This window comes from Acinetobacter sp. SK-43 (genome assembly GCF_015351505.1).
In the GTDB taxonomy this organism is placed as follows: domain Bacteria; phylum Pseudomonadota; class Gammaproteobacteria; order Pseudomonadales; family Moraxellaceae; genus Acinetobacter; species Acinetobacter junii.
The window spans coordinates 1-57,671 of sequence record NZ_JADKPY010000017.1 but is presented as its reverse complement, the minus strand read 5'-3'; the positions used below and the strand labels follow the sequence as shown (position 1 = coordinate 57,671).

Genomic DNA, 57,671 nt, shown 5'->3' with positions numbered 1-57,671 from the left:
CATCCCTGCTGTCATTGCACCATCACCGATAATCGCAACAACTTCGCAAGGCTTTTGCTGATAACGGCGAGCGAGTGCCATCCCTAATCCAGCAGAAATTGCTGTTGAAGAATGTCCTACACCGAAAGTATCAAAATTAGATTCATCACGTGCTGGAAATGCAGCTAAACCACCTTTACTACGAATTGTGGTAATACGTTCTCGACGCCCAGTCAGGACTTTGTGTGGATATGCTTGATGCCCTACATCCCAAACTAAACGATCATCTGGTGTATTGAAACAGTAGTGCAAAGCAACTGTCAGTTCAATCACACCTAAATTTGCGCCAAAGTGACCACCACTTTGTCCTGCTGCATACAAAATATATTGACGCAACTCATCTGCCACTTGAGGGAGTTGGCTTTGCTCGAGCTGACGTAATTGCTCAGGATGATCGATTTCATCCAACAATGGCGTAACAGGGCGTTGAGTTGGAATTTCGGTATACAACATAATGTGGCAAAGCCTTTTTAAGCCTGGCAAATCCGAAGCTGGGTTAAATGGGGGTGATCATACAATTAAACATGATGCACCTTCAATCAGCCACATGTGCGAATGATGTAGTGCTGAACATTCTCTTGCATACATTTACAGTATAGCCATCAGATTATCCTGAATTATGTCACTGTTTATCAACTATTATTATGTGCTTTGTATGAAAAAGAAAAACTTGTGTGAAAAATCAGACATTCTAATTCACGCAATCTTCACACATTAGGCTATACTTTGACAGTTTTTCTGATAATAGTGAATAAATCTGTGCCGATTGAATTTATTGCAACATCAAAGCTACCAACTGCTTTCGGTGACTTCAATATTTCCGTGTTTCAAGACCCAAAGACGGGTGAAGAACATGTGGCGCTTTCTAAAGGTTTAGAAACTCCACCAAATACTCCTGTTTTAGTTCGTATTCACTCAGAGTGTCTTACGGGCGACGCTTTTGCCTCACTGAAATGTGACTGTGGTCCTCAACTGCAAGCAACCCAACGTTTGATCAATGAAGCAGGTCAAGGTGTCATCCTTTATTTACGTCAAGAAGGTCGTGGCATTGGATTGACCAATAAAATCCGAGCTTATGCACTTCAAGATCAAGGGCATGATACTGTTGATGCTAATCTTCTGTTGAATCTTCCTGCTGATGCACGTCGTTATGATATGTGCAGTATTATGCTCGATCATCTCCAAGTCAAAAAGGTTAAGTTGATTACTAACAATCCTCTAAAATTTAAAGCACTCACCGATCTTGGTATTAATGTTGTTGAACGTGTACCACTTACTGTTGGAAAAAATCCGTTCAATGAGCAATATTTAAAGACCAAACGTGAGCGTATGGATCATCTCTATCAAAATGATGACTTCTGATTCACGTTCTTAAACGTTTAAAAATAAAGCAATCAAGGGATTTTTAATCAGAATGATTAAAAATCCCTTATTTTTTTTATGGTTTTATGTTTTGATGTTACTAATATATAGATCACCTCAAGAGGATCATCATGCAGCATCCAACTTCAGCTGATATTCAACGTGTTCGTGAATTTTTACTTGATCTACAAGCACGAATTTGCGCAGGTTTAGAACAACAGGAACGTGCAGGCGGTGGAACCGCTGAGTTTATCATTGATGATTGGGAGAGAACCGAAGGCGGTGGTGGTCGCTCTCGAGTTCTACAAAATGGTGAAGTTATTGAAAAAGGTGGGGTAATGTTTTCCCACATTAACATCAGCAAACTACCTGCTTCAGCGACAGAACGTCATCCACAGATTGCTGGTGCAAAAGCACAAGCCTTGGGAGTTTCATTAGTTATTCATCCTAAAAATCCTAATATTCCAACCTCACATGCCAATGTTCGTTTATTTGTAGCCGAACCTGAAGGTCAAGATCCTGTTTGGTGGTTTGGTGGTGGCTTCGATCTGACACCTTTTTATCCAGATGATCAAGATATTCAAAATTGGCATCAAACCGCTTATGACTTATGCAAGCCTTTTGGTGAAAATGTTTATGCAGAACATAAACAATGGTGTGATGATTATTTTTATTTAAAGCATCGTGATGAACAACGCGGCGTAGGTGGGCTGTTCTTTGATGATCTCAATCAGTGGGATTTCGAAACTTGTTTTAAATATATGCAAGCCGTTGGAAATGGATACTTAGAGGCGATCTTACCTATTTTTGAAAAGCATCGTGAGCAACCCTATACAGAAGCGCAACGTGAGTTCCAACTTTATCGTCGTGGGCGTTATGTAGAATATAATTTGGTTTATGACCGTGGCACTTTGTTCGGCTTACAAACTGGTGGGCGTATTGAGTCAATTCTAGTAAGTTTACCGAATCTAGCAGGTTGGTCGTATCGCCCAGAATGGGATGCTGACTCGCAAGAGAAACGACTTACAGACTATTATTTAAAACCAAGAGATTGGTTAGGTTTAACAAAATAATCCCTACTCTACATCCCTGTTTTTATAAATCAGGGATGTATTTTATTTGTACATTCATTTAAGTTCTAAATATAAAGATCTCAGTGTTCTTGATAGGGTTATGAATTAAATCTGATCTAAAATTTTGCATCAATGACTTACTCAAACTTTGAGGCTGTTTGATCAAAGTAATCAATAACTGTAAAAATTGTCCGTGTGACAATCACTACGATGATTAATATTTGCAATGCTTTCGGCATGTCTAACAAGAAAGATACTCATAACATAATTTGTATAAATCTCAGCAAAATTCAGTCTTATCTGAACATGTTCTGAAAATTAAATCAGCCTGTCATATGGTGCGAGATGTAAATCAATATTGCGGCACACCATGTATCTTTAATAAACTTTGACCACCGCAATCAAGCTGATGACTCATGACGAAACAATTTGCTGTTATTGGAAATCCAATTGAACAATCCCGCTCACCAGAATTGCATCATGCTTTTGCAGCAAAAACCGGCGTTGATTTAAATTATAAAAAAATTCTTGCTCCGCTAGATGGTTTCGAGTCCGCAGTTAAAGCGTTCTTCGATCAAAATGGTGTTGGCATGAATGTCACTGTGCCTTTTAAAGAGCAGGCCTTTGCGTTATGTGACCAACTCACTGAACGTGCCAAGATTGCCAAAGCAGTCAATACTTTATGGATGCAAGACGGTCAACTATACGGTGATAATACCGATGGGCAAGGTTTAGTTGCGGCAATACAAGCTTTGAATTGGAACTTAGCAAATAGCCATATTTTGATTTTGGGTGCGGGTGGCGCAACACGCGGTGTGATTTATCCTCTGGTTCAAGCTGGTGCAAAACAAATCGTGATTGCCAACCGTACATTAGCCCGTGCAGAACAATTGGTTGAAGATTTAAAAACGGCTGTGCCCGATACTGAGCTACATGCAATCAGCCTAGATCAACTGACAGGTGAGTTTGACATCGTCATTAATGCGACTTCGGCAAGTTTAACGGGTGAAGCTTTGCAATTACCCCAAACACTTATTTTTCATCATGCCTACGAAATGGCATACGGAAAACCATCAAGTTTCCTTGATCAAGCCCTTATGAGACAAGTCCCCTCTACAGATGGATTCGGCATGCTAGTGGGGCAAGCCATTGAAGCTTTCTCTATTTGGAATGGCGTGAAACCTGAATTAAAAGATTTCTTATAAATCAAACCATAAAAAGAACCTGCATGATGCAGGTTCTTTTTTAACTGAATTATTTTGTGCTTATCATTTTCTGATAAACATCTTTGAAGATTTCATAATCAATAAATTCATTATGTTCAATTTTCAGTGCCTTCAATGATTTATCAGAAAGCTGATTTTTACGTGCGTCTATATATACTTGCCCCAGCACATTCGCTGTTTGCTCCAACAAGCTTTTTTCTTCGTCAGAAATACCATTGGTTTGTTCAAATTGGATTTGATATTGTTTCGCAAACAATTGCTGTGGTTGCTTATATTGAGCTTTTAGCTTTTTCCATTGCTGACGATCTAGGTCACCACGCATTGCATCCGTCACTAAACGATTTACGGCTTGACCCAACTTATCATCAAACTGATCTTCTTGCTCCAAATGGTGTTTTTTCTGTAAGCTTTCGATCTGTTTCAGAGCCTTACCTTCAGGACTATATACCTCTTCATCTGAGAACCAATAAGCATAGACACTTGCGACTTCTTGTAACTCTTGAGAAGTGTAACGTTTCGCAAGACTTGGATTACTCTCAACCAATTTAGCAATAAACACCGCTTTGTAGGTTTGTTCATATGACTGTGTAGCATCGTAACGCTGCTCAGCAATTACTTTGAGCTGATCATCCAAAGATAATGTATAAGGCTGTGCTGAGCGCTCTTGAATGCCTGTTTGACCTAATTTTTCAGAGAAACTGCCGATCGCTTGTTCAAGGATAGAACCCTTACTTGCTTCCGCCCATGTTTTAGCTTGCTTTAACTGAGCTTGATCAATCGGGGTTGCTTTACCGTAATTTGTCACCAGCATATCTGCTTTGATATTAAAGCTCGACTTCAGCTCAGGCAGTGCATAATTTAAGTCATAATCAAGTTTGACTGCACGCCCTTGTGCATCCAAGCCAACATCCATCACGAAAGGATTACGCTTTTCAACAGGTGGTAATGCTTTTTGAATGTCTGCTTGATGCTTCAGCCAAAGTGCTTTAAAGCCCTGATCATCAATAAATTGATTTTGATCGTATTGAACAAACTCTTTTTCAACTGCGACCAATTTTTCAATATAAGACAAGAAACCCGATGGCGTTTTCTGCTCACCCAAAACATCGACATCGTACATGGTTTGACAATACTGAATATCACCAAAATTTGTTTTGGCAGCATTTTGTAATGCCGTACATTGCTCGCCTGTTAGCACATGTTCTGTCGCGGTGGCAGACTCTGCAACGGCATCAGCCTCTTCTGAAATATCTTCAGCTTCTTGAGCCACATCCTCTGCTGCGACTTTGGTTGCATCTGCCTCGTCAGTATATTCATCCTCTGGCTCTTCTACTCCAAAGTGTTGATTCACTAAACGATACAACTCTTGACTCACCACACTCGCATCATCAGCTGCTGCCTTTGAATTTAATAAAGTGCCACTTTGTTCAGCCTTTGAAGCAGTGTCTGTTTTGTCTTGCTCTGAAATCAATTTTTCAAGATTTTGCTCATCAAACTTCAAAATACTTTGCATTAAGTATTTTTCATTCACTTTGCTATATAGATTCGCTTGCAGAACCAGCTCTTCAATTGTGGTTTTTAAACGAATTTTCTCTACCACACCCGCAGCTTGATCAGCAGAACTCACCGACAAAGTTTGGATACTGTTTGGATCAGCTAAACGATAGTAAATAGCACTCGATGCTTTGATGTATTCTGCAAATTTCTTGTAATCGACTTGTTTAAACAAGCCTTGGTATTTTGAAAAATCTAAATACGCTAAATTGTTCTGATTTTCTTTATTCACCAAGTATGGCATCAATGCAAAATAATTGATGTAGAACTTGTAGTTATTTAAATCCAAAACCATCGGAACTTTCGCTTGAACCAATAAGGTTGGTTTTTCATAACGAGCAGTGAGGTTAAACGAGCCCATCTTTTGTCGATAATGCACAGATCCATCATACTCAAATTGCATATCATTTAAGATGTTAGCCATTACTCGAGCAAATTTATCAAACTTGCTATTGCCCAAACCTTTCGGTTGCTCTGCCAAAGCTTTATACAGTGCTTGTTTTTGTTTTGCATCCAAATTGACTTTTTGCTCGCGCAGATATTGATCAACCTTTTGTTTCAAAGCAGCATCTAAAACATCTTTCTGTTGATCTGCTTCAGCTTTATGCTGATCAAGGTCAACATGAATATTAAATTTCCCCCGATAGTCGTAGCTCGGATATTCGTACATCGCATTGATGCTATTTATTGCTTTTTGCTCTAAACTAGAAGAGCTTGAATTGGTTTTAATGACATGCTGAGAACAACCTGAAATACTAAGACCAAACAAACATAATGTTAAATATTTTAAACGCATAGCTTTATCAAACACCTTTATATCGTTATATTTTCAATTACTAAATGGATCATTTTCATATTCAAAACGAGTCTAAAACTTTAGCAGAAAATTGAATTTTCAACTAAGTGTTTTTAGCCTTAATTAGCTTTTCTGACAGTCTTTTCCACAGTGTTTATCAATGTATTTTTATCACCGCTATGAATAATCAAAGTACTGATACAGATAATCCACAACGATTCAAATACAGGATTAAGATTATGCCAGCTTATAAAGCCCCACTCCGTGATATTCGCTTCTTAATGAATGAAGTGTTCGATTATCCAGCACATTACCAAACTTTGACAAGTGGTCAAAATGCTGATGCTGATACAGTTGACATGATTCTTGAAGGTGCGGCTGATTACTGCGAAAACGTACTTTCTCCAATCAACCAGTCTGGCGACGAAGAAGGTTGTACTTTTAACAACGGCGAAGTAACTACTCCTAAAGGCTTCAAAGAAGCATACGACCAATTCGTAATGGGTGGTTGGCAAGGTCTTTCTTATCCAGAAGAGTTTGGTGGCCAAGGCTTACCAATGTCTTTAAACCTTATCAAATCAGAAATGATGGGTACTGCGAACTGGTCGTTCACAATGTATCCTGGTTTAAGTACAGGTTGTATGAACACCATCATGCAATTCGGTACTGATGAGCAAAAAAATACATATATGCCTAAACTCGTTGAAGGTACTTGGTCTGGCACAATGTGCTTAACTGAGCCTCAATGTGGTACTGACTTAGGTCAAGTAAAAACTAAAGCAGAAGCTGCTGCTGACGGTACTTACAAAATCTCTGGTACAAAAATCTTCATCTCTGCAGGTGAGCATGATTTAACAGAGAATATCATCCACATCGTACTTGCACGTCTTCCAGATTCACCTGCTGGTACTCGTGGTATTTCGTTATTCATCGTACCTAAGTTCATCCCAACTGCTGATGGTGGTGTAGGTGAGCGTAACACGGTTTCTTGTGGTTCGATCGAACACAAAATGGGTATCCGTGCTTCAGCAACTGCTGTATTGAACTTTGATAACGCAACTGGTTACTTAATCGGCGAAATCAACAAAGGTTTACATGCCATGTTTACCTTCATGAACACTGCACGTATTGGTACAGCTGTTCAAGGTATCGCACACGCTGAACTTTCTTTCCAAGGTGCTTTACCTTATGCGAAAGACCGTATGTCTATGCGTGCACTTTCTGGTAAAAAAGAGCCAGAGCGTGTTGCTGATGCGATCATTCACCACGCAGACGTTCGCCGCATGCTTTTAACTCAAAAAGCTGTAGCTGAAGGTGGTCGTGCAATGATTTATCACGCTGCCAAACTTGCAGATAAAATGGCTGATGCGCTGGCAAGTGGTGATCAAGCTGCTTATGAAGTTGCCGATGACAAACTTGGTTTCTATACTCCAATTCTTAAAGGTTTCTTGACTGAATTAGGTTTGGAAGCTGCAAACCATGGTATCCAAGTATATGGCGGTCATGGTTTCATCAAAGAATGGGGCATGGAACAAATCGCACGTGATGCACGTATCTCAACATTGTATGAAGGTACAACGGGTGTCCAAGCACTTGACTTATTAGGTCGTAAAGTGCTTTTAAGCTCAAAAGGTAAAGTTGTTCGTGACTATACTGCTGAAATCTTAAAATTCTGTGCTGCACATGCTCGCAACAAGTATTTACGTCGTTTCGCTTGGGACTTAACGAAGCTTTGCGCTCAATGGAATACATTAACTGTTCGCATCATGCTTGCAGCGCGTAAAGACCGTGACATCGTATCTTCTGCTTCTAATGATTTCTTGATGTTCTCTGGTTATGTAATGATGGCTTACTTCTGGGCTCAACAAGCTGTAATCGCTTCTGAAAAATTAGAAGCTGGTAACGGTGCTGAAACTCCAGAATTCTATAAAACAAAAATCAAAGTTGCAGATTTCTACTTTGACCGTTTATTGCCACGTGCTCAAGGTCATGCAGAATCAATGGTATCGACTTCTCGTACATTGACTTCTCTTGCACCAGAACACTTCAGCTTCGATTACTAATCGGAACTATAAAAAAAGAGCGCTCTAGGCGCTCTTTTTTATGCTTTACTTTTAACTATTCAATTTTTTCAAAGACATAAGCTTTCTTTGGAAATGGATATTCTTTAAAAAACTGACGATTACGCCCGTGATCACCATTCCAAATCTTATCTAAATCTAAAACAAGGTTTTGCTCTTTATTGATCTTATAGTAAAGATTGACGTTCGCATTTTCACAACGAATCATGATTTCATTCAATTCTTTGTGCGCATGCCACTGAACCTGTTTACACATTTGTTCAATCTTAGTCATATCACGAGACGGATCTGAGCCTAAGCGACCAAAACTGGTATTGATCCAATACACCGAACCATCTTCTAAAAGATTGATAATATATTCTGCTTCTTTCTCATTACTCACACATCCAGCAAAAGGATCTGAGCATGGAATACGCGCATGATAACGCCCAGCATAGATCAAATCCTGCTGAGAGGGTTTTTCCATACGTTTAGATACAACATGCGGAATGGTTGCCTGACCTGCTACTTGAGTTAAAGCAACAACTTCACTGGAAACTGCTTGATCATCTACAAGCACAGTCGATACAGCCGCCTCAACAGGTTTAGGCTGGGTTTGACTGTGTGATATCGCTGGTTCAGGATGATGACCATCACACGCCGTCAAACCTAAAACCAATAAAGTTCCTACACTGAGGGGTTGTAAGAATAACCGAAACTGCATATTCATCATTCTCTAACATCAACATCGTTCATTTTATTCAAGACCTCTCCACCCCGTGTAAATCTTAAAGAACAGGATATACATTTACACATCTACAGAAGGAATAGAAATAAAGTAACGATGAGTCTGAAATCGCAGGTTGCTATCGCAAGATGCGTTAAGTCGGTGCATTTTAGGCGATAGTGTCGGTTTTTCCATCAATTCTTTACATACCGTAACTATTCTCTCGCTTACAGAAACTTTAAAAAAATGAATTTGACCCTATCTCTAATATAACAACAGCACATTATCTCAATTTTTTGATTTTTCCCTGTTGTTTCATTTATTTAAGGAGAAAAACTCGATGGCCAATTCTGGTTTATATCGCTCAAACCAACAAAGCATGATCGCTGGTGTAATGGGCGGTATTGCGGAACGTTTTGGTTGGAATGCGAATTTACTACGTTTAATCTTTGTGATTATTTCAATTATGAGCGCCGCTTTCCCAGGTATTTTGGTGTATTTAATCATGTGGTTAGTCATTCCAAAAAGACAGGCGAATCGAGTTGAGCACGTACAAGGTTACAACCAACCTGTCAAAACAGTGTATGAAGATCAAGGAATCAAACGTTAATCTTATTTTTTAGTTTGGTCGCTACGGTTGGATTTACCCCTATACAACCGTAGCTTTTTTTTGCTCAAAATACTGAAGATTGTTGTTTGATTTGCTGATGCAAAGCCGCAATCATATCAGCCCGACTAATAATTCCAATTAAACGCAGCTCTTCGACCACAGGAATATAATTAAAAGATTTTTCAACAAAATAAGGTACAAGATCTTGAATCGGTTGTAATGGATCAACTTTAACAACTCGACGACTCATAATCTGTTTCACATAATGTTGCCAAGAATTGCGCGGATCAGTGGCTCCTTTGAACCACTCAACAACTTCGTACAATGCTAGAGTTCCAACCAATTGCTCTTGATCATTCACAACTGGCAAACTCATTAAATTAACCGATTTAAACTTATCCAAAGCCTGATGAATATCGTCATTCTCATATAATTTGATTACATCACGGCTCATAATATCCTGACACACGAACGAATGATTTAATCGCTCATTCGCATGCTCTTGTGCTTCTAAAATGATTTTCTCTAAATCGTATTGGCTGATATCTAATAGTTCAGTGTGTTGCTCTAAGGCATATTCGATATCTTTGGGTTGAATCGATACTTTTTGAGTAGGTGTTGGGTCTTTGGAGCGTTCATTGAGATGAGGCATAGTCGGATAATTTCGCCCAATCAGTCGATTAAAAAACACTGCAAAAACAAGTAATAAAACTGAGTTGAGTAATACAGGGTAAAGGATAAAATGAAAGCCGAGCTTATGTACAGCTTCTCCACCCAAAACCGCAGTAATGGCTACAGCACCACTTGGTGGATGTAATGAATCTGTGGTCATCATCATAAAGATAGCCAATCCAACAGCCACACTAAATGCTGTGGTTAAATCAGGTAAAAGCTGGGTACATGCCACCCCAATAAATCCCGCTAAAGTATTACCAACCACCACATTCCAAGGCTGTGCTAATGGACTATTTGGAACTGCAAACAATAAAACTGAAGATGCACCCATCGGCGCGATATACCAGGCATTCATCCCGCCCAATACATACCAACTAATCAAAGAAGAAATCGCCAAACCACACAGTGCGCCAAAGCCTGAGAACAGACGTTCTTTCACTGGAAGAACTTTATAATTAGGTTTTAGTAAATTTATCCAGTCTAATTGGGTCAAGTTCACAATGCACCTTGCTGGTTGGATGTTTTGATTTTCGATCGAAGCAAGTATACGCGCAAAGCCAAATAAGGTGTATTCAAGTTACATCTTAAAGATATGAGATAATCTGATAATCTATTATTCAAGTAATTTTTACCAAATATTATAAATTAACCAATACCGATGATTGATCAATTCACTACTGTGCTAGAGAACTGTTTTGTATAAAACTGAGTTTTTAACACTGCTGCTGTGTGCATTAGCAGCATTACTACATGGTCTGAGTGGTTTCGGATTTCCGATGATCAGTACAGCAGCATTGTCTCTGTTTCACCCTCTACAGACTGCCATCGCGATGGTACTTATTCCTTGTATTATCATGAATCTAAGTGTGTTAGGGACGCATGAAAAAGCCCCGATCTCCCTATTATATTATGTAAAAAATTACTGGAGTCTTATCGGCAGTAGCCTGATTGGAAGTCTGTTTGGCGTCATGCTACTGCTTTATATTGATGAAAGTTATCTCAAGCTGTTGTTAGGGATGGTCATTTGGCTCTATGTATTAGATCAATTTAGATCGCAACCTTTGCACCTACGTCGCTCAATTAAAAACATGCTCATATTTGGGTTGCTTGCAGGTGTGATTGGAGGCGCAACCAATGCGATGGCTCCATTTTTGATGATGTATTTGTTAAGTACACAGCACAGTAAAAATGACATCGTGATGATTACCAACATTAGCTTTCTTGCCAGCAAATTAATCCAGCTCTCGATACTCTACCCAACGCTTTTGACCTTTGATCAGGCACAGATATATCTATTGTGTGCAATTACGATTTTTTCATTATTTTTTATTTATCTTGGTTCTAAGATCAGAATTCATATTTCTCAACAAAAATTCAAACGCCTTATTTTAGTCATTTTGACTGTACTCGGTACCAATGCACTGTGGCAGGGAATCAACATGATTTAAAAAGATTTTACATAGATGGCAGAACTTAATATTTACTTCTAGTTCTTTGAGACTTTATGGTTATTCAGTTGTATACGCTATCGCAACTAGAACAACTCAAATAAGGATATTTTATGAATGTTCCTCACCTCGAAACACCCACTAATGCCATGCCCAAAGGCTTAATCCGTGGCTGGGTGATTATTGCAATTGCAGCACTGCTGTCTTTCGGTTTATATGAAATTTTGCCTTATGACCAAAATGCCAATAAAGGTCTAAGTCTGTTGTTATTTATCGGTATTTTATGGCTGACTGAAGCCATTCACATCACCATCACGGCATTGCTAGTCCCTGTGCTCGCGGTTCTCGTCGGTATGCCGAGTGTGGGAGGAGATGGTGAGATTGAAGCCATTTCTACCACTAAAGCACTGAGTACTTTTGCTGATCCTACGATTTTCCTATTTTTTGGTGGTTTTGCCTTGGCAACTGCATTGCATGTGCAAAAACTAGATCGAAAAATTGCCATGTGGATTATTGCAATGTCTAGAGGGCATCTGGGAGTAGCTGTTTTAGCCATCTGTTTGGTCACAGCCGTTTTGTCGATGTGGATTTCAAATACTGCTACCGCGGCTATGATGCTTCCACTTGCATTGGGTTTGCTTTCACATTTTGATGCGCAAAAAGAACGTAAAACTTTCGTATTCATCCTCTTAGGTATTGCTTATTCAGCAAGTATTGGCGGCTTAGGTACTTTAGTTGGCTCTCCACCCAATGCGATTGCAGCGAAAGCATTAGGCTATGATTTTGCAGACTGGATGAAAGTCGGTTTGCCTATGATGCTCATCATTTTCCCTGCGATGTTATTTAGTTTGTATATCGTGCTCAGACCTAAACTTAATCATCGTGTGGAATTCAGAACAGAAACTATCCCTTGGAACCGTGATCGTATTCTAACCATGTTAGTTTTCGCTATCACTGCATTGGCATGGATTTTTGGTAAAAGCGTCAGCGAACAGTTTGGAATTACTCAACCTGATACATGGATTGCAGTACTCGCAGCCTGTATGGTCGTGATCTTAGGAATCGCCACTTGGAAAGATATTGCAGACAATACGGACTGGGGCGTATTAATGCTATTTGGTGGTGGCTTAACTTTAAGTGCCGTTTTAAAAGACTCTGGTTCTTCTTTGGTACTTGGGCAAACTCTGGCAAATGCATTTGGTGATGCCTCACCATTCCTAGTCATCGTGATTGTAGCTGCATTTATTATTTTCTTAACTGAATTTACCAGTAATACAGCCTCAGCTGCACTGCTGGTTCCAGTATTTGCAGCAATCGCTGATCAAATGGGAATTCCAAAAGAAATTCTTGTGGTTGTCATCGGAATTGGGGCTTCATGTGCGTTTATGCTCCCTGTCGCAACACCACCGAATGCGATTGTATTTGGTACTGGGCATATTCAACAAAGTGAAATGATGCGAATTGGCTTTATCCTCAATATTTTATGTATCGCACTGGTTTCAATATTTGTTTACTGGTTTTTCCTCTAAATACAAAAAAGCGCTACGGCGCTTTTTTATCGCTTTAAATAAGAGAGAAGATCAAACGTATTTTTCATTCAAATAACGCCAATAGCGTTTAGGCAAATATTGCACATGCAATTTCACATTCTGACGTTCTTTAATATTGATACTATTGAAATAATCTTTCCAAAGCTGATCATATAATTCTTCTTGTTCATCTAATTCTAATTGAAAGTTTTGACTGGCCCCATTTTCAATATTACGGTCAATCTGATGAGCATCTAAAGACACCTCATGAATCTCGTGTAAGTCATAATACAAACCATATTTGCGTTGTTCGTCATAAATGAGCCAACGTTGATCTTGATAACGACGCTTAAAATGCGGCTGTATTAAAGGCAGCACATTAAAATCAGGGCGAACCAAACTTAAAAACAATCCATCTGTGGTTTTCTTAAAACGCACAAATGCTTCCATACGATGCTTTTCGCGTCCCACCTTTTTCGTCCATTGTGAAATCGCTAAAACACTAGGATGCGAATAATTCTTCTCAACTGAATGTTGATGTCGAAAGACATAGATACAGTAATTAAATAAATGCTGATAGGCATCCAAAGATTCCGATAAATAGGAAAAATAAAATTGTTTCAAAGATGAATGCGACAATTTCTGCTGTAAGGCTGACCAAACACGTGCTGCATGTTGCTCATGATTTGGAATTTCAACCACCGTGGCAAATAAACCATGCTGTGCGCCTTTGTTTAAACACAATTGCACGTGGAATTCTTTAAATTGAAAAGCACGAAATACGCAGTTGAGTAAACCGATCATAGAGCCATCAAAATAGTAATAAACCACACCATCACTGAGCATGTTTAGAATCCTAAACTCAATTGTGGTGACAGTTGTTTCACGTACTTGGATGAACCCTGCGTTAATATTTGCTGACGAATATCAGTCGTAGAAAGTTCCTTTTGAAACCGTGGACTGTCTTCACAACGAATAAAAAACTTGGCACGTGAATACGCCACACCGAGTTGTTTCAGTAAATCAGTATGTATCTTGCCAAAACGACGCGCTTGCACGATTTTCTTGGCTGACTTTACGCCGATGCCTGGTACACGAAGGATCATACGATAGTCAGCACGATTTAAATCCACTGGAAACTGCTCAGGATGACGCAACGCCCAACTCAGTTTGGGGTCTACATCTAAATCAAGATGTGGGTGTTTTTCATTGACGATTTCATTGACTTCAAAACCATAAAAACGCATCAACCAATCACTTTGATAAAGACGATTTTCACGCAACAAAGGTGGTGCTGAACCGACAGCAGGAAGATAATTATTTTCTGTGTTGATTGGAATATAACCTGAGAAATACACCCGTTTGAGTTTAAATTCCTTGTAATGTCGATCTGCCATTACCAACACATCTTGATCGGTTTCTTGATGCGCGCCAACCACCATTTGCGTGGTCTGCCCTGCGGGTACATATTTTGGAACATGCTTAATAATTTGACGTTCATCTTTGAGTTGAATCAGTCGATCTCGCACTAGCCCCAAGTCTTTTTGTACTTCTTGATGTGATTTTTCAGGCGCAAACGCTTTTAATCCGATCTCAGTTGGCATTTCTAAATTGATGCTCATACGGTCAGCATAAAGCCCTGCTTCATGAATCAGTTCAGGCGATGCACCTGGAATGGTTTTAAGGTGAATATAGCCATTAAAATTTTCCTCTAGACGTAGTTTTTTCACCACTTGAAGCATCCGCTCCATCGTATAGTCTGCGGATTTAAAAATACCTGAGCTAAGGAATAATCCCTCTATATAATTACGACGATAAAAATTAATGGTCAGATCAACCACCTCTTGTACCGTAAATGCAGCACGTTTCACATCATTAGAACGGCGCGACACACAATAAGCACAATCAAAAATACAGACATTACTGAACAAGATTTTCAGTAAAGAAACACAACGCCCATCTTCGGTATAGCTATGGCAAATCCCTGCCCGACTGGCATCGCCTAAACCTTTGTCTTTATTTTTACGGTCACTACCACTGGAGGAACAGGACACATCATATTTAGCTGCGTCCGCAAGAATTTGTAATTTTTCACGAATGCGATCTGACATCTTTGCTCCACCATTTCAAACACTGGTCAGAAAACCTTAGCATAGGGTTTAAGCAGATATAAGGTAGGACAAGCTGTATTGCGTCATGGGGTGTCGTTTTAGTTTTAGTACATCACATGTGACTCAACGGAATTTTAATATGCTCATTTATTTCTTTTTAAATAGAGCCATCAGGATATAGCCCACAATAGCAATAATAAAAACCCAAAATAGGACAAAGACCACTATTCCACCTAAACCCATTTCCCGATGAGCATAGACAGAAGATGAACAAAGCAACAATACAGCCCAAAGCCAAATTTTTTTCATGCTACGTCCCCCCATTATTTTATTCTTTCATCACAATATCATACATGATCATCCTCCATGAAATACATCATGGTTCACGATCCTGACCAAAATGAAAAATCATCGAAGCTACGCTATAACCTTTGCCACTCTTCCCCAAAATCCTTATACTTGGGGGCAATTTTTCTCAAGAATAATGGATGCACCATGAGTCGTGCGATTTCGCATATTGATACCTTTCAGGGCTTAATTCTTGCCCTACAAAACTATTGGGCGGAGCAAGGCTGCGTCGTATTACAACCATATGATATGGAAATGGGTGCAGGGACATTCCACACTGCAACTTTCTTACGCGCATTAGGTCCAGAAACTTGGAACGCGGCTTATGTTCAACCTTCACGCCGTCCGAAAGATGGTCGTTATGGTGAGAACCCAAACCGCTTACAACACTATTATCAGTTCCAAGTGGTACTTAAGCCAAACCCAGACAATATCCAACAGCTTTATCTTGATTCGTTAAAAGCGATCGGCATCGATACACTGACTCACGATATTCGCTTCGTAGAAGACAACTGGGAATCTCCAACACTAGGCGCTTGGGGCTTAGGTTGGGAAGTTTGGTTAAATGGTATGGAAGTGACTCAGTTCACTTACTTCCAGCAAGTCGGTGGTGTTGAATGCTACCCTGTTACTGGTGAAATCACATACGGTTTAGAACGTCTTGCGATGTACCTTCAAGGTGTAGACTCAGTTTACGATCTTGTTTGGACCAAAGGTCAATTCGGTACAGTCACTTACGGTGATGTATTCCATCAAAATGAAGTGGAACAATCGACCTATAACTTCGAATATGCGCCAGTCGATAAATTATTTGAATTATTCGATTTCTATGAAGCTGAGGCAGCTCGTTTAATGGAAGCTGAACTTCCACTTCCTGCTTATGAGCAAGTGATTAAAGCATCGCATAGCTTTAACTTATTAGATGCGCGTGGTGCGATTTCTGTAACTGAGCGTCAACGTTATATTTTACGTGTTCGTACCTTAGCGCGTTCAATCGCTCAAAGTTATGTGGCTGCGCGTGCGAAACTCGGTTTCCCAATGGCAGAACCACATTTACGTGATGAAGTATTAGCGCAGTTAAAAGCACAAGTTGAGGCAGAAGCGGCACAAAATAAAGCCAATGCATAAATGGAAAAAAATCTGATTTAGGAAAATAAAATGCCAAGTGTTGTGATTGAAGTAAGACGTGAATACTCAACTGAACAAGAAATAGCAATCATTGATGCTGTTCAGTCTGCTTTAGTCCAACACTTTCACATTCCTGAAAAAGACAAACATATCCGTTTTTTCGCTCATTTACCGCATCGTTTTGCTTGTCCACCACATCAAGATCAACCTGAGTTTTATACTCAGATTAGTATTGATGCTTTTGCTGGACGTTCTGTGGATGCAAAGCGAAATCTTTATCAAGGCATTGTCAATAACCTTGAAGTGCTCGGCATTCCACCAAAATACGTGACGATTATTATTCGAGATATTCCCTTAGAAAATTGGGGTATCCGTGGCGGTCAAGCAGCGTGTGATGTTGCATTGGGATTTAAGGTAGATGTTTAGATCATCTTGCTTATGACAGATAAATATTTTTAGAAGACATTTGAAATGACACATACCGTACTATTTGAATTGGGCTGTGAAGAACTTCCACCCAAAAGCTTAAAAACTTTACGTGATGCTTTGAAAGCTGAAACGGAAAAAGGCTTAAAAGATGCAGGCTTAAATTTTGCTGCGATCGAAGCTTATGCTGCACCACCTCGTTTAGCGCTCAAAATTGTTGATATTGATGCTGCTCAAGCAGACACACAAAAACGTTTTGACGGCCCTGCTGTTCAAGCCGCTTATGATGCTGAAGGCAAACCAACTAAAGCACTTGAAGGCTTTATGCGTGGTCAAGGCATCACGGTTGATCAGCTTTCGACGTTCCAAGCAGGCAAAGTTGAAAAAGTTTGCTTTTTGAAAGATGTGAAAGGTCAAAGCCTTGATGCTTTACTGCCACAAATTTTACAAACTGCATTAGACAACTTACCTATCGCAAAACGTATGCGTTCAGCAGCAAGTCGTACTGAATTCGTACGTCCTGTGAAATGGGTTGTATTGCTAAAAGATGATCAAGTGGTTGAAGCAACCATTCAAGATCATAAAGCAGGTAATGTGACTTATGGTCACCGTTTCCATGCACCTGAAGCCGTGACTTTGACGCATGCAAATGACTACTTGGCAACTTTAGAAAAAGCGTACGTGGTTGCGAATTTCGAAAAGCGTCAAGCGACCATTCAAGCACAAGTCAAAACATTGGCAGATGAAGTCAATGCGACTGCAATTGTGCCAGCAGACTTGCTTGATGAAGTGACAAGTCTGGTTGAATGGCCTGTTGCTTTACGTGCAACTTTTGAAGAACGTTATTTAGCAGTTCCTCAAGAAGCATTGATTACCACGATGCAGGACAATCAAAAGTATTTCTGTTTGATCAATGCTGAAGGTAAATTACAGCCTTACTTTATTACTATTTCAAATATTGAGTCGAAAGATCCGATTCAAATTATTGAAGGCAATGAAAAAGTTGTACGCCCTCGTTTGTCGGATGCAGAATTCTTCTTCCTACAAGACCAAAAGCAACCGCTTGCGTCTCGTAAAGAAAAACTCGCGAATATGGTATTCCAAGCACAATTAGGTACGCTTTGGAATAAATCAGAACGTATTGCTAAATTAGCTGTAGCATTGTCACCGATTACAGGTGCAAATGCAGCCGATGCTGAAAAAGCAGCTTTACTGGCTAAATGTGATTTGACATCTGAACTTGTGGGTGAATTCCCTGAACTTCAAGGTATTGCAGGCACGTATTATGCTCGCCTTGAAGGTGAGAATCATGAAGTTGCTGAAGCTTTAGGTGAGCAATACTTACCTAAGTTTGCGGGTGATGTATTACCACAAACCAAGACAGGCACAACGATTGCGCTTGCAGATCGTTTAGATACGCTGGTTGGTATTTTTGGTATTGGTCAAGCACCAACAGGTTCGAAAGACCCATTTGCATTACGTCGTTCTGCTATCGGTATCTTACGTTTGATCATTGAAAATGAACTTGATGTCACGATTGAAGAACTGGTTAACTTCGCGCTTCAAGGCTATGGCGATGTAGTTAAAGATCATGACAATACCCGTGCGGATGCCGTTGCATTCCTTGAAGGTCGTTACCGTGCTAAATATGAAGATCAAGGCGTTGCGGTTGATGTGATTCAAGCGGTACAAGCACTTGCTCCAAAATCTCCTCTTGATTTTGACAAGCGTGTAACTGCGGTCAATCATTTCCGTACTTTGCCAGAAGCTGCTGCATTAGCTGCGGCGAATAAACGTGTTGCGAATATTCTTGCCAAAGAAGCAACGCCTGAAGGTGCTGTAGTTGAAACCAATCTAGTTGAAGCTGCTGAAAAAGCACTTTATGCAGAACTTCAAGCATTAACGCCTGTGGTTCAGCCTTTACTTGCTGCTCGTAACTACACAGAAGCATTGTCTAAGCTTGCTGCACTTCGCGCGCCAATTGATGCCTTCTTTGAAGGTGTAATGGTTATGGCAGACGACGCTGAATTAAAAGCCAACCGTTTACGTTTATTGGCTCAATTACGTGATTTATTCACAGCAATTGCAGATGTAAGTGTATTGCAGGGTTAAGTATTTATAATTCTTGATCTTTTAAATAAACCCACTATCAATAGTGGGTTTATTTTAAATTTAAGACTTTCACATTCACTTTATCGCCTATATCTAGCAATTTCGATCCAATCATGTAAATCTTATAAATAAAAGAATAATAGTGATTAGACATTTAACAAAAGTAATTTTTTAGGATTTGATCAATCACAGAATTATAAAAAAGGGGACGTTATGAACTGGACTATAAACCGATACGTTACATTGCCAGTTTTAATTTTCGGACTGGCTTTTAGTCACAAGGCTGTCAGTGGTGAATCGTTGTCATCTCCACCTTTAAATGCAATTCAGCTAAAAGAAAACGAAGTCATCGCCAAGACCCAAAATGGGTGCGGTGTGATTCAGACTGTAATCTATCCAAAATATAAACAAGCAAATCTGGATTCAATGAGTCGAAACTTTTGGGATGGTCTTTGTGTAGATGGCATGGCTCTAGGGCCTGGTAAAATGCATTATAAAATTCAGAATAATGAAGAAATTGGCTTTGCAGAAGCGTGGTATTTATATGGCAGACTTATTGGACGAACGAAATCAAACTGGTATGCAGGAAATGATTATCAAGGAGGTCAGACTGAGAGTTTTACTTGGCTGAATGAATCTTATACGCGAAGTATGAATATTAAAAACCCCTATGAGCCAGATGAAAAAAAACAAGGATTTTCTATAGGTTATACGCCTCAAGACCACAAAAAACGGGTTTATTTTGGTATGCAGCCTTCCTGTTATCATGCTGAAAAAAAGTCTACAAGTCCTTGTATTGCTGTAATGCGTCATTTTGATACGGATAATTATGAAGATGGTACAACTCGTCACTTTTGTAAGTTGGGCAACTGTGTAGCAAAGTGGAAAGAACTCACCGATGGCTTAGTTAGTCAATATGATGAGTTCGAACGCATGCATACGGCTGAAGTAGAAGCGCTAAAAAAATCCCTTGAACCCGTCTTAGCTAAAGCCAGAGCTGAAAAACAAAAAGCGGATGCTGAAGCGGCGTTCATAGCACAAGAAAACAAGCGAAAAGCACAGATGATGCAACGTCAACAGCAACTCAGTCAGGCCAATCAAGCCAAAACCCCTGTTGCCAGTCCAGCATTAGAAGAACTCATTAGAAAAACACTAAAAGGGAGTTAATACAATGATAAAACAGAATATTCTACATACTTTAACGCTTTCATTTCTCATGATGACACCACCTGTATATGCAGAAACGACCAAAGAAATGATCGCAAGATTGGCAGAGTCTGGGCGTAAAAGTAATAAGTGGACTTCCGCTGCCGATTGTAAAGCGGAACAAGAGGTGGTCCGCCAATTCCGTTATCCAGGCACATCAAGAGGCTGTGAAGACGGTACTGGAAGAGATACGGAGCAATCCATCAGTGCAGCACTAGATCACCCTTGGGCATATCGATATGGCGGCAAAGTTAAGGGTGAAGTGAAGTCAAGTAGCGAGTTAAAGCAACAAGCACTTGAGTTTCTCAATGAAGCTGACAAGGAAGAAAACAAACATTTAAAACAAACATTTACATATAGACCAGCTAACCAATGTGATGCTGCCCTTCATAGATTAACAGCCTGTGCCTATCAAGTTGCTGCTGCCAGAAGAGACGGGATTACACCAGTGACTCCAGAGGTAGCAAAAGCAAAATTGGTTACGCAATGCGCTCCAGCTGCGTTAGAAAAAGCAAATCGTGGTTTGCAACAAATTGACCAACGTATCGCAGATTACCTCAATTCGCCTAGTGGAAAACAAATCACACAACCAACACCCCATTTACAGATTGTAATGTGGGGCACCAGTGAACAAGCCAAAATTATGAAGCAGCATTGTCCTGATGCAGATGCATTTAAGCAAGAAATAGCGGATCGGATGGCCTCATATGAATCTGCTCTGAGGGCATGTCGCCAAATTCAATCTAACCCAAACATCTGTGGGCCTGTTGCTCCACCCTGAAGAATAATGGGCTGTTGCTTATTCAGGACCTAAACAACCTCCGATTAAATTTTTAACGATAGCATTAATGATGCTTGTAAGTACTTTCGCAAAATTGATATGACCCTTTCATGCCATTGCTCAATTTGCAGATTGCAGTTTTTCTACATTCATCTATTCAATAAGAGCTTAATATATTGAAATGAAATATACCTGCTTAAAGGATACAAAGGATAATGAAAAAAGTACCTGCACTGTGTTTAACGACTGCACTGATCGCATCGTCTTCTCTTTGGGCAGCCGAAAGTACAACAGCCGCAAATACAAATACTGCAACGGCTGAAAAAACACTTCCTTATGGTGACAACCCGAGCCTAGGTCGTGTCTTGTTGTATAAAACAGGTAAAGGGCTACAAAACTTAGGTGATTCAATTCAAGGAGCATCTGAAAACACCTCACAAAAAATGAGTGAAAAGTGGAAAACCACAAAAGAATACACGGCTGAACAATCCGTCATTGTTCAGGAACAAACCGAAAAAGCCAAACATTATACTGCTAAAAAATGGCAAGACACCAAAGATGCCGTGATTGGAACCAATGATGGAAATATTCCTATTGAACGTGCTGAACTGAGCCAACCCTCATCAAATTAATACGATTGAACAAAATTTATAGGAATGAATGAAACAATGACAGTTATGCCTTTTAAAACCATTTTGCTTTGTTTAGTCAGTAGTATTGGCTTTACCGCGTGTTCAACGCTCTCTTCTCAAGCCGAGCAGCCTTTACAACAACTGCAACTGGTTCAGAACATTGATGCCCTACCCGATACCAAGACCAATGCCGCATCCTTAAATAAATACAAGAATCATTGTATGATCCAGTTTACAGGTTATTTTGATGGTGGGCAGAGTACGGAATCATGGGAATTTAAAGGCAATCAGTTAAGTCGGGCTTTTTCTGAGACCTATCAATATGTGCCGAATCGTTTACTCAATGCGACCACTGAAAAACCTGTATTAGATCAGAAAACCCGAAAAACCACAGTATTTGACATTCAGAAACCTGAGGTAAAACATAACTTTGACAAGTTAAAAAGCTACTTTAACCAAACCGTTTTGGACCAATGTGGCTAAGTTTGCCATCTCCACAATTTCTATCCAAAGTGTTTTTAAGCTGTAATCTAGTTGTAAAGTTTTGCTGAAATCCATAGCTTTCTCTCATTTGCTCGATATGATTCATTTGCGTTCATGAAGTGCCCCAACATGGCACATCTTTAAAGGAAATCGCAATGAAGAAAATGATCAAAACAGCTATCGTGACAACAACTATTCTCGCTTCTGCTTCTGTTTTTGCACAAAATGTAGGGGTAAATGCGAATGGATCTGCTCAAGTTAATGTTCAATCTGGTGGATTGGTAAAAGGCATTACAGGTGCAGTTGCTAACACAGCACAAGGCGTTGGTCATGCAGCACAACATGTTGGTCATGCGGCCGTCAACACAGGTGTGAATGCATCTCAGAAAACTGTCGGTACTGCTGCAAATATAGGATCAAAAGTGATTCATACTACGGGTACTGCCGTGAAAAATACGAAAGATTATGCTGTAGAGAAAGCCGTAGATGGTCGAACATTTGCTGCTGACAAAACGGCGGATGTGAAAAAACGTATTGCGGACAAGCAAGCAGCTTCTAAGGCGCTAAGCTTAGAAGCTCAAACCAATGCAAAAGCGCAGCTGAATAATAAAACAGCAGCGGTAGATGCCAAAACAGGCTTAAATGCAGATAAGAAAAATCTGCAAGCAGGCACTAACGTGGGTGTAAAAGTTTTAGGTGTAAATGCCAATGTAAACACCAATGCTAAAGTCGGCATTAATTAATTACTTAATACCCATCTAATAAATAAAAGCCCTTAGCAATGTAAGGGCTTTTTTTGTTTAACAGAGTTGTAATCGACTCTGCTCAGCAGAATGACTCTCAATAAAATGCGTCAGACCATCATCTTCACAACTTAAAGTCAGTTGCTTATAACTAAGATTATAAAAATCTGGATATTGTTTAAATATCAGTGGTGATTGATCTAAAGGTAAAGCATCACCAAACTTGATCAGTTTATGAATCCCCCGATCATTCATGGTCAAGAAATAATATTCATCGTTTAAATTTAACTCAACTAGTGCATTCGGCTTTAAGTGCAAAGGCACAAGGTATTGTGAATTTTCCTGAATATGTTCTGCACTATAGCTTTCAAGTTTTAAACTAACCAAGTTAAAAACCAAGAATTGGTTTTGTGGGGTACAGACGTTGGTAGCTGCTGTTTGAATTTGTTGAACAAAATGTGCATGCGCACCTAATTTATGTAAATTCTGCTCAGTTCCCTGTCGCAATTTAAACAACTGTTGAACGAGTTTTTGTTTCATTACAGCATCAAAATATCGTTCATCAAGTGCAAAGTCATTGTTTTCTAAAATCTTTAACAATGCTTGTTGATGCTTCGATAAGGCGGCATCCAAAACATGACGATAGTAGAACTTACTTTGTTTTTTCACTTCACGCACACGGCGATAAAAATACGTCAGCTCAAACGGCTTTTCTACAAAATCATGTAACAGTTGCGAGCTTGCCAATACCGAAAGTGCTTCATGTGCTGTAAAGGGCAAATGAATAACATCCATCTGTGGCAACAAAGGTTTTATTTTTAAGAAATGCTCTTTATCTTCAGCAAAATAGGGATCATAGACAAGAATATACTCCCGAGATGCGTCGACCTCATCCGCCTGAATCTGCATATTTTGATGAATAGATGCATCAAAAAATTCTGCATAACGACGATCTTCAACAACTTCTGGATCAATCGAAAATTGTGGAACAAATGCCACAATTTTTTGCATATTCAACAAGTTTGAGTATTTTATTGCGGCATAGCCACCCATTGAACCGCCATAGCCCACTCGCTTTTCAAACTGTTCAAGAATCGGCTGAATCTGTTGTTGCATCTGCAACATGCTGGTTTTAGGAAACCATGTTTTTAATTTCGGCATTATGCCGATGACATTGTATTCATATTTAATTAATGATTTTTCAGCATTGATGGACATTCCTTTGGCTCGACTAATCAAATCGCCAAAAGAAACCACTAATGTGTCGCTTGAACCTTTCAAAAAAATAACGCGAATATGTTCATCTTCAAATATTATTTGCTTATCCATGCTCACACTGAAAAGTTGATCCTAGGTTGGTATCAAAAAGTCACCAAATCATGACTTTGCCAAACCCAAATTGCGGAGTATCTTATTTTATAGAGATAGAACAGATTAAAAAGCGCAAAAAATGACACAATCCCTGCATCCTTCGGCGCAAAAAGGCTTCAGTCTAGGTGCTGAACTTTACCAACAGGTTCGTCCCAATTATCCACAAGAAATAGTGGTTTGGCTGCAAGATCGTCTCAAAATAGGTGAAAGTTCAACTGTTATAGACCTAGGTTCTGGGACTGGCAAATTCTTACCTTACCTGATTCAAACAGGTGCCAAAGTGCTGGCTGTTGAGCCTGTAAATGAAATGTTAAAGCAGCTCCAACAAAGCTACCCTGATATTGAGTGCTTTCAATCATCAGCGGAGTCACTCCCCTTCAAAAATGCTTCTATTGATCGTGTTGTTTGTGCGCAATCATTTCATTGGTTTGCAAATCAACTCAGCCTTTCTGATATCCATCGAGTCCTCAAACCATCAGGTCATCTAGGATTAATTTGGAATCAAAGAGACATCAATGTTGACTGGGTTCAAGCTTTAGCAGATGAAATAGCGCCTTTTGAAGGAGATACTCCACGTTATCATAGTGGTCGCTGGAAAGAAGTTTTCGATGATCAGGATTTATTCAAATTAAATAGTTTGCAGACCTTTCAACTGATACATTCTGGTACGGTAGAACAGGTAGTCAGCAAACGCTTATTGTCCACCAGTTTTATTGCAGCAATGCCCTATCCTGAACAACAACAGTTCAAAGCGAAATTTGAACAAATTGTATTTGATTTTACGGGACGATCTCCGCAAGATCAGATAGATTTCCCTTATATCACCTATGCCTATCACTTTCAGAAAATATCAAATTAATCAGGGATGAATATCTCCATGCCAACAGTTAAAACCACTTATGTCCTTGCAGCATTGTTTAGTTCAGTCCTTTTTCTCACAGGCTGTAACAAAGACAAAGAACCCACAGCAGCAACTGAAAATCAAACCAGCTCTAGTCAAGATGCGATTGGTCAATTGAATCAGACACCGATCAAGCAATTTCCTGCAACTGCAGATGATGCGCATGATATTGCTGTTTTGGATGACTATGATCGTCGCTTTACTGAGATGACGGATAGCATGGAAATCGAACTTGCCAAAATGAAGCAAGAAAATACGTTGACACCAGAGTTTGAAGCACAACGCCAAAAAGACAATGTGAACTCTGCACTCACAATGCTTAAAGATTTAGATCTAAAAACTGAACAAGGACGCTATATTCAAGGTTTGTTATATGATTATTGGGAAAGCCAAGCAAAGGCGCTACAAAATGCGACAGACACCAATCAGCAAGTTAATCAGTTAAATGAATATTTACATGCACAAAGTCAACTCCATCATTGGCGAAGTGCTCAAGCTACAGAAAATAAAAGCAATTAAATAAAAAACGAGGGTTATCCCCCTCGTTTTCTTGGTTTAATTTGAATTAGATTTTCTGCTTTTCAATCCATTGAATCGAATTCACTCGAAATAACTCACATGCCCCATCGCCAATATCTGTAGGTGATAGCGAAGACTTCCATACTAAGTCTTTATCACGGACTTCGACCAATTCACCTTTTAACTGGACCAAGTCACCACGTTTCACTTGTTTAATTTGTTTGGCAATTTCAGGATTGGCAGGAATGATGTGCATGTTCGATACCATTTGCATGGCTTGATCCGCAGGCACAGGAAGTTTATCCATTTTCCAATTCAAATAGCGGTCATATTGACTGACTGAAATATTACGTGCGATTTCAGGATGCGCGAACAATCCCCAACTGACAGCATAATCAATCGGTGAAAACTTGGCTTGCTCATCATCTTGATAAACTTTAGATCCTAAAATACGAAAATTACCGTAGAAAGGCTGCAATACGGAAATCGATTGGTCTTTCACTTGAGGGGATAAACCTTTCGCAATATTGTATTCCACTCCACTGGCAGAAGCATGTGCCTGACCCAGTGCAGCCACCATGCATAAACTCATCCATAGACGCTTTTTCATGGCTTTTACTTCCTCAAAAATATGACTGATAGCAAATAAACTCGTTTGAGCTTTCATAGTATGCTTAGACCATGAGAAAAGTTGCTTTTTTTGGTAACAATCAAATAATCTTTAGTCATATTTTTGTGCAGTGTTTAGGGTCTGTTGACATTTCACATCTAGCTGCGACAGCCCCCCATTAAATCTACGAATGGATTCTCTATGATTTATCAGTTTTATCAACGCCGAATCTTTCCGCATTTACTCAATCAAGTCATGCAAACGGGCAGTTTGATGGATAAACGACGCGAATTACTCATTCCGATCGAAGGTGAAATTCTCGAAATTGGTTTTGGCACAGGTCTCAACATTCCATTTTATGGCAATGTAGATACCCTGTATGCGCTTGAGCCAAATCCAGATATTTATCATTTGGCGATTGAGCGTGTTCAGAATGCACCTTTCCACGTGAAACACGTCCAATCCAGTGTTGAAAAATTACCATTTGCTGATGCATCGCTAGACCATATTATTTCGACATGGACGCTGTGTAGTATCCCCAAACTGGAACAGGCATTAGCTGAAATCTATCGTGTGCTTAAACCTACAGGAACATTTCATCTCGTTGAGCATGTCAAACATCCAGAATCGGTAAAAATGCAATCTTTACAAACCTTACTGACTCCGATTCAGAAGCGCATTGGAGATGGTTGCCATTTAAATCGGGATATCGAACGGAGCATAGCGCAAGCAAAATTCAAATTTATTGAAAAGCAATATTTTGATGCTGAGGGGATTCCTGCGATCACACAAAAGATGCTACTTGCAAGAGTGCAAAAGATTTTGTTGAATCCTTGAACTAATCATCAAAGTCGATCCGCAAAGTTTCAAAACGGACTCGACCTTCTCGAACAGCTTGAGCAATCGCCTGTTGTCCTTTGCTCAAGCGCGCACCACCACTTTTGATATCTAATAAAATCACTTCAATATCTTCTGCATCGCCATCCCCATCACGAAAATCGGTATAGCCATCAAACACCACATAATCGACAGGATCACCAAGAAATTTGGCATCACTAGGTAAATATTCAAACTCTGGTAAGATCGGGGCAAATTGCTCAGCCATTTTTCCTTTTAAGACTGCACGACTGGTATTCACACTACGCTTTTGAGCATCTAATAATGCCTGTTTATGCTCTAGTTCCAATTCAGCAATATAGTTCTCATATTCAGCTTGAATACGACCATTGCGGCTATTTGATAAAATGAGAGTGGTAATCACAACCCCTATACAGCCACCAATCAACATCGCAAGCCAAACCGACATAAGTCTTTCCTTTTTCAATAACGCTGCTATTTAACTGCAACATTAAACTTTTGTCATGTGTAGCACACTCTGTTCAAAAAGATGCTAAGGTATAGTGGAATACAAAACACACGTTAAAAAATCTAATTTCATGAAGACAATATTAATCGCAAATCAAAAAGGCGGCTGTGGTAAAACAATGACGGCGATTACGCTCGCCACTGCGCTCTCACAAAAAGGTTATAAAGTCGCTCTCGCAGATGCAGATAATCAAAAATCATCCTTACAATGGCTGAAACAACGCCCCGACTCTGTCACTAATATTCAAAGTCTCGATTGGCGACATGAGAAATCAATCGGCGAAGCTCCCAAAAATCTCGATTATTTAATTATTGATGCGCCTGGCGCTTTATCTGGTGAACATGCTGAACAATTGGTGAGCGAAGCACATGCGATTGTGACACCATTACAACCTTCATTTTTCGATATTGATAGTACACGCCGTTTTCTCAAGCATCTTCACGAGATTAAACGTATTCGAAAGGGAAAAGTACAAATCTTATTGGTCGCAAATCGAGTCAAACCGAATAGCGCAAGCTCTAAAGATATCCAAGATTTCTTTAACAAGATTGAACAAGAACCTGTGGCATGGATATCAGAAAGAAGTGCCTATGGAACATTAGCCATGCAGGGTTTAAGTGTTTTTGATAAGCCACAAAAAAACTTTGTCAGCATCCAACATCAATGGCAACCTGTTTTAAACCAATTGGTCGATGACCCGAGCGAATGGTTCTAAGCACTGTATCTAAAGCTAATCTTTTGATCTTTAATGCTGAAAATCCTATAGTGAAAATTTCACTCAGGGTGTTTTTCAGTTAATATGGTTTCAATTATCTTTTGGCACTAGAGAAAACCATGGTGCAACAATACGCTCCAACACTACAACGCGTTTTGCTGTTTGGATTGTTTTTTGTTTTATTGTTTTTGGGCTTTAGTATTCTTAAATACTTTATTGTCCCTGTTCTTTGGGCGGCTATTATCGCCTATATGACATGGCCCGTTTATTTATGGGTACAACGTCGTTTTTTTGGTGAGAACCGCCCTACACTGAACGCTACTATTATGATTACACTTGTAATTTTAGTGATTGGTATCCCATTTATTTTTGCGATTTTCATGCTGCAACTCGAAGGTCGTAATTTATATTTTAATCTACAAAAACAATTATTTTCAGGACACATTCAAGTCCCAGATTTTATTCGAAACCTCCCTATCATTGGCAAAGACATCAGTCGTACAGTCAATGAATTAAGTGCTGATCCGAATAGTATTACCAAAAATGTCGCTGAATGGATTCAAGGTCATCTCAGCTACGGTCGTTTTGTCTTGAGCGAGATTAGTCGTAACCTCGTCAAACTTACGTTTGCCATTATGACCTTGTTCTTCTTTTATCGGGATGGTCAGCTGATTCTGTCACAAGTGAGTCGTGCACTTGAAATGGTGATTGGTCCTCGTGTGCATCATTATCTAGAAACGATTTCTGAAACAACACGTGCAGTCGTTTACGGTGTAGGTTTAACTGCTGTAGCTCAAGCAATTTTGGCAGGTCTAAGCTATTTTGTAGCTGATGTACCCAACCCAATGTTGTTGACTATGGTGACATTTATCTTGGCATTAATTCCTTTTGGAACTCCAATTTCGTATCTCAGCGTCGGTTTATGGTTATTTGCTCAAGGTCAAACAGTTGAAGCAATTGGGGTTGTGGTGTGGGGCTTATTAGTCGTCAGCAGCTCAGATAATGTGATTCGACCACTCGTGATTTCAGGGGCAACAAAAATCCCATTCATCTTAATCATGTTTGGCGTATTGGGTGGTATTGCTAGCTTTGGATTGGTCGGCTTATTTATTGGTCCTGTGATTTTGGCAATCTTATTAGCGATTTGGCGCGAATGGCTACATGAAAATGTTCAAGAACCTATTGCTGCGATCGAAGCGCCACCAGAAACTAAATCCTAAATGCGATTTTGACCATTTATCTTGTCATACAGAATCTAGCTTGCGCGTTATCCCAGACTTTGTTTGAATCAATCAAATAAAGACAAAATAGATAAGGATAATTCGCAATGCTTTCAACCTTAAAACGGTATACAGTTTTTAGTGCAATCATGATGAGTATCAGCGCATGCTCATCAATTCCCTTAGACAATAATGCCGCAAAAATTCAGAAACAGCCCACTAGCTACGACCATAAATATTTAATCCCAATCCATCAGGTAAGCGCCGATGGTATAGGTGCTTCGATTGGCACAGTATCCTTCCAAGAAAGTCCAAGTGGTCTGATCATCACCCCTGCATTGTGGAAACTTCCATCGGGTGAACATGGTTTTCATATTCACGAGAAACCGTCATGTGAAGCTGCAATGAAAGATGGAAAAATGGGTGCAGCACTGGCAGCGGGCGGTCATTACAATCCTGACAATATTGCCCACCACGGCACACCAGAAAATGGTCATTTAGGTGATCTACCTGCACTCACTGTCAATGAAAAAGGCTTTGCAACCCAAGCCGTTATCGCTCCTCGATTAAAGCTCTCCGATATTCAGGGACGTGCGATTATGATTCATGCAGGTGGGGATAATTATTCTGACACACCTAAACCCCTTGGTGGAGGTGGTGAAAGAATTGCTTGTGGTGTGATCAAATAAAGATTGTGGGTATCTCAAAAGATATCCACAATTTAGGATTTTATTCACTTAATTTATCTATAAAGATGACTATAAATAAAAGATGAGCACGAATTTTGCTTAGTTTTATTAAATGAAAAATCAACAAAAATAGGTTGAAAAATTGACTCAATATCTTGATCAGCACATCATTTTAGCTACGCAATATGGCTATATGATAATGAATCAACACATAGCAGAATATAGTCGTGAATAGTCTTTATCATCTTTTTAATCGATTCCGATCAAACTCGATTCTACTGTATTGCCTACAAATTTTGATTGTGTTGACAGGCACTACATTGGTGTTGCACGGATTGGGACTAGGTCAATTCATTGTTCCTGTTACATTAGGCGCAATTGCGGCTGCCCTCACAGACTTCGATGATCGTCTGAGTATTCGGCTACGCAATTTGGTCTATGTCTGTGTACTGTTCTTTAGTGTTAGCACCATTTTAGAATTTCTAGTACCTTATAAATTTTGGTTTATCGTTTACCTTAGCCTGTCCAGTGCAGCACTGATTCTCATGGGGGCTTTAGGTCAACGTTATGCGACGATTTCATTTGGTACGATTCTCCTTTCGATTTACACCATGTTTGGTCTAGGAGAATATGCAAATTGGTATCAACATCCGAGTTATTTTGTCATCGGTGCTGTGTGGTACGGATTGACCTCGATCTTATTTTTTATGATTCGACCAACCCTACCCTTACAGGAGAAGATTTCAACGATTTTCAAAGAAATGGGTGAGCTGCTACAGAGCAAAGCCAAGTTGTTTGATCCAGATAATGTCGATAATGTTGAAACACTGTTATTTGAACTCTCACAAAAAAATGCACAGGTGGTGAATAGTCTAAATCAAGCGAAGCAATCCTTACTTTCTCGACTTAAATCCTCACGCATCAATAACAGCAGTATCTATTGGCTAAACTTATATTATTTTGCGCAAGATATTCATGAGCAAGTCACCTCTAATTATTTGCACTATGAAAAAATTCATCAGAACTTTAGCCGTAGCGATTTAATTTTTCGTATCCAAAAAAATATGTTTCTACAAGCAACTGCTTGTAAAAAACTGAGTCAGGCTTTGCTACATAAAAGTACTTATCAAAATACCCCACTCGCTGATGCTGCGCTTGCCCAATTAGAAGCATCCATGCAAGACTGGATTGCTCAACATCCAAATAATCTTGAAGTTAAAAACCTAGAACTGATTCTGAATAACTTAAAAAGTATTCATGAACAATTTGCTCAACTGCAATTTCCACAAAACATCGAAATACGATCAACACAGCATCAACAAGCTCATCTCAACTTACTGGATGAGGATATTCAAGGCTTTCAGGATTTATTGTTAAAACTAAAACAGCATCTAAGTCCTCAGTCTGCATTATTTCGTCACGCAATTCGCTTAGCCATTGTCTTTGCTGTAGGTTATGCCGTGTCCTTGATGCCTTTTGCAAAAAATGGCTATTGGATTTTATTGACCAGTTTATTCGTTTGTCAGATCACTTACTTTGCCACCAAAAGTCGCTTAAAACTTAGAACGATTGGCACGTTGTTGGGTGTGCTTTTAGGTGTGCCCGTTCTTTATTTTGTACCTAGCATCGAAGGTCAATTGGTTATTACTGTAATTTGCGGAGTATATTTTTTCTATTTGCGTCAGAAAAAATATGCACTCGCAACAGTGATGGCAACGCTAATGGTGTTGTTAATTTTCAATTTAAAAGGCGCAGGTTTCAGCATTATTTTACCGCGTATCATTGACACGTTGATCGGCTGTGCAATCGCATGGCTAGCGGTTAACTTCATATGGCCAGATTGGAATTTCCGAAATATTCCTGAAAATATCCGCAAAAGCAGTCAAGCAACGCTCAATTATTTGCATGCAGTCGTCCAGCAATATCATCAAGGTCGCTCCAACGATCTTGAGTATCGAAAAGCTCGTCGTGCCGCCCATAATGCTCAGATTGAATTATCTAATATGATTTCTAGTCTGAGTACAGAACCTGAACCAAACCAAGAACTCATTCACTATGCATTTCGCTATTTGGTCTATAGCCATAGTCAGTTGAGTTATGTATCCGCACTGGGTCATCAACGTGAGCAAATTCAAGATCAAGATATTTTGAAATTATTAGACCAGAGTGAAATATTACTTAATCAAACATTGATCGAAAGACAAGCACTTCCAGAAAAGCACATCGAAGAGATGTTTAGTGAAATTGATCGTTTAAATTCAATGGCTCAAGTCTCAGAACAACAGCAACTATTGTTCAAACAAATGACGCTATTGCTTGAGACTCTGCCTGAATTGGTGATGTTAAAAAATAGATTACTTGAACTAGAAATTAAGTAGCGCGTTTAGCTCAACGCTATTTAATGAATGCCTTGTTGCAGCCTTGTTTGCATATATTGTTTAAGTACCATTCGAGGTATGCCAAACCAAAAAGCTATCAAGGCAAAACTCGTCAATACAAATGCCCAAATATGGAAATAGGTATATAGCAGACGAACCACTTCAATAATTGAGAAGAAGCTCACCATCATCAATATTGAAACCGCAGCCGCGACCGTTCCTTTCGATACATCAGAGGACATCAATGCAAAACGATAAATCACTGAAAAGCTAATTCCCTCACCAAAACTAATTAAGGTCATACCGATCAGCAAACAAGGCACTAAATAGGTTTGCCAAATCACACCGAGCATCAAAAATAAAGTACCTACTAGCATAATCGGCAAACCCATTAAAATGGTTTTACCAAGTGCGTAACGATCCATAATTTTGATCAGAACGATATTGCCTGCAATCAAACCAAAAAACACAGGAAACTGCGCCAAGCCATATTGCACACTACTCAGCTTTAACTCATCCACGAGAATAATCGGTGACAAAGCAATCCATAACATCAGTGGCATTCCTACAATCGGTAATGCAACACTTAAACCTAAAAACTGGCGATTACTAAATACTTGTTTGAAATCATCCCAAATATAACGAAAGGGTTGTTTCGCTTGTTTACGACTTTCTTTCGAGGCTGGCATAAATTTATTTAAGCCGAACCAACTGAGAAAAGAAATAAAAGCAATCGCCACAAAGCCCCAGTGCCATGACACATAATCAATCAGGAACGCGCCCAACACAGGTCCAAGCAAAGGCGCAAGCAAGGAGATATTTGCCATCAATGCCATGACTTTAATGGCATCACGCTCTTCAAAAGTTTCTTGAATTGCCGCATATCCAACTGCTGATATCACACTTAAACCAATACCCTGCAAGAAGCGCAAGGCCAGGAATTGTTGAATATTATGGGTCAATAAAATCAACAAACAGCAAATCGTAAAAAAAGCTACACCGGCCAATAGGACTTTCTTGCGTCCAAGCCGATCTGAAAGTGGTCCCAGTAACCAAGCGACACTAGCACCACCCAATAAGTAAAATGACATTGAAGATGGTGCCCAAGTTGCGCTAACTGCAAACTGCTCTGTGATCGCCAACATCGCTGGCTGAATCAAGTCATTACCGATATAAACTGAAAACTCAAATAGCACTAAAGCCAATGGAAACATGAGCGTTATACGGTTTAACGTCATGCTTTGATTATTCGTCATCATGTTTTATTCACAAAAATAACCAATTCGTGTGCCGTCTATTTCTCTGAAAAAAAGAAAATAGATTCCGCACCACATCATTTTATGGTTTTGATTTAAATTAAATTTTGATTTCCATGCAGTGAGAGCGCATGTAAAAGTGTGAAAACACCGTATTCACAAGGTGTATTTAGAATAACAATTTATTTACGTGAGATTGGTAAAAAGTTTTACCTATTGGAAAAATTTCCAAGCGCAACTTTAGCACTTTTTAAAAATGACCGCAATTTAAGCAAAGCAAATCAATTGTGTGGATATGTGAATAACCAAAAAGTTATCCACAATCCTGCTCAACTTTCACACGACCTTAAAAGATAACTCACCATTTAAGGACATAGCTCAAACTGGAAAGTCTTGGGATTGCCTCCTCGAGCACATTGATAGCTTTGTTTTTTATTCACCACTTTCCAAGTCTCTTGATCACGTTTTAACTGATATTCAGTGCGAATAGCCGCTACCGAATCATCTAACTGCGCTTGCTCGACGGTAATCTCAGCATCTGTAGGATTTTCAGCACTATTAAATTGCTGATCAATTTTGAGATTAGTTTCATCATGAAACAAATTGGGTTGGTCAAGTAGTACCGCATGCATCGCTGTACTTTTTTGCACAGCAGCTTGTTGTTGCGACTGAGCAATCGGTTGATTACATGCAGTCAAAAAAATTCCACATCCTAAAATGATCCAAAGTTTATGCATTTTGTAGTCTTCCGATTTGCATTATTCTTTTATGCTACTATGCAAAAATGAACTGTCGAATAACAAAATGTATGCGACCTATGAGAGATTTGTTGTATTTATCAATGCTTTGATAACAATTGTGATCCTCAAAATAAAACAACCCCGTAACATCAATATCAGAAATTTTTAGGCATACACACATGTCAGATTTAGCAAAAAAGTTAACTCTAATTTTAATCATAAGCAGTTCAGTAATTGCTTGTTCTAAAAAGGAAGAAACGCCTTCAGGTGAGGCTGCAATGGCCACTGAAAGTGTTGCCGCAGCGCAAGATACATCTCAAAGTCAGACTGCAAAAAATCCTGAGCAATTGCTCAGTGATCAGCAAAGCACCCTAGAACAAAGCCGACAATTAGTAAAAACAGCTCAACTGCAATTTGAAGTCAAAGATGTTCAAAAAACGACGGCTATACTTGAACAGCAACTCCTCAAACAAAATGGCTATATCGAAGAAAAACAAGTGAATTATCAGGTTAGTGATAGTTCGCAACGCGAACGTCTCGATGGTCATATAGATGTTTATGAAAAAATCATCCCTACCGTACAACTTACGATTCGTGTTCCAAATGAACAAGTTACTGCCTTTTTGAATAGTCTATTGCCTTTGATGCTCAACTTTAATAATCAAAGCTATGAAGCTAAGCGATATGAACTGAAACTGTTAGAAGAAAAACTTAATACAGCAAATCAAAGCCCTAGCACATCGAATACAGCCAATAATCAACTTCAACAATTAACTCAACTTGAGGTCAAAGATCGTTTGACTTACAGCACAATACGCATCGAATATTTTCAACAAGCACAAGTTCGCAAAACTCAAGATTTAAACATTCATCGTATTGCACATCTCGATAGCGAACCTTTAATGACTCGGATAGCCGATGCATTCAAAATTGGGCTTTCTTATTTTAAAGAAACTATTTTGTGGTTGATCCAATTTTGGGCATTTTTTCTTGTAATCGTTGTAGTTTGGTTTATTCGTAAAGCCTATAAATCTAGAAAACAAAACAGCTAATTATTGATTTTTGATCAATAGTATTTTGCTTATTTGCGCATTTTTGCTCATGAATAGATTCTCTAAAATGCACTCATGTTTTAGAAATCTATTTTTGAGTTTAATTTTATGAGTAATATTTTAATTATTAATGGCGCGAAACAATTCGCTCACTCAAATGGTGAATTGAATGACACCCTGACTGACTTTTCAGAATCACATCTAAAAGCTTTAGGTCATACAGTACAAGTGACACGTACCGACAGTGACTATGACATCCAAGCAGAAATTGAAAAATATTTATGGGCAGATGTGGTGATCTATCAAATGCCAGGTTGGTGGATGGGTGCACCATGGACGATGAAAAAATATATTGATGATGTATTTACGATTGGTCATGGTTCCCTCTATGCAAGCGATGGACGTAGCCGTTCTGATGCTTCTAAAAAGTATGGTTCAGGTGGCTTGATTCAAGGTAAAAAATACATGTTGTCGTTGACATGGAACGCACCAATGGAAGCGTTCACTGATCCTGACCAATTCTTTCACGGTGTGGGTGTAGATGGCGTGTATTTACCTTTTCATAAAGCCAATCAATTCTTGGGTATGGAATCATTACCTACATTTATTGTGAATGATGTAATCAAAATGCCTGATGTCCCAAGCTACATCGAAGCTTATAAAGCACATTTAGATCAGCTTTTTGCGACTGCCCATTAAGAGAGAAATACTATGTTGACAATTATTGCAGAAATTCAGACACATGCAGGTGCAGAACACCGTCAAGCAGTCTTAGATGCATTCCAAAAAATCATTCCAACTGTATTGGCAGAAGAAGGTTGTCACGGTTATGCCCCATTGATTGATCATCTACCAGCGATTGCGATGCAGACGCAAGATGAAAATAGCATTGTGATGTTAGAACAATGGGAAAGTACCGCTCACCTTGAAGCACATATGCAAACGGCACATATGCTGAAGCATTTTGAAGCGACCAAAGCGCATGTGGCTAATGTCAAAGTGCGTATTTTGGAAAATGGGATTTAGAACAAAGATTGGTTATTTATCAAATCCTCATAAAATATATGATACTCGGTAATGTCATCTGCAACCTGCGTGATTTCAAGAAGATACTGTTTCTGCGATAAATTTTAATTAATACAAGAAGTGAACAGGTTTTGCAGATGACAATGCCTTTGGTTACTTTGGGCAAAACCAAAGTAACTCCAGCCGAAGGCTAATCTTGAATATGAATGAGAACACAATACGACTCCGTCAAGACAAAGAAAAATATAAGCAAATGATTTTACTGATAATAATACTGCTTCAAATGTCGGCTATATTCTGTTAAATAACATTCTAAGCCCTCTCGACGATCAGCTTTTTGCATTTCTTTAGCAGCCAATTGCTCAATTTTGATTTCCAATAAATTCAGAATAGCGGCTTGTTCCGCTTCAGGTAGTTGGGCTTTTTCTTTCTGCTGTTTTTTAATTTCCAAATAATCTTCTGCCCAATGGCGTAATGGATCGTGCTCAGAGACTTGTGCAAATAAATCGGTAATCAATAATTCAGGCATGACTTCTTGAGTTGCTAACTCTGCCGACATCAAACCACGAATCGAATAAAATACTTTCTTATAAGTAAAATTATCCGCAGTTTGCATCACTTTCATGCCACCCTTCGCCAGCGATAAGTAGTGGTGATACAACGCGCTATAATCGATTCGCTTAAGCAATCCATCTCGAAAGCTTTGCCATTCTGGAAAAGCATTAAAATAAACAATATGTGCTCTCACCCACTCCAAAACGGTAGGATTACTTTTTGCCAATAAGCCAAACATTTTGTCGAGATCATAAGAAACGAAATCAAAATCACCGTCCATGATTTCGATTAGATCACGGTACTTTTTATAATCAAAATATTGCTCTTTACTCGGTAAATGAAAACCGCGTACATCATAGTCGCTGTCTGGGCTGGCCATACCCCATAAACGACTACCACTTTCGATATAAAATAATGGAATGTCTTGGTGATGTTGAAACAGTTTTTCGATTTCGTGATGGATGTTCATTATGAAGCCTACTTTTCTATTATATTAATAATCCCTACTTGGGGTAAAAAAATATCCTTTGGAAAATTGGGGAAAAACTCTTCAAAATCCTTTTCTGATATGTTTTCATCATAAGGAAAAATAAACCACTGATCGTGACCTACATATCTTATAAAAAAATCAGCGCCTAAAATTGAGGTAATTTCTGTAAAACTTTCAAGTTCAATTTCATTTTTTACAATACAAATTTCTTTATTGTCTAGCACAAAATTAGCGAATGGTTTTGAAATCTTATAAGTAATTTGAGTTTGGTCATCAAATAGAACAGATAATTCATTTAGATATTCCTGTTCAGGTAACCAATGATCAATAAAAAAAACAGATTTAGGGTGAAGATGCTTAAATTGTTGAGAGTAATAATATGTTTCTATATGGGTATATAAATCATTCACCGTCCCATTCTTAAAAATATCATATTCTTTCTGATAAAAAATATGTTGGATATGATCAAAATCCTTTTCACAACGCAACTCATTTGCTGCATGCGCAACCTGTAATGAGAATAAAAAAACAAGAGCAAAAATAACTTTCATAAATATCATAATAAGAAATAATTAAGCCCATAAAAGTGTACTTTTATGGGCTAGAGTAGAAAAACTACTTTTAAAGATCAAATAACTTCCCTGGGTTCATAATCCCATTTGGATCAAATGCCAATTTCAATGCTTTCATATATTCAATTTCTTCAGGAGAACGTGAATATTCCAAATACGGTTTCTTGGTCATCCCCACACCATGTTCGGCAGAGATCGAACCATCATATTTTTTCACAGTCTCAAACACATATTTATTCACCACCTGACACTTCGCAAAGAATTCGTCTTTAGTTAGGTTTTCAGGTTTTAAAATATTTAAGTGCAAGTTACCGTCACCAATATGACCGAACCAGCAGATTTCAAAGTCTGGATAGTTTTGTGAAACGATCGCATCAATTTCTGAGATAAACGCAGGGACATGCGAAATTAACACTGAAATATCATTCTTATAAGGAATATACGGTGCAATCGATTCCGAAATATCTTCACGTAAACGCCATAAGCTCTGTGCTTGTTCTAAGCTTTGACTCATTACGCCATCAATCACCCAACCTTGTTCCATACAATGCTCAAAAATCTGCATTGCTTTGTCCATAATCGGCTCATACGGGGCTTCAAATTCAAGTAATACATAGAATGGGCAAGTTGTTTCAAATGGACGTTGTACATGACCACGATCCAACACTTTTTGCATTGCCACTTCACCAAAGAACTCGAATGCGGTTAAGTCGATTTCTTTTTGGAAAGCATGTAATACAGGCATCACCGCTTCAAAGTCAGGCGTACCCAATACCATGACTTGTAGATTTTGTGGTTGACGCTCAAGTTTAATCTCAGCCTCTGTCACCAAACCTAATGTGCCTTCTCCACCGATAAACAAATGCTGCAACGCATAACCCGTCGCATTTTTAATCATGCCTTTGTTTAAACGTAAAATGTCACCTTTACCCGTAACAACCGTTAAACCAAGCACCCAGTTACGTGTCATGCCGTATTTGATAACTTTAATACCGCCTGCATTGGTTCCGATATTTCCACCAATTTGACTAGAACCTGTCGATGCAAAATCAACTGGGTAATACATGCCTTGTTGTTCGGCATAATTTTGCAATTGCTCAGTCACCACGCCTGCTTGAACACGAACCATACGATCCGCTGGCAAGAACTCCAAGATTTGATTCATCTTGTCAAAGCTAATCACGATCTCGCCATTGTTCGCTACCGCACCAGCAGATAAACCTGTGCGACCACCTGATGGCGTGATTGCCACTTTAAAACGGTTCGCCAGTTTTACAATCTCTTGAACTTGTTCAGTGCTTGATGGAAAAACGATGACTGATGGGTTCGGATCAAAGTGCTTAGTATGATCTCGTCCCCAATTTTCCAAGCTATCGGCATCAGTTTTAATACGGTTTTCACCCACGATTGCCGTTAAGAGGGTCAATAACTCGGGTGTTAAAGCGACTGGAGCATTCATCGTTTTCAGGCCTAGTAAGAAAGAGATATAGGACTTCTGGATGATCCTGAATGTATTTCAAGGGCTTGAAAACAAAGGATTCAAAACATCCAAAATATAGAAACGCTAGCGAACTATCAAACTGTCTACACAACGAGTTCGAGCTTCGTATTCCTTTATTTTACATGTAAGCAAGCGAGGGATAAAGCACAGGATAAACATCTCGTCATAACAAAATGTGTATATGAACTAAAATTCATTCGAAACTGAAAAAAACTCAACAATTATGCTGAGCTAATTTTAAACGAAATATCTATAACACAAAGCTCTATGCTATGATACCGCAACTAAATTTTGGCCTTTGTAGCGGAGCCGTAATGAGCCAACATCTATCACTACCTAAAGACAAAATCCGTTTCCTTTTGCTTGAAGGTGTGCATCAAAATGCCATCGATACATTAAACGCTGCGGGTTATACCAACATCGATTACCACAAAACTGCGCTTGAAGGCGAAGCTTTGAAAGAAGCGGTCAAAGATGCGCACTTTATTGGTATTCGTTCGCGTACTCAATTGACTGAAGAAATCTTTGAAGCAGCGAATAAATTGATTGCGGTAGGTTGTTTCTGTATTGGTACTAACCAAGTTGATTTAAAAGCAGCAATGTCTCGTGGTATTCCTGTTTTCAACGCACCGTATTCGAATACGCGTTCTGTAGCAGAATTGGTTCTTGCTGAAGCAATTTTATTACTTCGTCGTGTACCTGAAAAATCAAAAGATACGCATGCAGGTGGTTGGAACAAATCGGCTGTTGGTTCATACGAAACTCGTGGTAAAACATTAGGTATCGTAGGTTACGGTTCTATCGGCTCTCAACTTTCAGTTTTAGCTGAAAGCTTAGGTATGAAAGTTTGCTATTATGATGCGGTAACTAAATTACCGTTAGGTAATGCACGCCAAGTCGGTTCTTTGGATGAGCTTTTAGAAACTGCTGATGTGGTTTCTTTACACGTTCCTGATGTTCCTTCTACGCGTAACTTCTTCAAGAAAGAACAGTTTGCGAAAATGAAGCCTGGTTCAATCTTCATTAATGCTGCACGTGGTACATGTGTAATTATCGAAGATTTAGCTGATGCGATTAAATCTGGTCACATCGCTGGCGCTGCAGTAGACGTATTCCCGAAAGAGCCAAAAGCAAATGGTGAAGAATTCCAATCTCCACTTCGCGGCTTGGACAACGTGATTTTAACACCGCACGTGGGTGGTTCTACGATGGAAGCGCAAGCAAACATCGGTTTAGAAGTTGCTGAAAAATTCGTTGCGTATTCAGATAAAGGTATGACACTTTCTGCGGTGAACTTCCCAGAAATCGCATTACCACTTTCTGATGGTCAACATCGTTTACTTCACATCCACAAAAACGTTCCTGGTGTATTGTCTAAGATCAATACATTGTTCGCTGAACAAGGAATCAACATCTCTGGTCAATCTTTAATGACTAAAGGTGATATCGGTTACTTGGTAATGGATGTTGATGCTTCTGCATCTCAAGAAGCTTTGGATACTCTACATAATGTAGAAGGTACAATCCGAGTACGTGTATTGTTCTAATTTAGACAATTCACTCAAAAGCCACGGCACTTGCTGTGGCTTTTTTATTAGTGATTGAATTATTATGTGAATATTAAACCAATTGTTCCAATAATAAGTGTCCCAATGCTAAAAACACCTGTACACGCTCTCCTCCTCTTAATGATCGCCATGTTATGTGTACAAGGTAGCGGTTCTTTAGCCAAAATTTTATTTCAAAGTTTTCCAGTATTGACCGTATCCGCAATGCGCCTATGTTTTGGTGCGATCATTTTGGCAATTATTTTTAAAATTTGGACCATCAATTTTAAAGCTGTTCGTTGGAAAGCCATACTCAGCTACGGTATGGCACTAGCAGGAATGAACGCCCTCTTTTATTTATCACTGGAGCGCTTACCTCTAGGCTTGGCTGTTGCTTTTGAATTTATTGGACCTTTGAGCGTAGCACTTTATCATGCTCGCCAAAAATACGATTTCATTTGGGTAGGATGTGCCATTTTAGGCTTAATTCTACTTTTCCCACTACAACAAGCCCAGCAAGGACTGGATCTAGTCGGTGTCTTTTTTGCTGTCAGTGCGGGTGCCTGTTGGGCACTTTATATTATTGCAGGACAGAAGCCTTCTGGTATTTCAGGCAATCATACTGTCTGTTTGGGAATGAGTATCGGCATGCTATGTTTATTACCTTTCGCCATCTTTTCAGGGGCGCTTGATCGTGTCATTGAATTGCCAAATATCTACTATTTTATTGGACTGGCAATCTTAGCAAGTGCATTGCCCTTTACTTTAGAAATGATCGCATTAAGAAGCCTAACTCCTTTAAGTTTTGGAACACTCATGAGTCTTGAACCTGCCGTAGCTGCATTATCAGGATTTATTTTTCTGGGTGAGACTTTATTGTGGAATCAATGGCTTGCGCTTGGCACGATTATCATCGCATCGATCGGTTGTACATTTACCACTCAACATGCTCGACAGCAAAAAGTGAATAAATAAAATGAAAGCGTTCCATCACGATGTACTGTCTTCATCTTATAATCAAACCACCTATCTTGTAGGTATTTTTTACTTTGCTTTTGTAGATCTTCCATGAAAAATATCCAGTTGGTCGCGGTGCTGTACATGGTTCTTTCCATGGTGTCTTATCAAATCAGCGCTTCATTTGCCAAACAACTTATTGCAACACTTGATCCACTGACCGTCACTATTCTACGACTCTGTTTTGCAACGATTTTGGTTGCGATCATGTTCCGCTCATGGAAAGTATTATCTAAGCTAAAGTATTTAAAATGGCGTGATTTATTACTTTATAGTGCATCCTTAGGTTGTATGAATATTTTGTTCTATACATCTTTAGGCAAACTACCTCAAGGGATTGCTGTAGGTCTAGAATTCATCGGTCCTTTAGGATTAGCATTACTATCAATCAAACAGCGCAGTGATTATATTTGGGTGGTTTTTGCTATCTTAGGAATCGCATTAATGGTTCCTTGGCACGATGCGAACTCGGAAAATTTCTCCTATTTTGGAGCTGCTTGCGCTTTAAGTGCTGGACTCTTTTGGGCCTTGTATATTTATTTTGGGCATCGCGTGGTACAACAAAATATTGGGATGCATGCGCTTACTATTGCGATTGGTTTGTCTGCACTGACCTTATTACCCTTCGGACTTTGGAACAACACGCCTGCCTTAATCGATACGCAATATTGGGGCAAAGCCCTAGTGATTGCAGTATTAGCCACCGCCATTCCCTATGCGCTTGATTTGATGGCATTGAAACGGTTAAGCAAACTCAGTTATGGAACACTGACTAGTCTTGCACCTGCTTTAGCAGCATTAGCAGGACTCTTCATACTGCATGAGCAAATTAGTTTGATTCAATGGATCGCTCTTCTTTGTATCATGATCGCATCAATTGGAGTGACCTTACGTGGTGAAAAATCACAACCACAGTAAGATCACTTCTTATACTTTAAATAGAGAAAAATTAGGCATCTGAACGTTTATATTTTTTATATTCAGCTAGATATTTCTTACCTAATTTTTCCTTCTCACTATCTGCCAAAATTTTTCCTGCTTGTTGGAAAAACTTATGTTCCTCTTCTTTTAAATGATGATGCACCTTTTCACTTAATTGTTTTGCTGTCGCTAACCAACTTAGATTGCTCATGTCGGTTTCTTCTAATTTTTCTACCAATTCATCCATTTCATGATGTTCAGCCAATGCATGCCGAGTAATATCTAAACCCACATCATCAAACATCAATGGAATATACAAATAACGATCTTCAGCAATTGAGTGGGCATATAATTCATTTTTGAGCAAATCAAAAAGTTCTTTACGCTCATCACTCGATCCACTGGTGGTAATTAATTGATTCGCTAAACTACGTTGTTGTTCATGGCTTTCTCGAAGTGCTTCAAATATATTCATTTTTATCTCTAAGATTGGCGAACAACCACAGTACGAGATAGTAATTATCTTGTTACTGCGGTTTTAGGCTAAACATCCATCTTAGAAAGCGTTTATTTTTTAGACAGCATTATTTAGGTATGTTTTTGTTGTGAAACTTTATCTTTTGGTTCAAACAGTAACTATCATTTGATATCCCAATCGACAAATCAAAATACTCACCAAAATTAAAAACAATACTCGAATAAATCCGCTTCCATATTTTAAAGCAAGGCGTACACCCAACAATGAACCAGCAATATTTGCTAGTGCCATCATTAAACCCAATGCAAATAACACATGACCTGTTGGAATAAAGAAGCTTAATGCCGCCAGATTCGTCATGAAATTGCCAATTTTGGATAGTGCAGAAGCTTGCAAGAAATCAACTTGCAAAAAACGAATGAAAAAGAAAATAAAGAAGCTGCCTGTTCCAGGTCCAAAGATTCCATCATAAAAACCAATTGCTAAACTACCGACCGCAGCAAAGATCAACAGTTTAGGAGTAATACATTGATCCACATGAACTTGCCCAAACTGCTTTTTCATAAAAGTATAAATCGCAATCACGACCAGCATGACCAATACAAAAGGTCTTAGAATATGAGTGGGGATCATGGAGACACAAGCAGCTCCAGCGAAAGAACTTATGAATGCAAAAATCGCAATTACAAGTAAAAGTTTCCAGTTTAATTTGACCCACCTAGCAAAAGAAAATGCCGCCGATGCTGTACCACAAATTGAAGCAAGCTTATTGGTACCAAATATTGTTGCAGGTGAGGTATTTGGCAGTGCCCCCATTAGAGCAGGGATTTGTATGAGTCCACCGCCACCTACTGCTGCATCAATTGTTCCTGCACAAAAAGCAAAAAAGATTAAACTCAGAATGAGTTCCCACTCCATGAGTTATATCCTTATAAATTCAATAAACGTTTTGGCACTAATCGTTTTTTATCTGTAATTTCAGCTAAGCCCAAACAACGCTCACCATCGAATACCAATACTTCAGCAGCAGCTTCGTGCTCAATATTACTTTCTTGCCCATTACCAAAATATTTTTCGCGTCCCTCAGGGAGCTGTACACGAGGGAAATGTTCAACGGGTGCATAGACAGGTAGCAATAAAGCATCCCGTTGTTCAAGTGACAAACTTTCCAAATATTCAATGGTATAGTTTGGATCAATCTCAAAATGCCCTGTTTGAACACGGTGTAATTTTGTCAAATGTCCGCCACAGCCCAAAGCCTCACCAATATCCTCCCCCAACACACGGATATAAGTTCCTTTAGAACACGTCACGTCTAAGGTCAAACTGTCTTCTGTAAAACTTAAAAGCTTGAGTTCATAAATAGTGACTGGACGCGCTTCACGCTCAATTTCAATTCCTTGGCGCGCTAACTCATACAAAGGGCGACCTTCTCGTTTCAGTGCCGAATACATCGGTGGCACTTGCTTTATATCACCACGAAACTGTTCTAGAACCTGTTCAATATTAGCTTCAGTTAATACTGGCACATCTCTTTGTTGAAGAATTTCCCCTTCAACATCACCGGTAGCAGTTGTTTGTCCAAGTTTTACTGTTGTTTGATAACGCTTGGTAGAATCCAATAAATAATGCGAAAACTTGGTTGCCTCCCCTAAGCAAATCGGTAATAAACCTGTTGCAAGCGGATCTAAAGCACCTGTATGTCCTGCTTTCTGTGCATTAAAAAGTCGACGTACTTTTTGCAATGCCGAATTAGAACTTAAACCCAAGGGCTTATTAAGCAAAAAAACACCACTCAGATGGCGATAAGAACTTTTTTTCATAAATGAAAAGTCAAAGTATAAAACGGTATTTTATCAAAACTATTCATCGGATTTTTAAAAATTAAACGCTCAAAAAAACAACATTTATGATAAATTTATATTCGTTTCCGAAATTAAAAGCAAATGGATTATGCTTAATGGATAAAAATGGAAAAAAAATAGCATTATTATGTAGCTTATTGATCATTTCAGCAGTCACGCTGAGCGTATTGTATTGGTTATATCCTCAAGATCAGCAGTCACGGTTCAAATCAACTGCTCAATCCAGCAGCACCTCCTATTCAGCAGAACATTCTGAAAATTTAGGGCAGGCACAGGCACTTGATGCAACATTCAACAGCACAAGCCAGCTCGATACTGAAATCAACTGCAAACTACAGTTTAATGCATCACATAAATTAGTGGTGAATGAGCTGACCCGAGATTGCTTTGAATATTTCATTTCCCAATATGGCGAACGGAATATTGATGAAATCCGTCAGAGTTTTCAGCGCTATATTGCCAAGGGTTTTCAGGCATCGGAGCAGCAGCAGATTTTAGCCTTGTGGTCACGCTATGTAGATTATCGCAAAGAGCTGAGTAAGTTACAGGTGCAACAGCCTGCTCAGGAAAGCTATCAATATTTCCAGACTGTTTTTAATGCCATGCATGATTTAAAACAACGTTTCTTTTCAAAGCCTGAAATAGAAGGCTTATTTGGCACTGAGGATATTTATCAGCAATATACGCTCGACCGTATGCAAATTTTAGAAAATAATGCACTGGATGCTGGAGCAAAAGCGAAACAATTACAACAACGCTTTGAACAACTTCCTCAGGATTGGCAAGACAATCTTAAGGAGTTATCCAAACTTGATGATTTGCATTCCTTAACTGCACAAATCAAGGCCAGAAATGGTTCAGCGCAGGAACTTCGGGATATGCGGGTCAATCTGGTTGGAGAGGCAGCCACCCAACGTTTAGAGCAGCTTGATCAACAACGTTCTGACTGGAAACATCGAGTTCAAGCCTATCTTGATGAGCGTAAAACAATTATAGATAGCAATATGAGCACTTCAGCCAAGGATCAAGCCATTCAACAGCTCAAACAACAACAGTTCCAGTCTCCACAGGAACAGCAACGTCTACAAACATTTGAAACGGTTCATGACCAAGGAGGCACCTTACCTTTTAGCAACTAGGAACACGTAATACAAGACATTGAAATAATGCGATTTAGCAAGGATGCAATGTCAGTTCGCAAGAACATCAAGACCCTGATGAAAACAAAAACTGAGAGTAATATCATGCAAAAACTAATCCGCTGTCTTGCACTATCTATGATAGCAATGGGCGTATCAACAAGCTACGCATCAAACGCAACACAAGTTACAGGTACGGCCTCCTCTACTTATGCAAAAACCAAATACCCAATGGTTTTTGTACATGGTGTCGCAGGTTTTTCACGCGCAGGAAGTGATCCTCTAGGAGTTGATTACTGGCATCAAATTCTTCCTAACCTTGCTCGTAATGGTGCAAATGTCTGGGCGACACGACTTTCTCCTTTTAACTCAAATGAAATTCGTGGTGAACAACTCGCGCAACAAGTTGAAGAAATTATTGCAATTACTGGACAACCTAAAGTTAATTTAATTGGTCATAGCCAAGGTGGTCCAACGATCCGTTACGTGGCTGGCATTATGCCGAATAAAGTTGCATCATTAACCAGTGTAAGTGGCACTCATAAGGGTTCACCTGTCGCTAGTTTAATTATGAATGTAGATGGTACTATCTTAGGTACAGCTGGCTCTGCCGTCGTGAACTTTTTCTCAGGAGCGATTACATGGTCACAAGGACTTGATCCAAAAAGCTATCCTCACGATGCTTTAGCCGCTGGACGTAGTATTTCGGTAGAAGGTTCAACCCAATTCAATACACGCTTCCCAATGGGCGTACCAACTACAACATGTGGCGAAGGTAATTATCAAGAGAAAGGAATATATATGTATTCATTCTCAGGAACTCAAGCAGTCACAAACATTCTTGACCCTCTTGATCCACTATTTGCAGGTACGAGCCTAATTGTCGATATTAAAGGAGATAATGATGGTATGGTCAGCCGTTGTAGCGCTAAGTTTGGACGTACAATTAGAGATAATCTCCCTTGGAATCATGCAGATGAAGTGAATCAGGTTTTAGGTTTGAAATCACTGTTTGCACCTGATCCAATTGATATTTATCGTCAACATGCCAATCGACTAAAATTACAAGGACTATAGAGCAGACATAAAAAAATGCGCCAATTGGCGCATTTTTTTGCTTTACAACAAAGTTAAAATTAACCTTGTTTACGAGCTGGTAACTTTTCACGAATACGTGCAGCTTTACCAGACAACTCGCGTAGGTAGTAAAGTTTAGCACGACGAACGTCACCACGACGTTTCACTTCGATTTTAGCAACGATTGGAGAGTGAGTTTGGAAAACACGCTCAACACCAACACCGCTAGAGATTTTACGAACTGTGAAAGCAGAGTTTAAACCACGGTTTTTCTTCGCGATTACAACACCTTCAAATGCTTGAAGACGCTCACGGTCACCCTCTTTTACTTTAACTTGGACAATTACTGTGTCACCAGGAGCAAAAGCAGGGATATCAGTTTTTAACTGTGCATTTTCAACAGCTTGAACTAAAGGATGTTTACCACTCATTGTGGAATCTCCAATATGTGCGGGAGAGAAGAGGTCTCTTACACCGCTGAGGATAGAGGCTAAAGCGCATATCTCTCGTTTAACTTTCCCTTTAAAGCAAAATTGCCCTAAAGAGCCTATTTTTCAACTTAAACTAAGTTTAAGTAGCAACTCGAAGCAATGCTTCTCGTCTGGAACAAAGATAAATCATACTTATGAGCCACATATCTAAAACATATTTAGATTTGCATTTATCCTTGTGAATTTTTTAACCATTTTATTTGCTGCTTAGTCAATTCTACTTTTTCAACCAACTCTGGTCGTCGATCTAAAGTACGCTGATAACGCTGCAAAAAACGCCATTTTTGGATATTGGCATGATGTCCTGATTTAAGTACCTCAGGCACATCCAACCCTTCAAAATGGTCAGGTTTTGTATATTGCGGACAGTCTAATAAACCATCCACAAAAGAATCTTGTATTGCTGATTGCTCATCAGACATGACATTCGGCAAACGACGAATGACACTATCAAGCAACACCATCGCAGGTAGTTCACCACCTGAAAGCACATAATCCCCAATTGACCACTCTTGATCAACATAATGCTGGATTAAACGTTCATCTACACCTTCATAACGACCACATAATACAATCAATCCATCATAATCAACGAATTGTTGTACTGCTTGTTCATTTAAGGTTTTGCCTTGCGGTGACATATACACCACTGGCGCTTGAACACAGCCGGCTTGCATCGCAAGTTGTTTAGCATGGGTAATTGCTTTTGCCAAAGGCTCAGCCATCATGACCATACCAGGACCACCACCGAAAGGACGCTCATCCACTCGTTTGTAGTTGCCCTCTGCAAAATCTCTTGGATTTATGCAAGTGACTTGCACAATATTTTTTTTTGTTGCTCTTCCGCTAATGCCATATGCCGTAATTGCTTCAAACATTTCAGGAAATAATGTGATGACTGCAAAAAACATCGCAGACTCCTCTATTCCTGCTGCGTTACAATCCATTGAGGATTAGTAATCTACGCCCCAATTAACGTAAATACGACCAGCTTCAAGATCAACACGTTGTACCACATCTTTATGCCAAGGAATCATTCGTTCTTCAGCATCAACACTGTCAGCAGTCGCTTTGACTACCATGACATCATTGGCACCTGTCTCAAATAATTCAAAGATTTGACCAAGATTTACTTCTTGCTCATCATCACCAAGACCTAATACTGTTAAACCTTTAAGATCTGACCAGTAATATTCGTCTACATCAGCTTTAGGAAGCTGAGATTTGGCAATCCAAATATTTGCACCGACTAAGTTTTCTGCACCTGTGCGATCATTCACACCTTTTAATGCCACAACTAAGCCTTTGCCATGAGGTTTCCAACGTTTTACATCTATAGTTTGCCAACCTGCCTTAGTCTCGATGTACCAAGGAAGGTAGTCAAACATATTACTCATAGGTTCAGTATTTGAGTAAACCCAGAGCCACCCATTCAATCCATACGCTGAACGTAACTGTCCAATCTGAATTCGATCTTCGGGAACATTCTGTATTGATGTCATGGGTTATCTACTACCCTTAAGCAGTAGCTGCAGCTTTCTTAGCTTGAGCAGCTAAAGAAGCAACGCGTTCTGAAGGTTGAGCACCTTGAGCAACCCAATGAGCAAAACGGTCAGCGTCTAAACGAACTTTTTCAGCTTTACCTTGTGCAGTTGGGTTAAAGAAACCAATACGTTCGATGAAACGACCATCACGTGCATTACGGCTATCAGTAACGATGATTTGGTAGAATGGACGTTTTTTTGCACCACCGCGCGCTAAACGAATAACAACCATGAGAACAACCTTATAGTTTTTACGGATTATCCCTGCGTCGACCACCGACAGCATTTCAAACCCCTTTAATAGAGGGCGATATTCTACGTTATATTTGAGGCAAAATAAAGCTTAAATTTGAGTTATCCACAGTTTTGAATTTAGTTATTGTTTTAGATCAGATAAATCGTTTGAAAGAACTTGAACTGTGTCCAATTCAAGTTCTTATTCAGATTGTTACCAAGCGGTGCAAGTATCTGGCGGTACATCATTTCCGTCAGCATCAGTGGTCTCAACTAACGAAGGGGTATCTTTTCCTTCATACCAGCATTTTATACTCTGATAATTTAAAGTGATTGCTCCTGTACCCACTTGGCTAGTACCAGTTTTAGGTGTAGCAGTTAAAGTCCAAGCTTCCGAACTTAATGCCCCACTCGTTAGTGGAGATAAAGTGACATCATAAAGCGCCTGTCCCTGTAAAGGATAAGCACTTGCAATACCTAGATCTGTTGTCGTTGCATTCTTTACTTTAAAGTTCGCAATTTTATAACGCTGTATTTTTGCTCCAAGATCAATCAATGTACTCTGCATTTCGACACGTTTGGTTTTACGAACATGATTCTGATAAGAAGGATATGCGATCGCAGCTAATATGCCAATAATTGCAACAACAATCATCACCTCAATGAGGGTAAATCCTTTGTTGAATTTTACCATGGCTCCTCTCCCGTACCGCATCCTGTCGAGACTACATTCGCAGCTGTTTTATTTTTACAACGTAAGCCAGTACTCGTCATTAGAAAGTTATAGTTTTGAGCATCAGAAGTTATTCCATATAAAACCCAAGAACGTCCTGAGGCATCAGTAGCTGAAAGTAATTTACCATTACCTGAGCCTTTGGCTGCTGTAGTAGTAGTTGCACCATCTTTTAAATCAAAGCTATAAGTTCGAGGTGCAACAACACCTTGGGTGGATAGATCGAAGCCCTTGTAACTAAAATTACGTGCTTTATGACGTTCAAGTAGCACTGAGATACGTTGCATTTCTTGCTGCATTTGAGCAGCAAGCGCACGTCGAGCATAAGCTTGATATGAAGGGATTGCGATGGCAGCGATAATCGCAATGATTATAAGAACCACCATCAATTCAATCAGGGTGAAGCCGTTATTTTTTTTCATGTTTCACCTATCGTTCATACCAGCGCTGAGCAATTAACTTAACTTTTGTTGCGTAAGTATCATTTAAGTTATTGCTCAACAATGCCCCACCGACTAAACGGGTTGTCCCATCTCCACCACTCGCAATTGCATGATTTTGTATCCCTGGACCATGATCATCACTATAATTCGAATCTGTACGATCAGGGTAATCAATACTTGAGCACTGGCCGAACGGCATACAGAAAATCTGTACTTTACTTACCCCTTGTACACCACCACCACATGTTCCCGTCAAACCTAAACGGCTCGCGTCATAACTACTCACATACAAGTCATAATCAATCACTGTTGGCGAGAAAAAGATTTTTTCATGTTGAATCTTGGTACCGCCAGGAAGCTTATAGTACCATCCCGCTGAACTTGCATAAGGAGCAACTAAAGTCGTCATTTGCGCAGCACTTTGTTGGAATCGATTACTCATCGTAATTTCATTTATTGCTGACGTAGTTAAACTATTTCCAACTGATGCATCCTGAGTGTAAAGCGTAGTTGTAGTGTATAAATCAGCTCGGGCAACATCTTTGTCATAAATTGTATAGAGCGCATCATAATTTCGCCCTGAATCATATCCAGCCAATGGGTGACTTAAATTGCCACTACCAATTGAAATTGCAGCAAATAAATTCCCACTAGCACTATCTTCAAAGATTGCAAATGAAGGTGCTGAATAAAAACGAGGGCTCGTTCCATTTGAAGCATGCATATTTAAGATACGGGTCGAACGAGTCGCAAAAGCACCTATTGTTGACGCCTGATTATTAAGATCAATACGAAAAACCTGACCTCCTAAATCACCGAAATATAGATGATCAACCAAACCATCGTTATCTCTATCAGCAGTTTTAATATCACTTACAACACTATATTTAAGATTAGGATCTTTAAGAGCAACAATACCTGATGCGGTATTGGCAGGACTTGTTTCTGTTGCGTTATTACTTGCCCACCATAATAAATTACCATTTAACGCATCAAACATGTATACGCCAGCGCCTATACCATTTGTTTGATTGTAGCTGTCACTTTCATAACCGCCATTGTTTGCCTTGCCTGTGGTACCACCAGCATCATATCCACCACCCACAAACATCACTAACTTGCGAGCACCATTCCAATTTACCCATGCAATTTTAGGTTTAGACCAGCTTTCGCCCATATAACTCAGTGGTCCCGAACTAGCTGCATCTGGATTGATATGAAATTTAAGGTTTGGATTATTCATATCTTTCAAATCTAGTGCGTAGTAGCTTCTACCTCCCATTCGAAGACCGCCATAGACTAATTGCTTACCCTCTAGATTCGTACTACCGTCTATAGATTTACCTCTGCCTACAGTTAGAGTTCCATCAGCTTTTGGTACATATTCAGTGTAAGCTGTCCACGGTGCATCAATACCATAGAATAAATTGGCAGTACCCCCCGTAGTCTGATCTGGTGTTAAAAATGCTTTGCTTTGTTTTTCCACCATTTCATGCGGTACAAAAGCAAAGACTTCTTTACCCCCACCATTTGTCGTCGTGTAGTCATCTGCTTTTACTACATGTAGCAAGCCTTGCGTACTACCAAACAATACATAATCTTCACGACCACTCGACTCGAGTTGTTTAGTCGTCGCGTTATAAGTCATTTTCCCTTCATTAGACAATAACAGTGGCGATGAATGCATCACCGCACCCAACTGACGCAAGTCCAGCAAAGTTGTAATATCTGTTGCTTTCGGGTCACCAACAGCTGAACCACCTGTAGCATAATTTTTACGTTCGATACGCGTGAGTGAGGTTCCTTCACTTGCGACACCACTGGTCACAACACGGTTGGTGAGTAATTTACGATTTTCAACAGTAACACCACTCGTATTCACCGAAGTACCTAATGCTAACTGTGATTTAACCCCCCCCATACGTGCATAGAGCTCACTACCAAAAACTGTTTCATCGCCTTTGGCAATTGCATCCGTTGGACTGACATCTGGTGCCCAGTAATCATGTGTACCAGTAATTAATTGTCCTTGGTCATTTGTAACCGCTTCTTTTTCTTCAGCAGCACCAATCACCTCATTATTTTTCCCAACTAATCGCCCTAAATTATTGACTCGGTACTTTTTCATATTCCCCGCCCAAAGCTGACTTCCTGCCGTAGTTGACTGATTCGGGGTTGGTTTAAATTGAGAAAAATAAGCATTGCTCTGTACGAGCACTGGGTTAAGTGGGTCTTGTGGAATCGTTGGCGCACCTGTAGTCATATAAGGAATATCAACCTTGCCCACATCGGCAATAAAATCTTTAATCGTTTTCGACAATGAATCTGGATCTTGAACAGAGTTATACCCACCACCACCGTTCAAACCTGCATAAGCAGCATACCTTTTGTCATTCACTATTTTTGTATCGACGGATGAACTACTAAGATTAGTATTGATAGTATTTTGCGTGGTCACTTTAGGGTCATATGGTTGCAGATCAGGAAGTCCGAGCGTCATCGTCGAACCATAACTCACCACGACCGATTTTACTGGCATATTAATTCTAGACTTACCAGCCAATAAACGCGTAGCGGCAGTGTTAACACATTTCCACGCAAAACCATCACCAGCCGCCCCACCACTACCACCATCTGGACACTGCCCTACACTGCTTAAAATGGTACTACCCGTTTCTACTCTTAAAATAGAATTCAATTTATTTCTTGCATACCCTACATCATCAGAGTCAGGAATACCTGAAGTCAAAGTAAAAATACCATAACCTGAACATTGGTCTGCAGTTAAAATCGTCCCATCGGAATTGGTCAATAAACCATGAGCTGCATCGGCATAGCCTTTTGCTACTGGCACTTCTTTCTCATCATAATTTGTTTCTGATATATCTATACCAGCTACAATCCTGCTTAATTGATCACGACCATCGGTACACCCTGTATAAGGTGCTGTCTCACAAATCGCACCTGTAGTCGGGTTATACCAAGCTAATGGCACTGGCCTAGTCACCCTGTCACTACCATCCACACGACCTGCAGCAATACGTTTTGGACCATCATGCTTTGGGAAAAAAGATAAGCCAATTTTTACGCCAGACCCCAAAGTAGCATCATTAATTACATTTAAAGCACTACGTTTTAACATTGTTAACCGGCTATAACATTTTCGATCGCCCGCCGCCGTAGCTGGACATAAGTTTGTGACTCGAGTTTTGGCAGCAGCAGCCAAACCATCATAAGTCGCTTTGGGCATTTCACAATAAAGCGCATTATAGCTATAAGATTTTGTACCGTAGGTTTGTGTTTCAGATTCAATATAGTATTTCTGATTACCTTTAGGACATTGCACGCCAGGGAAGTCATCTTGAATGGTACTTGGACCACCTTTCATCCCTGAAGGATCACCTGACATAGAGGTTGAGTTATCCAAATTCAACATTACCCGTGCTTTACCATCTGCAGCACTCGGTGCTTTATAAATTTCGATATCACTGGCATTATTGGCAGTCACACACAGCATTAACGTGGTTAATACTGAGAGCTTAAATGTCATTATTTTCGCTGTATTTTTCATGGTTTAATCCCTCAACATTAAGTTCGGTCAAATGCTTGCGTTAAGTTATATTCGGTAACTTGCGTATTTACTGGCACACCCAAATCTTGCAAACATTGCGACACACTCTTATTCATACCCGCAGCAGGTGTAACGCTACTCGGAATCACCACCTGATTCATATGTCTTGAAAAACAATTATTAATATCACTATCAGAAGCTGTACTCATTGAGGGTACAATTGATGTGGCGATCACCATGATTTTTTCTGATTTATCAATTTTTGCAGAATCGGTATCAGTACCTCTTTGCATAAAGTCAAATGCTCTATCAACTCCAACAAGAACACTGTTGTTTAGATTTGTATTTACTTTAATTGCAACTTGAGTCATTACTGCCTTACGACCACTCGTAAAAAAATTATTTGTGTTATCTAGCTTACAAAAACCATCAATGCCTAACTCAGCATTCGAAGGGGCATTTCCTGAAAACCACTGAATGAAGCTTGCCCTTGAAAAACTATAAAAACTACTCTCAGCACCTTTATAACAAAATACTAATTCTTTACCTTTATTAGCATCAGCTTTTACTAATCCAAATAAACCATCATATGCTGTGTTCCTTTGCAGTAAATTAGGGGATTCAACATTAAAAATAGCAGCATCTGAATTTTGTAAAAGTAATTGTTGGCCTTGACTATTTGTCGCAATATTCAATGTTGTTAAGCTACCACGTATTGCTAAAGTACCAACTACAGTCAATACCAATAATAAGATTAGCACTACGATTAGAGTTGCACCTTTTTGTCTTCTTCTCATTATTCTCTCTCCCCAAGTGCATTTCGTAGTGCTACTGTCTGAGAAACTACTTGACGAATATATTTAGGATCTGTTGATGTTTTTACTTTTACAATTTGATCAAGAATAGTAAATTGTTGATCTGCTTTAACAGCTGATTCATTTCCAACTGATTGAGTTGATCGAACTAACATACCTAATTGAATCGATAAAATTCGAGGACGTGGAGCTGTTAACTCCATATAGTCTTTAATTGATATATATTGATTCTTAATACTTGTGACAGGTGTACTAGTGGATGAATCTGTTTCTGGCCCTTGTACACCTAACAAAACCCTGAACTGATCGACACGTTTAATTAGAATTTCACCAGCACCACCATAGTTTGTAATTGCCGTTGGCGCAGTTGCTGGAATTGTTGCAGGGATAGCGGCTGAGGTCGCAGTTGCGGCAATTGCACCATGAAAAGTTCCTATCGCATAATATCCAGCATCACATGCTAGTGCTAAAGGGGATGCTTCATTAGTAGATTGATTATCATCTTCCCTTAAGAAATAACGTTGTACATATATTCTTAAGTTCTCCGCTGCTGAAAAACGTATTTCATTACCCTCACAATCAAAACCTCCTACGTATTGATCATCTGTAGTACTTGTTGTACCTCTATTATCAATCGTATATTGAGGTAAATATTGAATAACTAGCTGATCACTTCTTAAATCACTACCAGCAACATTTGTAACATTTGATGTTCCAGTCCACTCATTTCCTGTACCAATAGCTGCTAAACGATCGTCACTTTGAGAAACCAAAGTATCAACTAAGGTTATTGTTGAAGGAATTGTTGGTTTTTTTATTGATGAACTATCAATTTCAACATCAGCCGAATCTTTTGTTGTAAAGACTACACCACCATATAAAGTAGCATCATTTATTTCAGCTTTTTTGGTGTTCAAATTACTCATGCGAATATCTTTAGTTATGTAATTTAATCCAAAGTTAGCGTTATCCTGTAATTCAGCCACACCTTTTTGCATAGCCGCACTGCGCTGACCAGTCACAAATAATAAGATGGCAGCAGCTGTAATAATTAAACCTAAAGTTAGGGAAATCATTAGCTCGATTAGTGTGAAACCTAATTGTTTATGGTTCATTCTAATAGGTCTCCATAATTACACAGGTCGACGTAGTGTTATATGCTGCACCATTTGTACAATCACCCGTACCCGTTCCATCTGTAGCACTAGTATCCCCCCAAGCTACATAGATGCAATTGCGACCATTATTGTTCCCAGAACAAGTTCGCATATTCATGGTCATCCCTAAAGCAGATGCTTTGGTTACAACCTGAGACACATCGAAATCTGCCATAGATGTAGCACTGCACAACGAAGTCATACAATTAGTTGTATAATCTGTTTGATTCTCCGTTTGAATTTGAGTGGCGTAGTTTGCCAAACCGTCTCGATTAGCACGTATACGCTCTGCCATATCCCGAGCAATATTCATTGCTTGCACTCGATTAATCGCTTCTGATGTTGCTTCTACTGCCCGATATTGCAAAGCAACAAAGCCTAAAACACCTACAGCCAATACCAATAAGGCAACCAGCACCTCAACCATGCCAACACCAATTTGTTTTTGTTTCATACTCATAAAAAACCTAGTTCTATTTATTTTAATGACTGCATTAAGCACAAACATGCCTCACCCTTTGTGCTATTTTTTGAGTTAATTTTATTTTTATGCCACTTTTATAATAACCTTCTTGCACCCCCTATAGTCCTACCTTGGGAAGGGAGAAC

58 protein-coding genes and 1 pseudogene (1 of these 59 running past the window's edge) are annotated in these 57,671 nt (G+C 39.4%); 30 read left to right on the top strand and 29 right to left on the bottom strand.

Annotation, left to right across the window (positions count from 1 at the left end):
* Positions 1 to 492, bottom strand: partial view of a 1-deoxy-D-xylulose-5-phosphate synthase gene (gene dxs, locus IRT38_RS04950; protein WP_194597102.1) — the 5' end (the start) only. 1,404 nt of this gene lie to the left of the window's left edge; only the first 492 of its 1,896 coding nucleotides appear in the window; its start codon is at positions 490 to 492; its stop codon lies beyond the left edge, outside the window.
* Between the two features lie 306 nt (positions 493 to 798).
* On the opposite strand from dxs, the gene ribA reads away from it, so the two are divergent.
* Together ribA and hemF are read left to right on the top strand one after the other, a co-directional pair.
* The gene (ribA, locus tag IRT38_RS04945; RefSeq protein ID WP_194597101.1) at positions 799 to 1,401 is read left to right on the top strand and encodes a GTP cyclohydrolase II; all 603 of its coding nucleotides are present in this window, start codon (positions 799 to 801) and stop codon (positions 1,399 to 1,401) included.
* Positions 1,402 to 1,532: 131 nt separating this feature from the next.
* A complete protein-coding gene (hemF, locus tag IRT38_RS04940; protein WP_194597100.1) occupies positions 1,533 to 2,474 on the top strand; it encodes an oxygen-dependent coproporphyrinogen oxidase in 942 nt (313 codons plus the stop codon).
* A 58-nt stretch (positions 2,475 to 2,532) separates the two neighbouring features.
* Here hemF and IRT38_RS17520 read toward each other — a convergent pair.
* A pseudogene (locus tag IRT38_RS17520) lies at positions 2,533 to 2,673 on the bottom strand (histidine phosphatase family protein); the annotation flags it as partial.
* 217 nt (positions 2,674 to 2,890) lie between these two features.
* Between IRT38_RS17520 and aroE the strand changes: the two are divergent.
* Positions 2,891 to 3,679, top strand: a complete 789-nt coding sequence (gene aroE, locus IRT38_RS04935) for a shikimate dehydrogenase (RefSeq protein ID WP_194597099.1) — start codon at positions 2,891 to 2,893, stop codon at positions 3,677 to 3,679.
* 49 nt (positions 3,680 to 3,728) lie between these two features.
* Here aroE and IRT38_RS04930 read toward each other — a convergent pair whose 3' ends face one another.
* Positions 3,729 to 6,050 carry a hypothetical protein gene (locus IRT38_RS04930; protein ID WP_194597098.1) on the bottom strand — a complete coding sequence of 774 codons (2,322 nt, stop codon included), beginning with the start codon at positions 6,048 to 6,050 and terminating at the stop codon, positions 3,729 to 3,731.
* Between the two features lie 239 nt (positions 6,051 to 6,289).
* On the opposite strand from IRT38_RS04930, the gene IRT38_RS04925 reads away from it, so the two are divergent.
* Positions 6,290 to 8,113 carry an acyl-CoA dehydrogenase C-terminal domain-containing protein gene (locus IRT38_RS04925; protein WP_194597097.1) on the top strand — a complete coding sequence of 608 codons (1,824 nt, stop codon included), beginning with the start codon at positions 6,290 to 6,292 and terminating at the stop codon, positions 8,111 to 8,113.
* Between the two features lie 55 nt (positions 8,114 to 8,168).
* On the opposite strand, the gene IRT38_RS04920 is transcribed toward IRT38_RS04925, so the two are convergent.
* Positions 8,169 to 8,834, bottom strand: coding sequence for a hypothetical protein (locus IRT38_RS04920; protein ID WP_194597096.1), 666 nt, complete (start codon positions 8,832 to 8,834; stop codon positions 8,169 to 8,171).
* Positions 8,835 to 9,177: 343 nt separating this feature from the next.
* Here IRT38_RS04920 and IRT38_RS04915 point away from each other — a divergent pair, with 343 nt between their 5' ends.
* On the top strand, positions 9,178 to 9,447 hold the full coding sequence (locus IRT38_RS04915; protein ID WP_004760601.1) for a PspC domain-containing protein: 270 nt from the start codon (positions 9,178 to 9,180) through the stop codon (positions 9,445 to 9,447).
* 64 nt (positions 9,448 to 9,511) lie between these two features.
* On the opposite strand, the gene IRT38_RS04910 is transcribed toward IRT38_RS04915, so the two are convergent.
* Positions 9,512 to 10,621 (bottom strand): HPP family protein, encoded by a 1,110-nt coding sequence (locus IRT38_RS04910; RefSeq protein WP_039047486.1) that lies wholly within the window; start codon positions 10,619 to 10,621, stop codon positions 9,512 to 9,514.
* Between the two features lie 196 nt (positions 10,622 to 10,817).
* Between IRT38_RS04910 and IRT38_RS04905 the strand changes: the two genes are divergently transcribed.
* Positions 10,818 to 11,570: a sulfite exporter TauE/SafE family protein gene (locus IRT38_RS04905; protein ID WP_112986993.1), complete on the top strand. Its 753-nt coding sequence runs from the start codon at positions 10,818 to 10,820 to the stop codon at positions 11,568 to 11,570.
* A gap of 113 nt (positions 11,571 to 11,683) precedes the next feature.
* A complete protein-coding gene (locus tag IRT38_RS04900; protein ID WP_004909459.1) occupies positions 11,684 to 13,099 on the top strand; it encodes an SLC13 family permease in 1,416 nt (471 codons plus the stop codon).
* A gap of 51 nt (positions 13,100 to 13,150) precedes the next feature.
* On the opposite strand, the gene IRT38_RS04895 is transcribed toward IRT38_RS04900, so the two are convergent.
* The 3 genes from IRT38_RS04895 to IRT38_RS04885 all read right to left on the bottom strand — a co-directional run bounded on the left by IRT38_RS04895 (position 13,151) and on the right by IRT38_RS04885 (position 15,519).
* Positions 13,151 to 13,945: a TIGR03915 family putative DNA repair protein gene (locus tag IRT38_RS04895; RefSeq protein ID WP_194597095.1), complete on the bottom strand. Its 795-nt coding sequence runs from the start codon at positions 13,943 to 13,945 to the stop codon at positions 13,151 to 13,153.
* A 2-nt stretch (positions 13,946 to 13,947) separates the two neighbouring features.
* Positions 13,948 to 15,210 (bottom strand): putative DNA modification/repair radical SAM protein, encoded by a 1,263-nt coding sequence (locus IRT38_RS04890; protein WP_004951705.1) that lies wholly within the window; start codon positions 15,208 to 15,210, stop codon positions 13,948 to 13,950.
* Between the two features lie 147 nt (positions 15,211 to 15,357).
* Positions 15,358 to 15,519: a hypothetical protein gene (locus IRT38_RS04885; RefSeq protein ID WP_004909464.1), complete on the bottom strand. Its 162-nt coding sequence runs from the start codon at positions 15,517 to 15,519 to the stop codon at positions 15,358 to 15,360.
* Positions 15,520 to 15,705: 186 nt separating this feature from the next.
* On the opposite strand from IRT38_RS04885, the gene glyQ reads away from it, so the two are divergent.
* The 8 genes from glyQ to IRT38_RS04845 all read left to right on the top strand — a co-directional run bounded on the left by glyQ (position 15,706) and on the right by IRT38_RS04845 (position 23,069).
* A complete protein-coding gene (gene glyQ / locus IRT38_RS04880) occupies positions 15,706 to 16,686 on the top strand; it encodes a glycine--tRNA ligase subunit alpha (protein WP_005403278.1) in 981 nt (326 codons plus the stop codon).
* Positions 16,687 to 16,716: 30 nt separating this feature from the next.
* Entirely contained in the window at positions 16,717 to 17,112 is a 396-nt protein-coding gene (locus IRT38_RS04875; RefSeq protein ID WP_004678669.1) for a tautomerase family protein, read from the top strand.
* Between the two features lie 45 nt (positions 17,113 to 17,157).
* A complete protein-coding gene (gene glyS / locus IRT38_RS04870; RefSeq protein WP_194597094.1) occupies positions 17,158 to 19,224 on the top strand; it encodes a glycine--tRNA ligase subunit beta in 2,067 nt (688 codons plus the stop codon).
* A gap of 213 nt (positions 19,225 to 19,437) precedes the next feature.
* Positions 19,438 to 20,391, top strand: coding sequence for a hypothetical protein (locus IRT38_RS04865; protein ID WP_194597093.1), 954 nt, complete (start codon positions 19,438 to 19,440; stop codon positions 20,389 to 20,391).
* A gap of 4 nt (positions 20,392 to 20,395) precedes the next feature.
* Positions 20,396 to 21,211: a hypothetical protein gene (locus tag IRT38_RS04860; RefSeq protein WP_194597092.1), complete on the top strand. Its 816-nt coding sequence runs from the start codon at positions 20,396 to 20,398 to the stop codon at positions 21,209 to 21,211.
* A 215-nt stretch (positions 21,212 to 21,426) separates the two neighbouring features.
* Complete coding sequence (locus IRT38_RS04855; RefSeq protein WP_194597091.1) at positions 21,427 to 21,843, top strand: hypothetical protein; 417 nt, start codon at positions 21,427 to 21,429, stop codon at positions 21,841 to 21,843.
* A gap of 36 nt (positions 21,844 to 21,879) precedes the next feature.
* Positions 21,880 to 22,326, top strand: coding sequence for a hypothetical protein (locus IRT38_RS04850; protein WP_194597090.1), 447 nt, complete (start codon positions 21,880 to 21,882; stop codon positions 22,324 to 22,326).
* Between the two features lie 155 nt (positions 22,327 to 22,481).
* Complete coding sequence (locus tag IRT38_RS04845) at positions 22,482 to 23,069, top strand: hypothetical protein (protein WP_004909486.1); 588 nt, start codon at positions 22,482 to 22,484, stop codon at positions 23,067 to 23,069.
* Positions 23,070 to 23,126: 57 nt separating this feature from the next.
* On the opposite strand, the gene IRT38_RS04840 is transcribed toward IRT38_RS04845, so the two are convergent.
* A complete protein-coding gene (locus IRT38_RS04840; protein ID WP_194597089.1) occupies positions 23,127 to 24,398 on the bottom strand; it encodes a hypothetical protein in 1,272 nt (423 codons plus the stop codon).
* A gap of 121 nt (positions 24,399 to 24,519) precedes the next feature.
* On the opposite strand from IRT38_RS04840, the gene IRT38_RS04835 reads away from it, so the two are divergent.
* Positions 24,520 to 25,299 carry a class I SAM-dependent methyltransferase gene (locus IRT38_RS04835; RefSeq protein WP_194597088.1) on the top strand — a complete coding sequence of 260 codons (780 nt, stop codon included), beginning with the start codon at positions 24,520 to 24,522 and terminating at the stop codon, positions 25,297 to 25,299.
* 18 nt (positions 25,300 to 25,317) lie between these two features.
* A complete protein-coding gene (locus IRT38_RS04830; protein ID WP_194597087.1) occupies positions 25,318 to 25,860 on the top strand; it encodes a hypothetical protein in 543 nt (180 codons plus the stop codon).
* 46 nt (positions 25,861 to 25,906) lie between these two features.
* Here the strand turns inward: IRT38_RS04830 and IRT38_RS04825 are convergent, their stop codons facing one another.
* Positions 25,907 to 26,470, bottom strand: a complete 564-nt coding sequence (locus tag IRT38_RS04825; RefSeq protein WP_026057391.1) for a hypothetical protein — start codon at positions 26,468 to 26,470, stop codon at positions 25,907 to 25,909.
* Positions 26,471 to 26,671: 201 nt separating this feature from the next.
* On the opposite strand from IRT38_RS04825, the gene IRT38_RS04820 reads away from it, so the two are divergent.
* Positions 26,672 to 27,307, top strand: a complete 636-nt coding sequence (locus IRT38_RS04820) for a class I SAM-dependent methyltransferase (protein WP_194597086.1) — start codon at positions 26,672 to 26,674, stop codon at positions 27,305 to 27,307.
* 1 nt (position 27,308) lies between these two features.
* On the opposite strand, the gene IRT38_RS04815 is transcribed toward IRT38_RS04820, so the two are convergent.
* Positions 27,309 to 27,776 (bottom strand): Holliday junction resolvase-like protein, encoded by a 468-nt coding sequence (locus IRT38_RS04815; RefSeq protein ID WP_194597085.1) that lies wholly within the window; start codon positions 27,774 to 27,776, stop codon positions 27,309 to 27,311.
* 130 nt (positions 27,777 to 27,906) lie between these two features.
* On the opposite strand from IRT38_RS04815, the gene IRT38_RS04810 reads away from it, so the two are divergent.
* The 4 genes from IRT38_RS04810 to yccS all read left to right on the top strand — a co-directional run bounded on the left by IRT38_RS04810 (position 27,907) and on the right by yccS (position 32,838).
* Positions 27,907 to 28,551 carry a ParA family protein gene (locus IRT38_RS04810; protein WP_004909505.1) on the top strand — a complete coding sequence of 215 codons (645 nt, stop codon included), beginning with the start codon at positions 27,907 to 27,909 and terminating at the stop codon, positions 28,549 to 28,551.
* A gap of 122 nt (positions 28,552 to 28,673) precedes the next feature.
* Positions 28,674 to 29,771, top strand: a complete 1,098-nt coding sequence (locus IRT38_RS04805) for an AI-2E family transporter (protein ID WP_026057392.1) — start codon at positions 28,674 to 28,676, stop codon at positions 29,769 to 29,771.
* 107 nt (positions 29,772 to 29,878) lie between these two features.
* Positions 29,879 to 30,460, top strand: a complete 582-nt coding sequence (gene sodC / locus IRT38_RS04800; protein ID WP_004964458.1) for a superoxide dismutase family protein — start codon at positions 29,879 to 29,881, stop codon at positions 30,458 to 30,460.
* Positions 30,461 to 30,687: 227 nt separating this feature from the next.
* Positions 30,688 to 32,838, top strand: a complete 2,151-nt coding sequence (gene yccS / locus IRT38_RS04795; protein ID WP_194597084.1) for a YccS family putative transporter — start codon at positions 30,688 to 30,690, stop codon at positions 32,836 to 32,838.
* 20 nt (positions 32,839 to 32,858) lie between these two features.
* On the opposite strand, the gene IRT38_RS04790 is transcribed toward yccS, so the two are convergent.
* A complete protein-coding gene (locus IRT38_RS04790; RefSeq protein ID WP_194597109.1) occupies positions 32,859 to 34,094 on the bottom strand; it encodes an MFS transporter in 1,236 nt (411 codons plus the stop codon).
* A gap of 365 nt (positions 34,095 to 34,459) precedes the next feature.
* Positions 34,460 to 34,831 carry a hypothetical protein gene (locus tag IRT38_RS04785; RefSeq protein WP_151691054.1) on the bottom strand — a complete coding sequence of 124 codons (372 nt, stop codon included), beginning with the start codon at positions 34,829 to 34,831 and terminating at the stop codon, positions 34,460 to 34,462.
* A gap of 182 nt (positions 34,832 to 35,013) precedes the next feature.
* Here IRT38_RS04785 and IRT38_RS04780 point away from each other — a divergent pair, with 182 nt between their 5' ends.
* From IRT38_RS04780 to IRT38_RS04770, 3 genes are all read left to right on the top strand, one after another.
* Positions 35,014 to 35,886 carry a DUF4349 domain-containing protein gene (locus tag IRT38_RS04780; protein ID WP_194597083.1) on the top strand — a complete coding sequence of 291 codons (873 nt, stop codon included), beginning with the start codon at positions 35,014 to 35,016 and terminating at the stop codon, positions 35,884 to 35,886.
* A 108-nt stretch (positions 35,887 to 35,994) separates the two neighbouring features.
* Positions 35,995 to 36,585, top strand: coding sequence for an NAD(P)H-dependent oxidoreductase (locus IRT38_RS04775; RefSeq protein ID WP_194597082.1), 591 nt, complete (start codon positions 35,995 to 35,997; stop codon positions 36,583 to 36,585).
* Between the two features lie 12 nt (positions 36,586 to 36,597).
* Positions 36,598 to 36,912, top strand: a complete 315-nt coding sequence (locus tag IRT38_RS04770) for a putative quinol monooxygenase (protein ID WP_194597081.1) — start codon at positions 36,598 to 36,600, stop codon at positions 36,910 to 36,912.
* Positions 36,913 to 37,171: 259 nt separating this feature from the next.
* Here IRT38_RS04770 and IRT38_RS04765 read toward each other — a convergent pair whose 3' ends face one another.
* The 3 genes from IRT38_RS04765 to IRT38_RS04755 form a co-directional block, all read right to left on the bottom strand.
* Positions 37,172 to 37,936, bottom strand: coding sequence for a DNA polymerase beta superfamily protein (locus IRT38_RS04765; RefSeq protein WP_194597080.1), 765 nt, complete (start codon positions 37,934 to 37,936; stop codon positions 37,172 to 37,174).
* Between the two features lie 8 nt (positions 37,937 to 37,944).
* Positions 37,945 to 38,508, bottom strand: coding sequence for a hypothetical protein (locus IRT38_RS04760; RefSeq protein ID WP_194597079.1), 564 nt, complete (start codon positions 38,506 to 38,508; stop codon positions 37,945 to 37,947).
* A gap of 70 nt (positions 38,509 to 38,578) precedes the next feature.
* Positions 38,579 to 39,988 (bottom strand): FAD-binding oxidoreductase, encoded by a 1,410-nt coding sequence (locus tag IRT38_RS04755; protein WP_005403295.1) that lies wholly within the window; start codon positions 39,986 to 39,988, stop codon positions 38,579 to 38,581.
* A gap of 356 nt (positions 39,989 to 40,344) precedes the next feature.
* Between IRT38_RS04755 and serA the strand changes: the two genes are divergently transcribed.
* The 3 genes from serA (at position 40,345) to IRT38_RS04740 (ending at position 43,512) form a co-directional block, all read left to right on the top strand.
* A complete protein-coding gene (gene serA, locus IRT38_RS04750; RefSeq protein ID WP_194597078.1) occupies positions 40,345 to 41,577 on the top strand; it encodes a phosphoglycerate dehydrogenase in 1,233 nt (410 codons plus the stop codon).
* A 105-nt stretch (positions 41,578 to 41,682) separates the two neighbouring features.
* The gene (locus tag IRT38_RS04745) at positions 41,683 to 42,552 is read left to right on the top strand and encodes an EamA family transporter (protein WP_004964525.1); all 870 of its coding nucleotides are present in this window, start codon (positions 41,683 to 41,685) and stop codon (positions 42,550 to 42,552) included.
* Between the two features lie 93 nt (positions 42,553 to 42,645).
* Complete coding sequence (locus tag IRT38_RS04740; protein WP_004909535.1) at positions 42,646 to 43,512, top strand: EamA family transporter; 867 nt, start codon at positions 42,646 to 42,648, stop codon at positions 43,510 to 43,512.
* A 31-nt stretch (positions 43,513 to 43,543) separates the two neighbouring features.
* Here IRT38_RS04740 and IRT38_RS04735 read toward each other — a convergent pair whose 3' ends face one another.
* The 3 genes from IRT38_RS04735 to truB form a co-directional block, all read right to left on the bottom strand.
* Positions 43,544 to 43,990: a hemerythrin domain-containing protein gene (locus IRT38_RS04735; protein ID WP_194597077.1), complete on the bottom strand. Its 447-nt coding sequence runs from the start codon at positions 43,988 to 43,990 to the stop codon at positions 43,544 to 43,546.
* A gap of 150 nt (positions 43,991 to 44,140) precedes the next feature.
* Complete coding sequence (locus IRT38_RS04730) at positions 44,141 to 44,911, bottom strand: sulfite exporter TauE/SafE family protein (protein WP_194597076.1); 771 nt, start codon at positions 44,909 to 44,911, stop codon at positions 44,141 to 44,143.
* Between the two features lie 11 nt (positions 44,912 to 44,922).
* Positions 44,923 to 45,816 carry a tRNA pseudouridine(55) synthase TruB gene (gene truB, locus IRT38_RS04725; RefSeq protein ID WP_194597075.1) on the bottom strand — a complete coding sequence of 298 codons (894 nt, stop codon included), beginning with the start codon at positions 45,814 to 45,816 and terminating at the stop codon, positions 44,923 to 44,925.
* A 137-nt stretch (positions 45,817 to 45,953) separates the two neighbouring features.
* Here truB and IRT38_RS04720 point away from each other — a divergent pair, with 137 nt between their 5' ends.
* Positions 45,954 to 46,997 (top strand): lipase secretion chaperone, encoded by a 1,044-nt coding sequence (locus IRT38_RS04720; RefSeq protein ID WP_194597074.1) that lies wholly within the window; start codon positions 45,954 to 45,956, stop codon positions 46,995 to 46,997.
* A gap of 105 nt (positions 46,998 to 47,102) precedes the next feature.
* Positions 47,103 to 48,074, top strand: a complete 972-nt coding sequence (locus tag IRT38_RS04715; protein ID WP_194597073.1) for a lipase family alpha/beta hydrolase — start codon at positions 47,103 to 47,105, stop codon at positions 48,072 to 48,074.
* A 59-nt stretch (positions 48,075 to 48,133) separates the two neighbouring features.
* Here the strand turns inward: IRT38_RS04715 and rplS are convergent, their stop codons facing one another.
* The 10 genes from rplS to pilV form a co-directional block, all read right to left on the bottom strand.
* Complete coding sequence (gene rplS, locus IRT38_RS04710) at positions 48,134 to 48,505, bottom strand: 50S ribosomal protein L19 (RefSeq protein WP_004660214.1); 372 nt, start codon at positions 48,503 to 48,505, stop codon at positions 48,134 to 48,136.
* Between the two features lie 230 nt (positions 48,506 to 48,735).
* Positions 48,736 to 49,476 (bottom strand): tRNA (guanosine(37)-N1)-methyltransferase TrmD, encoded by a 741-nt coding sequence (gene trmD, locus IRT38_RS04705; RefSeq protein ID WP_194597072.1) that lies wholly within the window; start codon positions 49,474 to 49,476, stop codon positions 48,736 to 48,738.
* Between the two features lie 42 nt (positions 49,477 to 49,518).
* On the bottom strand, positions 49,519 to 50,067 hold the full coding sequence (gene rimM, locus IRT38_RS04700; protein ID WP_161418489.1) for a ribosome maturation factor RimM: 549 nt from the start codon (positions 50,065 to 50,067) through the stop codon (positions 49,519 to 49,521).
* Positions 50,068 to 50,083: 16 nt separating this feature from the next.
* Positions 50,084 to 50,341 carry a 30S ribosomal protein S16 gene (gene rpsP, locus IRT38_RS04695; RefSeq protein WP_004964546.1) on the bottom strand — a complete coding sequence of 86 codons (258 nt, stop codon included), beginning with the start codon at positions 50,339 to 50,341 and terminating at the stop codon, positions 50,084 to 50,086.
* A gap of 216 nt (positions 50,342 to 50,557) precedes the next feature.
* Positions 50,558 to 51,037, bottom strand: coding sequence for a type IV pilin protein (locus IRT38_RS04690; protein WP_194597071.1), 480 nt, complete (start codon positions 51,035 to 51,037; stop codon positions 50,558 to 50,560).
* The gene (locus IRT38_RS04685; RefSeq protein ID WP_194597070.1) at positions 51,031 to 51,498 is read right to left on the bottom strand and encodes a type IV pilin protein; all 468 of its coding nucleotides are present in this window, start codon (positions 51,496 to 51,498) and stop codon (positions 51,031 to 51,033) included. The genes IRT38_RS04690 and IRT38_RS04685 overlap by 7 nt, the downstream gene beginning before the upstream one ends.
* 7 nt (positions 51,499 to 51,505) lie before the next feature.
* Positions 51,506 to 55,090 (bottom strand): pilus assembly protein, encoded by a 3,585-nt coding sequence (locus tag IRT38_RS04680; protein ID WP_194597069.1) that lies wholly within the window; start codon positions 55,088 to 55,090, stop codon positions 51,506 to 51,508.
* Positions 55,091 to 55,107: 17 nt separating this feature from the next.
* Entirely contained in the window at positions 55,108 to 55,887 is a 780-nt protein-coding gene (locus tag IRT38_RS04675) for a PilX N-terminal domain-containing pilus assembly protein (protein ID WP_194597068.1), read from the bottom strand.
* Positions 55,887 to 57,020: a PilW family protein gene (locus IRT38_RS04670; RefSeq protein ID WP_194597067.1), complete on the bottom strand. Its 1,134-nt coding sequence runs from the start codon at positions 57,018 to 57,020 to the stop codon at positions 55,887 to 55,889. Before IRT38_RS04670 ends, IRT38_RS04675 begins: the two co-directional genes overlap by 1 nt.
* Before the next feature lies 1 nt (position 57,021).
* Positions 57,022 to 57,522, bottom strand: coding sequence for a type IV pilus modification protein PilV (gene pilV / locus IRT38_RS04665; protein WP_194597066.1), 501 nt, complete (start codon positions 57,520 to 57,522; stop codon positions 57,022 to 57,024).
* Positions 57,523 to 57,671: the final 149 nt, after the last annotated feature.

Bases quoted from the DNA above. Each gene is read 5' to 3' on its own strand.
- hemF (WP_194597100.1), top strand. From the start codon at position 1,533: ATGCAGCATCCAACTTCAGCTGATATTCAACGTGTTCGTGAATTTTTA.
- aroE (WP_194597099.1), top strand. From the start codon at position 2,891: ATGACGAAACAATTTGCTGTTATTGGAAATCCAATTGAACAATCCCGC.
- IRT38_RS04930 (WP_194597098.1), bottom strand. From the start codon at position 6,050: ATGCGTTTAAAATATTTAACATTATGTTTGTTTGGTCTTAGTATTTCA.
- IRT38_RS04925 (WP_194597097.1), top strand. From the start codon at position 6,290: ATGCCAGCTTATAAAGCCCCACTCCGTGATATTCGCTTCTTAATGAAT.
- IRT38_RS04920 (WP_194597096.1), bottom strand. From the start codon at position 8,834: ATGCAGTTTCGGTTATTCTTACAACCCCTCAGTGTAGGAACTTTATTG.
- IRT38_RS04915 (WP_004760601.1), top strand. From the start codon at position 9,178: ATGGCCAATTCTGGTTTATATCGCTCAAACCAACAAAGCATGATCGCT.
- IRT38_RS04900 (WP_004909459.1), top strand. From the start codon at position 11,684: ATGAATGTTCCTCACCTCGAAACACCCACTAATGCCATGCCCAAAGGC.
- IRT38_RS04895 (WP_194597095.1), bottom strand. From the start codon at position 13,945: ATGCTCAGTGATGGTGTGGTTTATTACTATTTTGATGGCTCTATGATC.
- IRT38_RS04890 (WP_004951705.1), bottom strand. From the start codon at position 15,210: ATGTCAGATCGCATTCGTGAAAAATTACAAATTCTTGCGGACGCAGCT.
- IRT38_RS04885 (WP_004909464.1), bottom strand. From the start codon at position 15,519: ATGAAAAAAATTTGGCTTTGGGCTGTATTGTTGCTTTGTTCATCTTCT.
- glyQ (WP_005403278.1), top strand. From the start codon at position 15,706: ATGAGTCGTGCGATTTCGCATATTGATACCTTTCAGGGCTTAATTCTT.
- IRT38_RS04875 (WP_004678669.1), top strand. From the start codon at position 16,717: ATGCCAAGTGTTGTGATTGAAGTAAGACGTGAATACTCAACTGAACAA.
- glyS (WP_194597094.1), top strand. From the start codon at position 17,158: ATGACACATACCGTACTATTTGAATTGGGCTGTGAAGAACTTCCACCC.
- IRT38_RS04865 (WP_194597093.1), top strand. From the start codon at position 19,438: ATGAACTGGACTATAAACCGATACGTTACATTGCCAGTTTTAATTTTC.
- IRT38_RS04860 (WP_194597092.1), top strand. From the start codon at position 20,396: ATGATAAAACAGAATATTCTACATACTTTAACGCTTTCATTTCTCATG.
- IRT38_RS04855 (WP_194597091.1), top strand. From the start codon at position 21,427: ATGAAAAAAGTACCTGCACTGTGTTTAACGACTGCACTGATCGCATCG.
- IRT38_RS04850 (WP_194597090.1), top strand. From the start codon at position 21,880: ATGACAGTTATGCCTTTTAAAACCATTTTGCTTTGTTTAGTCAGTAGT.
- IRT38_RS04845 (WP_004909486.1), top strand. From the start codon at position 22,482: ATGAAGAAAATGATCAAAACAGCTATCGTGACAACAACTATTCTCGCT.
- IRT38_RS04840 (WP_194597089.1), bottom strand. From the start codon at position 24,398: ATGGATAAGCAAATAATATTTGAAGATGAACATATTCGCGTTATTTTT.
- IRT38_RS04835 (WP_194597088.1), top strand. From the start codon at position 24,520: ATGACACAATCCCTGCATCCTTCGGCGCAAAAAGGCTTCAGTCTAGGT.
- IRT38_RS04830 (WP_194597087.1), top strand. From the start codon at position 25,318: ATGCCAACAGTTAAAACCACTTATGTCCTTGCAGCATTGTTTAGTTCA.
- IRT38_RS04825 (WP_026057391.1), bottom strand. From the start codon at position 26,470: ATGAAAAAGCGTCTATGGATGAGTTTATGCATGGTGGCTGCACTGGGT.
- IRT38_RS04820 (WP_194597086.1), top strand. From the start codon at position 26,672: ATGATTTATCAGTTTTATCAACGCCGAATCTTTCCGCATTTACTCAAT.
- IRT38_RS04815 (WP_194597085.1), bottom strand. From the start codon at position 27,776: ATGTCGGTTTGGCTTGCGATGTTGATTGGTGGCTGTATAGGGGTTGTG.
- IRT38_RS04810 (WP_004909505.1), top strand. From the start codon at position 27,907: ATGAAGACAATATTAATCGCAAATCAAAAAGGCGGCTGTGGTAAAACA.
- sodC (WP_004964458.1), top strand. From the start codon at position 29,879: ATGCTTTCAACCTTAAAACGGTATACAGTTTTTAGTGCAATCATGATG.
- IRT38_RS04790 (WP_194597109.1), bottom strand. From the start codon at position 34,094: ATGACGAATAATCAAAGCATGACGTTAAACCGTATAACGCTCATGTTT.
- IRT38_RS04785 (WP_151691054.1), bottom strand. From the start codon at position 34,831: ATGCATAAACTTTGGATCATTTTAGGATGTGGAATTTTTTTGACTGCA.
- IRT38_RS04780 (WP_194597083.1), top strand. From the start codon at position 35,014: ATGTCAGATTTAGCAAAAAAGTTAACTCTAATTTTAATCATAAGCAGT.
- IRT38_RS04775 (WP_194597082.1), top strand. From the start codon at position 35,995: ATGAGTAATATTTTAATTATTAATGGCGCGAAACAATTCGCTCACTCA.
- IRT38_RS04770 (WP_194597081.1), top strand. From the start codon at position 36,598: ATGTTGACAATTATTGCAGAAATTCAGACACATGCAGGTGCAGAACAC.
- IRT38_RS04765 (WP_194597080.1), bottom strand. From the start codon at position 37,936: ATGAACATCCATCACGAAATCGAAAAACTGTTTCAACATCACCAAGAC.
- IRT38_RS04760 (WP_194597079.1), bottom strand. From the start codon at position 38,508: ATGAAAGTTATTTTTGCTCTTGTTTTTTTATTCTCATTACAGGTTGCG.
- IRT38_RS04755 (WP_005403295.1), bottom strand. From the start codon at position 39,988: ATGAATGCTCCAGTCGCTTTAACACCCGAGTTATTGACCCTCTTAACG.
- serA (WP_194597078.1), top strand. From the start codon at position 40,345: ATGAGCCAACATCTATCACTACCTAAAGACAAAATCCGTTTCCTTTTG.
- IRT38_RS04745 (WP_004964525.1), top strand. From the start codon at position 41,683: ATGCTAAAAACACCTGTACACGCTCTCCTCCTCTTAATGATCGCCATG.
- IRT38_RS04740 (WP_004909535.1), top strand. From the start codon at position 42,646: ATGAAAAATATCCAGTTGGTCGCGGTGCTGTACATGGTTCTTTCCATG.
- IRT38_RS04735 (WP_194597077.1), bottom strand. From the start codon at position 43,990: ATGAATATATTTGAAGCACTTCGAGAAAGCCATGAACAACAACGTAGT.
- IRT38_RS04730 (WP_194597076.1), bottom strand. From the start codon at position 44,911: ATGGAGTGGGAACTCATTCTGAGTTTAATCTTTTTTGCTTTTTGTGCA.
- truB (WP_194597075.1), bottom strand. From the start codon at position 45,816: ATGAAAAAAAGTTCTTATCGCCATCTGAGTGGTGTTTTTTTGCTTAAT.
- IRT38_RS04720 (WP_194597074.1), top strand. From the start codon at position 45,954: ATGGATAAAAATGGAAAAAAAATAGCATTATTATGTAGCTTATTGATC.
- IRT38_RS04715 (WP_194597073.1), top strand. From the start codon at position 47,103: ATGCAAAAACTAATCCGCTGTCTTGCACTATCTATGATAGCAATGGGC.
- rplS (WP_004660214.1), bottom strand. From the start codon at position 48,505: ATGAGTGGTAAACATCCTTTAGTTCAAGCTGTTGAAAATGCACAGTTA.
- trmD (WP_194597072.1), bottom strand. From the start codon at position 49,476: ATGTTTTTTGCAGTCATCACATTATTTCCTGAAATGTTTGAAGCAATT.
- rimM (WP_161418489.1), bottom strand. From the start codon at position 50,067: ATGACATCAATACAGAATGTTCCCGAAGATCGAATTCAGATTGGACAG.
- rpsP (WP_004964546.1), bottom strand. From the start codon at position 50,341: ATGGTTGTTATTCGTTTAGCGCGCGGTGGTGCAAAAAAACGTCCATTC.
- IRT38_RS04690 (WP_194597071.1), bottom strand. From the start codon at position 51,037: ATGGTAAAATTCAACAAAGGATTTACCCTCATTGAGGTGATGATTGTT.
- IRT38_RS04685 (WP_194597070.1), bottom strand. From the start codon at position 51,498: ATGAAAAAAAATAACGGCTTCACCCTGATTGAATTGATGGTGGTTCTT.
- IRT38_RS04680 (WP_194597069.1), bottom strand. From the start codon at position 55,090: ATGAAAAATACAGCGAAAATAATGACATTTAAGCTCTCAGTATTAACC.
- IRT38_RS04675 (WP_194597068.1), bottom strand. From the start codon at position 55,887: ATGAGAAGAAGACAAAAAGGTGCAACTCTAATCGTAGTGCTAATCTTA.
- IRT38_RS04670 (WP_194597067.1), bottom strand. From the start codon at position 57,020: ATGAACCATAAACAATTAGGTTTCACACTAATCGAGCTAATGATTTCC.
- pilV (WP_194597066.1), bottom strand. From the start codon at position 57,522: ATGAGTATGAAACAAAAACAAATTGGTGTTGGCATGGTTGAGGTGCTG.